The organism is Globicatella sp. PHS-GS-PNBC-21-1553 (genome assembly GCF_033564055.1).
Lineage (GTDB): Bacteria > Bacillota > Bacilli > Lactobacillales > Aerococcaceae > Globicatella > Globicatella sulfidifaciens.
In genome coordinates this window covers 288,358-346,028 of record NZ_CP085470.1, presented here as the reverse complement: position 1 = coordinate 346,028, position 57,671 = coordinate 288,358, and the positions used below count along the sequence as shown (strand labels likewise).

Annotated in this window: 49 protein-coding genes, 1 tRNA gene and 1 pseudogene (2 of these 51 only partly in view); 38 read left to right on the top strand and 13 right to left on the bottom strand. The window is 34.9% G+C overall.

Features of this window, described 5'->3' with window-relative positions:
- The 5 genes from LB888_RS01670 to LB888_RS01650 all read left to right on the top strand — a co-directional run.
- Positions 1-162, top strand: the 3' portion of a protein-coding gene (locus tag LB888_RS01670; RefSeq protein ID WP_318753354.1) for a hypothetical protein. Its footprint begins 9 nt before the window's first position; the window shows 162 of its 171 coding nt (coding positions 10-171); its start codon lies beyond the left edge, outside the window; the stop codon is at positions 160-162.
- A 106-nt stretch (positions 163-268) separates the two neighbouring features.
- Positions 269-451, top strand: a complete 183-nt coding sequence (locus LB888_RS01665) for a hypothetical protein (RefSeq protein ID WP_318753353.1) — start codon at positions 269-271, stop codon at positions 449-451.
- A gap of 495 nt (positions 452-946) precedes the next feature.
- Positions 947-1,612, top strand: a complete 666-nt coding sequence (locus LB888_RS01660) for an ATP-binding cassette domain-containing protein (protein WP_318753352.1) — start codon at positions 947-949, stop codon at positions 1,610-1,612.
- Positions 1,605-2,387, top strand: coding sequence for an ABC transporter permease (locus tag LB888_RS01655; protein ID WP_318753351.1), 783 nt, complete (start codon positions 1,605-1,607; stop codon positions 2,385-2,387). Before LB888_RS01660 ends, LB888_RS01655 begins: the two co-directional genes overlap by 8 nt.
- 599 nt (positions 2,388-2,986) lie before the next feature.
- Positions 2,987-4,831 carry a heavy metal translocating P-type ATPase gene (locus tag LB888_RS01650; RefSeq protein ID WP_318753350.1) on the top strand — a complete coding sequence of 615 codons (1,845 nt, stop codon included), beginning with the start codon at positions 2,987-2,989 and terminating at the stop codon, positions 4,829-4,831.
- A gap of 457 nt (positions 4,832-5,288) precedes the next feature.
- On the opposite strand, the gene LB888_RS01645 is transcribed toward LB888_RS01650, so the two are convergent.
- Positions 5,289-6,554, bottom strand: coding sequence for a general stress protein (locus tag LB888_RS01645; protein WP_318753349.1), 1,266 nt, complete (start codon positions 6,552-6,554; stop codon positions 5,289-5,291).
- Between the two features lie 825 nt (positions 6,555-7,379).
- The gene (trpS, locus tag LB888_RS01640; protein WP_318753348.1) at positions 7,380-8,366 is read right to left on the bottom strand and encodes a tryptophan--tRNA ligase; all 987 of its coding nucleotides are present in this window, start codon (positions 8,364-8,366) and stop codon (positions 7,380-7,382) included.
- A gap of 509 nt (positions 8,367-8,875) precedes the next feature.
- On the opposite strand from trpS, the gene spxA reads away from it, so the two are divergent.
- The 4 genes from spxA to pepF all read left to right on the top strand — a co-directional run bounded on the left by spxA (position 8,876) and on the right by pepF (position 13,366).
- Entirely contained in the window at positions 8,876-9,274 is a 399-nt protein-coding gene (gene spxA, locus LB888_RS01635; RefSeq protein WP_318753347.1) for a transcriptional regulator SpxA, read from the top strand.
- A gap of 411 nt (positions 9,275-9,685) precedes the next feature.
- A complete protein-coding gene (locus LB888_RS01630; RefSeq protein ID WP_318753346.1) occupies positions 9,686-10,414 on the top strand; it encodes an adaptor protein MecA in 729 nt (242 codons plus the stop codon).
- Positions 10,415-10,463: 49 nt separating this feature from the next.
- On the top strand, positions 10,464-11,510 hold the full coding sequence (locus LB888_RS01625) for a competence protein CoiA family protein (RefSeq protein WP_318753345.1): 1,047 nt from the start codon (positions 10,464-10,466) through the stop codon (positions 11,508-11,510).
- 77 nt (positions 11,511-11,587) lie between these two features.
- Positions 11,588-13,366, top strand: a complete 1,779-nt coding sequence (gene pepF / locus LB888_RS01620; protein ID WP_318753940.1) for an oligoendopeptidase F — start codon at positions 11,588-11,590, stop codon at positions 13,364-13,366.
- A gap of 550 nt (positions 13,367-13,916) precedes the next feature.
- Here the strand turns inward: pepF and LB888_RS01615 are convergent.
- The 3 genes from LB888_RS01615 to LB888_RS01605 are packed head-to-tail and all read right to left on the bottom strand — an operon-like array spanning position 13,917 to position 15,370.
- Complete coding sequence (locus LB888_RS01615; RefSeq protein WP_318753939.1) at positions 13,917-14,342, bottom strand: TlpA disulfide reductase family protein; 426 nt, start codon at positions 14,340-14,342, stop codon at positions 13,917-13,919.
- A complete protein-coding gene (locus LB888_RS01610) occupies positions 14,342-14,713 on the bottom strand; it encodes a hypothetical protein (RefSeq protein WP_318753344.1) in 372 nt (123 codons plus the stop codon). The genes LB888_RS01615 and LB888_RS01610 overlap by 1 nt, the downstream gene beginning before the upstream one ends.
- Before the next feature lie 15 nt (positions 14,714-14,728).
- Positions 14,729-15,370, bottom strand: coding sequence for a cytochrome c biogenesis CcdA family protein (locus tag LB888_RS01605; protein ID WP_318753343.1), 642 nt, complete (start codon positions 15,368-15,370; stop codon positions 14,729-14,731).
- 600 nt (positions 15,371-15,970) lie between these two features.
- On the opposite strand from LB888_RS01605, the gene LB888_RS01600 reads away from it, so the two are divergent.
- Together LB888_RS01600 and LB888_RS01595 are read left to right on the top strand one after the other, a co-directional pair.
- A complete protein-coding gene (locus LB888_RS01600; protein WP_318753342.1) occupies positions 15,971-17,650 on the top strand; it encodes a ribonuclease J in 1,680 nt (559 codons plus the stop codon).
- Between the two features lie 14 nt (positions 17,651-17,664).
- Positions 17,665-18,267 carry an energy-coupled thiamine transporter ThiT gene (locus LB888_RS01595; protein WP_311919637.1) on the top strand — a complete coding sequence of 201 codons (603 nt, stop codon included), beginning with the start codon at positions 17,665-17,667 and terminating at the stop codon, positions 18,265-18,267.
- Between the two features lie 173 nt (positions 18,268-18,440).
- Here the strand turns inward: LB888_RS01595 and LB888_RS12110 are convergent, their stop codons facing one another.
- The 3 genes from LB888_RS12110 to LB888_RS01585 all read right to left on the bottom strand — a co-directional run bounded on the left by LB888_RS12110 (position 18,441) and on the right by LB888_RS01585 (position 19,452).
- Positions 18,441-18,623 carry a hypothetical protein gene (locus tag LB888_RS12110; RefSeq protein WP_412928319.1) on the bottom strand — a complete coding sequence of 61 codons (183 nt, stop codon included), beginning with the start codon at positions 18,621-18,623 and terminating at the stop codon, positions 18,441-18,443.
- Positions 18,624-18,634: 11 nt separating this feature from the next.
- The gene (locus LB888_RS01590) at positions 18,635-19,210 is read right to left on the bottom strand and encodes a substrate-binding domain-containing protein (RefSeq protein ID WP_318753341.1); all 576 of its coding nucleotides are present in this window, start codon (positions 19,208-19,210) and stop codon (positions 18,635-18,637) included.
- 107 nt (positions 19,211-19,317) lie between these two features.
- A complete protein-coding gene (locus LB888_RS01585) occupies positions 19,318-19,452 on the bottom strand; it encodes a LacI family DNA-binding transcriptional regulator (protein ID WP_318753340.1) in 135 nt (44 codons plus the stop codon).
- Positions 19,453-19,652: 200 nt separating this feature from the next.
- On the opposite strand from LB888_RS01585, the gene LB888_RS01580 reads away from it, so the two are divergent.
- The 11 genes from LB888_RS01580 to LB888_RS01530 all read left to right on the top strand — a co-directional run bounded on the left by LB888_RS01580 (position 19,653) and on the right by LB888_RS01530 (position 31,312).
- Positions 19,653-21,344, top strand: coding sequence for a heparinase II/III family protein (locus LB888_RS01580; RefSeq protein ID WP_318753339.1), 1,692 nt, complete (start codon positions 19,653-19,655; stop codon positions 21,342-21,344).
- Positions 21,345-22,487, top strand: coding sequence for a glycoside hydrolase family 88 protein (locus LB888_RS01575; RefSeq protein ID WP_318753338.1), 1,143 nt, complete (start codon positions 21,345-21,347; stop codon positions 22,485-22,487). It begins immediately after the preceding gene.
- An 18-nt stretch (positions 22,488-22,505) separates the two neighbouring features.
- Positions 22,506-23,783: an ABC transporter substrate-binding protein gene (locus LB888_RS01570; RefSeq protein WP_318753337.1), complete on the top strand. Its 1,278-nt coding sequence runs from the start codon at positions 22,506-22,508 to the stop codon at positions 23,781-23,783.
- 69 nt (positions 23,784-23,852) lie between these two features.
- The gene (locus LB888_RS01565) at positions 23,853-24,761 is read left to right on the top strand and encodes a sugar ABC transporter permease (protein ID WP_318753336.1); all 909 of its coding nucleotides are present in this window, start codon (positions 23,853-23,855) and stop codon (positions 24,759-24,761) included.
- Between the two features lie 14 nt (positions 24,762-24,775).
- Positions 24,776-25,603 carry a carbohydrate ABC transporter permease gene (locus LB888_RS01560; protein WP_318753335.1) on the top strand — a complete coding sequence of 276 codons (828 nt, stop codon included), beginning with the start codon at positions 24,776-24,778 and terminating at the stop codon, positions 25,601-25,603.
- A gap of 75 nt (positions 25,604-25,678) precedes the next feature.
- Positions 25,679-26,248, top strand: a complete 570-nt coding sequence (locus LB888_RS01555; protein ID WP_318753334.1) for a hypothetical protein — start codon at positions 25,679-25,681, stop codon at positions 26,246-26,248.
- A gap of 1 nt (position 26,249) precedes the next feature.
- Positions 26,250-26,501: a DUF624 domain-containing protein gene (locus LB888_RS01550; RefSeq protein WP_318753333.1), complete on the top strand. Its 252-nt coding sequence runs from the start codon at positions 26,250-26,252 to the stop codon at positions 26,499-26,501.
- A gap of 369 nt (positions 26,502-26,870) precedes the next feature.
- Positions 26,871-27,701 carry a hypothetical protein gene (locus LB888_RS01545; RefSeq protein ID WP_318753332.1) on the top strand — a complete coding sequence of 277 codons (831 nt, stop codon included), beginning with the start codon at positions 26,871-26,873 and terminating at the stop codon, positions 27,699-27,701.
- 11 nt (positions 27,702-27,712) lie between these two features.
- Positions 27,713-29,467 (top strand): beta-galactosidase family protein, encoded by a 1,755-nt coding sequence (locus tag LB888_RS01540; protein ID WP_318753331.1) that lies wholly within the window; start codon positions 27,713-27,715, stop codon positions 29,465-29,467.
- 10 nt (positions 29,468-29,477) lie between these two features.
- A complete protein-coding gene (locus tag LB888_RS01535; RefSeq protein ID WP_318753330.1) occupies positions 29,478-31,055 on the top strand; it encodes a DUF2264 domain-containing protein in 1,578 nt (525 codons plus the stop codon).
- A gap of 71 nt (positions 31,056-31,126) precedes the next feature.
- Complete coding sequence (locus LB888_RS01530) at positions 31,127-31,312, top strand: hypothetical protein (RefSeq protein WP_318753329.1); 186 nt, start codon at positions 31,127-31,129, stop codon at positions 31,310-31,312.
- 291 nt (positions 31,313-31,603) lie between these two features.
- Here LB888_RS01530 and trmB read toward each other — a convergent pair whose 3' ends face one another.
- From trmB to LB888_RS01515, 3 genes are all read right to left on the bottom strand, one after another.
- Positions 31,604-32,263 carry a tRNA (guanosine(46)-N7)-methyltransferase TrmB gene (trmB, locus tag LB888_RS01525; RefSeq protein WP_318753328.1) on the bottom strand — a complete coding sequence of 220 codons (660 nt, stop codon included), beginning with the start codon at positions 32,261-32,263 and terminating at the stop codon, positions 31,604-31,606.
- Positions 32,253-33,068 carry a phosphotransferase family protein gene (locus LB888_RS01520; protein ID WP_276647312.1) on the bottom strand — a complete coding sequence of 272 codons (816 nt, stop codon included), beginning with the start codon at positions 33,066-33,068 and terminating at the stop codon, positions 32,253-32,255. The genes trmB and LB888_RS01520 overlap by 11 nt, the downstream gene beginning before the upstream one ends.
- A 68-nt stretch (positions 33,069-33,136) precedes the next feature.
- Positions 33,137-33,469 (bottom strand): PepSY domain-containing protein, encoded by a 333-nt coding sequence (locus tag LB888_RS01515; protein WP_318753327.1) that lies wholly within the window; start codon positions 33,467-33,469, stop codon positions 33,137-33,139.
- 224 nt (positions 33,470-33,693) lie between these two features.
- Between LB888_RS01515 and pepA the strand changes: the two genes are divergently transcribed.
- The 5 genes from pepA to LB888_RS01490 all read left to right on the top strand — a co-directional run bounded on the left by pepA (position 33,694) and on the right by LB888_RS01490 (position 40,004).
- On the top strand, positions 33,694-34,773 hold the full coding sequence (gene pepA / locus LB888_RS01510) for a glutamyl aminopeptidase (protein ID WP_078756614.1): 1,080 nt from the start codon (positions 33,694-33,696) through the stop codon (positions 34,771-34,773).
- Between the two features lie 12 nt (positions 34,774-34,785).
- Positions 34,786-35,415: a YtpR family tRNA-binding protein gene (ytpR, locus tag LB888_RS01505; protein WP_078756613.1), complete on the top strand. Its 630-nt coding sequence runs from the start codon at positions 34,786-34,788 to the stop codon at positions 35,413-35,415.
- Positions 35,416-35,447: 32 nt separating this feature from the next.
- Positions 35,448-36,059 (top strand): hypothetical protein, encoded by a 612-nt coding sequence (locus LB888_RS01500; RefSeq protein WP_318753326.1) that lies wholly within the window; start codon positions 35,448-35,450, stop codon positions 36,057-36,059.
- A 1-nt stretch (position 36,060) separates the two neighbouring features.
- Complete coding sequence (murC, locus tag LB888_RS01495) at positions 36,061-37,395, top strand: UDP-N-acetylmuramate--L-alanine ligase (protein WP_318753325.1); 1,335 nt, start codon at positions 36,061-36,063, stop codon at positions 37,393-37,395.
- A gap of 476 nt (positions 37,396-37,871) precedes the next feature.
- Positions 37,872-40,004: a serine hydrolase gene (locus LB888_RS01490; RefSeq protein WP_318753324.1), complete on the top strand. Its 2,133-nt coding sequence runs from the start codon at positions 37,872-37,874 to the stop codon at positions 40,002-40,004.
- Positions 40,005-40,378: 374 nt separating this feature from the next.
- Here the strand turns inward: LB888_RS01490 and LB888_RS01485 are convergent, their stop codons facing one another.
- Positions 40,379-40,891 carry an FUSC family protein gene (locus LB888_RS01485; RefSeq protein WP_318753323.1) on the bottom strand — a complete coding sequence of 171 codons (513 nt, stop codon included), beginning with the start codon at positions 40,889-40,891 and terminating at the stop codon, positions 40,379-40,381.
- A 122-nt stretch (positions 40,892-41,013) separates the two neighbouring features.
- Between LB888_RS01485 and LB888_RS01480 the strand changes: the two genes are divergently transcribed.
- The 3 genes from LB888_RS01480 (at position 41,014) to LB888_RS01470 (ending at position 43,940) form a co-directional block, all read left to right on the top strand.
- Positions 41,014-41,541: a hypothetical protein gene (locus LB888_RS01480; RefSeq protein WP_078756608.1), complete on the top strand. Its 528-nt coding sequence runs from the start codon at positions 41,014-41,016 to the stop codon at positions 41,539-41,541.
- A gap of 18 nt (positions 41,542-41,559) precedes the next feature.
- Positions 41,560-42,315: a glycoside hydrolase family 73 protein gene (locus LB888_RS01475; protein ID WP_318753322.1), complete on the top strand. Its 756-nt coding sequence runs from the start codon at positions 41,560-41,562 to the stop codon at positions 42,313-42,315.
- A gap of 491 nt (positions 42,316-42,806) precedes the next feature.
- Positions 42,807-43,940, top strand: coding sequence for an ATP-grasp domain-containing protein (locus LB888_RS01470; protein ID WP_078756606.1), 1,134 nt, complete (start codon positions 42,807-42,809; stop codon positions 43,938-43,940).
- A 1,040-nt stretch (positions 43,941-44,980) separates the two neighbouring features.
- On the opposite strand, the gene LB888_RS01465 is transcribed toward LB888_RS01470, so the two are convergent.
- Positions 44,981-45,063, bottom strand: a tRNA-Leu gene (locus LB888_RS01465).
- A gap of 299 nt (positions 45,064-45,362) precedes the next feature.
- Between LB888_RS01465 and LB888_RS01460 the strand changes: the two genes are divergently transcribed.
- The 8 genes and pseudogenes from LB888_RS01460 to LB888_RS01425 all read left to right on the top strand — a co-directional run.
- A complete protein-coding gene (locus LB888_RS01460; RefSeq protein ID WP_318753321.1) occupies positions 45,363-46,505 on the top strand; it encodes a hypothetical protein in 1,143 nt (380 codons plus the stop codon).
- Positions 46,498-47,715: an MFS transporter gene (locus LB888_RS01455; RefSeq protein ID WP_318753320.1), complete on the top strand. Its 1,218-nt coding sequence runs from the start codon at positions 46,498-46,500 to the stop codon at positions 47,713-47,715. The genes LB888_RS01460 and LB888_RS01455 overlap by 8 nt, the downstream gene beginning before the upstream one ends.
- A 791-nt stretch (positions 47,716-48,506) precedes the next feature.
- Positions 48,507-49,574: a phenylalanine--tRNA ligase subunit alpha gene (gene pheS / locus LB888_RS01450; RefSeq protein ID WP_412928130.1), complete on the top strand. Its 1,068-nt coding sequence runs from the start codon at positions 48,507-48,509 to the stop codon at positions 49,572-49,574.
- Positions 49,574-51,994, top strand: a complete 2,421-nt coding sequence (pheT, locus tag LB888_RS01445) for a phenylalanine--tRNA ligase subunit beta (RefSeq protein ID WP_318753319.1) — start codon at positions 49,574-49,576, stop codon at positions 51,992-51,994. The genes pheS and pheT overlap by 1 nt, the downstream gene beginning before the upstream one ends.
- A gap of 241 nt (positions 51,995-52,235) precedes the next feature.
- Positions 52,236-53,583, top strand: a pseudogene (locus tag LB888_RS01440) (6-phospho-beta-glucosidase).
- Positions 53,584-53,587: 4 nt separating this feature from the next.
- Positions 53,588-54,988: a glycoside hydrolase family 1 protein gene (locus LB888_RS01435; protein WP_318753318.1), complete on the top strand. Its 1,401-nt coding sequence runs from the start codon at positions 53,588-53,590 to the stop codon at positions 54,986-54,988.
- Positions 54,989-55,003: 15 nt separating this feature from the next.
- On the top strand, positions 55,004-56,095 hold the full coding sequence (locus LB888_RS01430) for a DUF871 domain-containing protein (protein ID WP_318753317.1): 1,092 nt from the start codon (positions 55,004-55,006) through the stop codon (positions 56,093-56,095).
- A gap of 402 nt (positions 56,096-56,497) precedes the next feature.
- Positions 56,498-57,671, top strand: partial view of a BglG family transcription antiterminator gene (locus LB888_RS01425; RefSeq protein WP_318753316.1) — the 5' portion only. Its footprint extends 830 nt past the window's final position; 1,174 of the gene's 2,004 nt are visible here — the first part of the coding sequence; its start codon is at positions 56,498-56,500; its stop codon lies off the right edge, out of view.

Here is a 57,671-nt window from a genome sequence, read left to right as displayed (position 1 = left end):
TGGTTTTTTAATCACAAAAATACGCTTATGTTGTTTCAATTATTACTCATAATTCTTGCTTTTAGTAACCATTGGCTTTTCAAAATGAGTGTGGTCACTGATTTTAGTTTTTTAGTCGCAGGGGTTTTGGGAGTTGTTCCATTATTAATTCAAGCAAATTAAAATTTAATTTTGAAGAGACAGTAGTTAATATGGAGATAATTAAAGAAAAAATTGAAGCGATAGGTTACCAGATATCAGAATCAAATAAAAATAAGGAGCAATCGTCATGTCACAATTAAGTATTTTCCTATTAGATAATGAAAAACAAATGAATTCATACATCCAAGCAATTTCCAAAGTGCATGTAAAAAATCATCCAGAAGTAATAGAAATCCAAAATTTATACCAAAATATTTTGGGGAATAATAAAAAAGGCCGATGGAAGTTTCTTATGAATTTAGACGATTAGATGAGATTACCAATCACTTTTCCACCCCAAAAGATGTATGCCAAACCTATGATGCGGTGATTGAATTTCTAAAAGAAGCATTTGATTTACATAATGAGTTAGTAGGTTATATTATCAAATAATCAATAGGTGGGATAGACAACATTGTTTAGTTGGGGTTTAGTATAAAGGATGTCATGCGAGTTGATAGTCGATAAGGTTAATTATTATATTATTGATTGCTTACCAAATTACACTTCATAAAACGTCTAATTAAATTCAAGAGTTAGTACAATTTAATAATATTGGCGCTTCAATTATATTGATACTGCAGATTCTTGCGATCGTTATCTCGCTTAGTTAAAGGAAACGGTAAAATTAACTTCTTATAATCAATTGGCTTGACTTATAGTCGGTAAAAGTATTTAATAGAGTGTATAGGGTTATTTAGAACTGTTATAATTAAAATGGTTTATAACTCACAACTTTAGAATATTAGATGTAAGGAAGGTTTTTATGACAACGATTATTAAAGTCGATAATTTGTCGATTGCTAATGAAAGGCAAGCAATTATCAATCAGTTATCATTTGAAATACAACAAGGAGAATTTGTTTCCATTACGGGTCAATCAGGTAGTGGTAAGAGTACAGTCTTAAAGTTTTTGGCTCAATTAAATGACCCAACTTTGAAAGTGAGTGGCAGTTATCAATTATTAGGAAAAGATGTCAATGACTACTCACCGATTGAATTGCGTCAAATTGTTTCTTATTTTTATCAAACACCGAGTTTATTCGGTGATACGGTCCGTGATAATTTAGCTTTTCCTTACGAAATTCGTCATGAAGAATTTGATGAACAACGTGCGATTGAAATGTTAAACAATGTGGATTTATCGCAAAGTTTTTTAGATAAAAATATTAAATCTTTATCTGGAGGCGAACGTCAACGTGTTGCCTTGATTCGTAATTTAATGTATCCTTCGAAAGTCCTGTTATTAGATGAGATTTCGAGTGCATTAGATTTTAATACGCGTCAAATTATTTGGTCATGGCTTGAAAGATATCATCAAGAGCATGGTGCTACTATCTTAATGGTCAGTCATTTAGATGAAGAGCATGAAATGACAGACCGTAAAATTGAAATTGTGAAATTAGCGGAAGGAAGTGATGTTAATGAGTAATAATTTACAAGCATCACCATTTTCATTAGTCTTAGCTTTTGTCTTTGTGTTAATGGCGATTGGTATTTCATATCGTGAGAAATTAAAATTAGAAAAAGAAATTGTCTGGGCCGTTATTCGAATGATTGTTCAATTAGTAGCCGTAGCTTATGTTTTAGGTTATGTCTTTGAAATGGACAATTTTTGGTTAACGTCAGGTATGATCTTAGTAATTGTGATTAATGCCTCCATCAATGCCGCTAATCGTGGTAAAGGATTAAATCAACCTTTATTGGTTTCCTTTATTGCATTAGCTTCGACGACTGTTTTAACATTGTCTATCTTAGTTCTGTCTGGAAACTTAAAATTTATCCCGTCACAAATGATTCCGGTTACCGGGATGATTGTCGGGAACTCGATGAAATCAGTCGGGTTAGTTTACTCAAATTTATTCCAATTATATAAAGATCAAGAACAAGCGGTTTTAGAGAAAATTTCTTTAGGCGCCAATCCTTATCAAGCGTCGCATAATGTCATTCAATTGACGATTAAAAATGGGATTCAACCAACAGTCGATGGGATTAAAACGACTGGTATCGTGAGTTTACCTGGGATGATGTCAGGGTTAATGTTAGCGGGTGTCGATCCTTTAAAAGCGATTGTCTATCAAATTATGGTGATGTTTATGATTATTGGGGGGACTTCCTTTGCGATGATCATTGCGACGTATTTGTCTTATCGCTCATTCTTTAATGATCGTTATCAATTAAACACTCGCTTAAAAGAAATACAATAATAGAAGTAAGACCTAGAGATTAGCTTGAAGCATTTTTCAGGTCATATGTGCAATAAATGCGAGAGTGGGGTTATATAAGCCAATTAAATTTTAGCCGTTTTTTATTAATGAAAGCGTTGGGATTGAGTGGCCTCAAACTGCGTCTTAAAGAGGTTAGACAGCAACTTGCAAATCTATGTACAGTTACTGCACTAATAAAAAACGCAGTGGTTGAGTGGCCTCAAACAAGTCGAAAGACGTAGTTTGAGGCCTACTCATCTGTGCGAGGGTAGGCCGACGAAGCGAAAATTATTCGATTTTCTACTTCTGGTCTACTCCCTTGGCTCTTATCTATATCGACTTAACCTTTTTTTGGTGGCAGTGGTAGTGTAATGATTATATTCGCTACTGCTAGCCACTTTTTTTGCGGAATCTTTTTGTGTATGGGTTTCTTAATCGTTATCTTTACAATGATTATAATTATTCTAAATAAAAACGTTTACACACCTTGAATTGTTGTTCGAATTTATTTATAATGAATATAAATAAGGAATTATTTTTTATTATTTAATTGTCGTAAAGATATGGTCGGTTTTGATTAAATGAAAGGTTGAGGAACGATGTTTAAATTTTTAACCAGCTCGATGCAAGGGCGTTTTCTAATATTTGGTGTAATTGCTTTAGTATTAGGTTTTATTACGATGGGGATGAACCCAGTATTAAGTAAAATCTTTTTCTATATTTCAATCTTTTTCTTAGGTTTTTTTGCTACTAAACATGCGATAACAGATACTATTAATGATAGGAAATTAAATGTTGACTTATTAATGGTGCTAGCAGCTTTAGGTGCCTGTTTAATTAATTATGAATCTGAAGGGGCATTATTATTATTAATTTTCGCTATCTCAGGTTTGATGGAAGAATATGCCGATGGGCGTTCAACTCGTGCCATCGAAGAGTTAATGTCACAAGTTCCAAAAACAGCGCAATTATTATTACCTAATGGGGAAACTAAAGAAGTATCGGTTGATGAGTTAAATTTAGGAGATACGATTGTAGTGGCAAAAGGGGCTCAAGTGCCCATTGATGGCAAAATCGATCGTGAATCTAATTTCAATGAGGCTGCTTTAACAGGTGAATCGGTGCCGGTTAGTAAAGTAGTAGGGGACGATGTGTTTGCGGGTACTATTAACTTAGGTGACTCTATTCAGATGGAAGTAACCAAATTATCACATGAAACTGTGTTCTCTAATATTATTCATATGGTTGAAGAGGCCGAACGTCGTCCGTCTAATATATCTAAATTTATTGATCGTATTGAAAATAAATATGTGATTGCGGTCTTAATCGCAGTGCCGATTTTCATATTGATTTTAATGTATGGAAGAGGTTTAACTTTCCAAGAATCGTTTTATCGAGGAATGGTGTTCTTAACGGTTGCGAGTCCATGTGCTTTGGTCGCTTCAGCAACACCGGCTACGTTAGCGGCAATTTCAAATGGTGCTAGAAATGGTATTTTATTCAAGGGTGGAGCCGCAATGGAAGCTCTATCTACAATGGATATGTTATTTTCTGATAAAACGGGTACGTTAACATATGGTAAATTTGAGGTGGTTGAAGCACAATTACCCGAAGAAGTCATTGCAGAAGTTGTTTATATGGAACAGTCTTCTTCGCATCCAATTGCCAAAGCGATTGTGAAGCATTTTAGTAATATTTCGTTAGAATCGGTCGATCAAGCGATACCAGTAAAAGAAATTTCTGGATCAGGGCTGGAAAAAGGTTCGATTCGTTTAGGTAAACCAAGTGACTTTATGGATTATGCTGACCCTAATCATTATTTAGAAGCACTACAAGCAGGTTTAACGGCGGTTATGGTAGCGCAAGGTAACGAAGTTGTGGGATACATTACTTTAGCGGATAAAATTCGTGAAGAATCGAAAAATGCAGTAGCTAATTTTAGCGATGAAGGCATTGATGTGGTCTTATTAACAGGGGACAATGAGCAAGTTGCGTCTTTAGTTGCTGATGAGATTGGAATTGAACATTATAAAGCAAGCTTATTGCCAGAAGATAAGATTCAATATGTCTTTGAAGAGCAAGAGAAAGAACATGTTGTCGGTATGATTGGTGATGGGATTAATGATGCGCCGGCATTAGCCAATGCTAATATTGGGATTGCGATGGGGTCCGGTTCGTCAGTCGCCATGGAATCTTCTGACGTCGTCATTGTTAAAAATGATTTGTCAAAATTATTTTATAGCTTTAAACTAAGTCAAAAATTAAACAAATTAATCTTACAAAATGTTATTTTTGCTATAGGGGTGATTATTACTTTAATCATCTTAAATATCATCGGTATTTTACCTTTACCTTTAGCGGTCGTTTTCCATGAGGGCTCCACGATTTTGGTTATTTTAAATGGCTTACGATTATTAATGGATAAGCCGAATGAAAATAAATGAAGTATTGAATCAAAAAGTATAATTCCAAACTAAAATTAATACAACATTGTCAATACTTCATATAAAATAAGACGAGTTATACGCGGAAGGAATTACTTCTAATGCGTTTAACTCGTCTATTGTTTTCATAATATGGGTGCGACTATTGAGTTGATTTCATCTATATGATGAGTGTAACTTTTATGTCATCTATCGTAAAATCTAAAATAGGATTGGAAATTTGATACAAACGTGAATAGGTTTTATAAAATATGATAAAATTATCGAACTTTATTTTAACTCAATAACCAGGTCATCGTCACACGATGTGATTCTTTCTACACCCATATTAGTGAATCATAAAGTTATATAGCACTATGCCTCTTCATTAGTTAGAGTTGAAGGCATAGTCGATGCTGAACCACTATCACTTGAATAACAAGTTTCAGGTTAATCATCTAGAAGATTCGCTTTTCGATCAAGAATCGAAACGACGATAATCTGTTTCATCGGGTTCAGGTGGGAAAGTATCTTTTTCTAATTGGTCGCTATAACGTTCAAGGACAGAATCAGATTGTTGGATTCCTTTCTCAACTTGATTAGCTTGATATTCGGTCATATTTTGGTTCATTCGTCCTAAATAAGGATCATTGGCTGGTCGTTCAGCTGCATCAATCATCGGATCTTCAATGGGTGGATCAACGACTTCGCGATAGGAAGTATCAGTTGGACCATCTATTGGATTAGCATGCTGTTGCTTATACATTGTTTCATTTGACTGGGGTGCATCATCAATCGGATTATTTATCGGCGACTGATGGGCATCTTTATCTTGAGAATAAGCTTTAAACTCACGTTGATCATCTTGTAAATTCGTAGGATCAATGACACTTTCATCTTCAATCATTTCACGCGTTGGTTCACCACCAGGATACTCTTCCAATTTCAATGAATCATTGTCATGATTAAATTCATTTGGTTGATGATTAACTAATTCAGCGGATTGCCTTTCTGCACGCTCCGCTTTAACTTTTTCGTGCATGAGGGCTTCTTTGGAAAAATCAGTTTTACCGGTTGAGGGTTGTTTAAAGGCATCAGCCTCTTTTTGAGAATGATTGAATGCATTATCAGTACCAGCATGTGCTTTAAAGTTAGTTAAATCATTGGCCGAATCAGATAACTTATCTTTGGTTGAGTCGCTTATAGGGTCATCTGTTGTATCGCTTAAGATGTCTTTTTTACGATAGACGCCTTTCATGCCAGCAGTGCGACTCGTATCGACTTTTCTACCGTAGGCCCGCTTAGGTAATTCACCTTCTTCGGATGGAAGCCATTCAGAGTTTGATGTTATTTCTTCTGGTGAATGACCATCTTTGTCATCAGTATCAACTTGGTCCAAGTTAATTGGACGCGCTTGATTTAATAAGGCTTCTTCTACTAAGACGACAATACTACCGTCCGCCACTAGTTCTTGGTATTCTTGTAATTGTTCTTCTTGATTGACTTCATTGTCATCGTCTTCATTAAGTGGGTTAATCATATTAATAATTTTTTGCCACCAACTATCAGACGCTTCATTAGAGTCGACTTCTAAGACATCAACACCTAAATCTAACAAATTATCATATTGACTATTTGTTGCGATAGCCATGTCACTAGAATTAATACCACGATTTTTTAACTCGTCGATTGCTTGTGCAGCTTGTTCATACGTCTCATACGTTCCGTAAATGAATTTTGTCATTTTAATCGCTCCTTCATTTGTATTGGCAATATTACTACTTTTCTTGGCTATTAAGACTAAAGTAATCCTAGACTGACACATACATATAATCATTTAGCAAAAGTTAACTTTTTGCCGGCTAGAGCTAACCATTAATCAATTATCATGTTTCTAATTGATAATTAAATCGTATCAACAAAATTTTTAAAAGTAAAACGAAACGCTTACCGTAATTTAGAAATAAGTTTATCTTGAAAACAATTTGAGAGGGTTAGTAATTGATTTTATCACGTTTTCATGCAAATAAAAGCTAAATATTAAATTAAGTATAAGGTGAGCGTTTAGTGAAATAATTTATTTTAAAATTGTTAATTTAGATAAAATGCAATTGTTTGTTTAAATAAGCAGTGTGGAGTAAATAGGAAAGGGCAATAGGGATAGGACAAGAAGTAGAGAGTCAAATGGATCCCGATTCGTCTGCCAAAAGGACACCGTAGAGAGTAAGCAAGAAGTAGAAATTTGAATAATTCTGGGTTAATCTGTCAACCAAGAGCAGTTGAGAAGCATAAAAATTAGACATTAAGACACAGTTTGAGTTCACTCAACGCTACGTTTTTAATTGCCGACCGATACTTGACTGAATTAATTATGTTTATGTCTAGTCTCATTTAGTCACCGTTTGAGACCACTGCGTAATCCATTAAATAGAAGAAAGTAAACGACATACTTAAAGTGTTTCCTAGCAATAATCAAAAATGCCTAACCTAACACCAATGAACAAAAAACCTCACAGAAACAGGCCTGTGAGGTCAATTGTTTAAAGTTGTGGCAGTTAACCACACAATATTAGTAGCCGATTCCCATTGCTTTTTCCATACGAGCTAGGGTAGCAGACGCTTTTTCGTTCGCGCGTTGAGCACCCGTATGTAAGATATCACGTAGGTCATCACTGACTAATAATTTTCGGTAGCGTTCTTGAATAGGTGCTAAAGTATCAACGACTAATTCGGCTAAATCACCTTTGAAACGACCGTATCCAGTGTCACCATAATCTTCTACTAAATCATCAATTGTGCGTCCGCTTAAACTTGAGAAGATATTTAAGAGATTTGCGACACCGGGTTGGTTTTCTTCATCATATTTAACGATTCCTAAAGAGTCTGTGACTGCGCCTTTAATTTTTTTAGTAATAGCATTTGGTTCATCTAATAATAAAATGAAACTTTTTTCGTTTTTGTCTGATTTACTCATTTTTGATAATGGATCTTGTAAACTTTTCACCCGGCTCCCCGCTTTAGGGAAGATGGCTTCAGGTTTTACTAAGATGTCATCGCCAAAACGAGCATTGAATCGATCAACGAAGTTACGGGTTAATTCAATATGTTGTTTTTGATCATCACCAACCGGCACATATTGAGCATCATATAAAATAATGTCGGCTACCATTAATGGAGGGTAGACTAATAAACCAGCGCCAACACTTTCTTGCTTGGTTGCTTTATCTTTGAATTGAGTCATGCGTTCCAATTCACCTATACCGGTCATACACATGACCATCCATGCTGCTTGTGAATGGGCAGGCACATCGGATTGGACAAAGATATTCGCGACATTTGGATCAATTCCTAAGGCTAAGTAAAGGGCTGCTAGTTGTAAGGTTTGTTCTTTTAATTTGGCTGGGTCTTGAGGCACTGTTAGTGCGTGTTGGTTGACAATACAATAAGTTGCATCATAGTTATGTTGTAAGTCAACGAAGCCTTTCATTGCGCCAATATAGTTACCTAATGTGGGAATTCCTGTCGGTTGAACACCTGAAAAAATAGTTGGTTTCATCAAAAAATCCTCTCTTACTGCTAGTTTATTACATTATTTTTTATTAAATATTTGTTAAGTTTCAAAGGTACTTATAAATAAATAATATATACAAGTGGTATTAATCACAAACTTGTTTATTAGATTATAAAGCTCTCATTATTTGAAAACACTTTAATTAATAGGCCGATATAATCGTGTTTACAAAGTTCTATAATAATATTAACTATCTTTAATTCAATAGTCAAGTTTAGTCTAATAAAAGAAAAGATGCACAAATTTTTTTATGAAAGCGCAGTTTAAAAACTTAATAATTATTTAATCCTGTTAATCATTTTCAAAAAATGCGTTGTAATCAACGCTTTCCGATGTTATAATATTATTAGTTGGTAGTATTACTCGTAAACGATAAAGATTATTTTCATGATCTTTTTTAGGTTTTGTGGTGTGTGATAATAAAAGTTTACTTGTAATTGACGAATCAACGTGTAACTCGTTTCTATCGGAATTGATCGAAAGGATGATCATATATGGTAACATTATATGTTACACCAAGTTGTACTTCATGTCGTAAGGCAAGAGCATGGTTGGAAGAGAATAGCATCCCATATCAAGAACGTAACATTTTTACTGAGCCATTAACTTTAAATGAAATCAAAGCTATTTTACGAATGACTGAAGAAGGAACAGAGGACATTGTTTCAACTCGTTCGAAAGCTTATGCTGAATTGAATATTGATATTAGTGAAATGCCCTTAAACGACTTCTTCGACTTAGTTCAAAAAGAGCCAGGTTTATTACGTCGTCCAATTATGATTGATGAAAAACGTCTTCAAATTGGATTTAATGAGGATGAAATTCGTCGTTTCTTACCAAGGGAAGTTCGTGCTTTAGAATTAGCGCGTGCGCAAGCTCTTGTTAATGAATAAGAATACTGAAATTGGTACCGGAACGTTGTTCCGGTTTTTTTGTGCTTTCATTTCACTTTTATTATTGTTAGAATGAGACGCTCATTAATCCTTAGATTGCCAAGCTAAATACGCGGGATAAAAGTGGTGTAATGAGACTTTAGAAAAAAAGCTACCGCTTTTAGTATCTAGATGATAGAGTTACGGAAAAAATCCTCTTTTTTCAATTTTTAGAACTTTAGCAATAGAAAAAATTTGTTTGGTTAATTTATATAGAATGATGGGGAATGCTTTTTAATAATTCAAACTTTAGTTTGAGGAAAAAGCTTGTAATTGGTGGGCTTTATTGCTATTATATTCCCATGCATGTCTATTGAGACTTGTGTTTATCTATTGTATAATTTAGAGTGAAACCAATTGGAGGTGAAGTAGATGGAAATGGAAAGAATTAATGAAAATCTAATTAAAGTCTATATTAATGTTGAGGACTTAGAAGAAAGAGGTATCAACTTTTTAGACTTGATTAGTGATCAAAAGAGTGTTGAAAAATTCTTTTATTCTATCTTGGAAGAGGTTGACGTTGAGCGTCAATTTTATGATTCTGAAGCTATCACGTTCCAAGTAATTCCAAGTAATGACGGAATTGAATTATATATCAGCCGTTCAGACTTTGAGGATATTGATAGTCTCTTCGATGAAGAAGTTTTAAAACGAATCCATGGAAGAAGACAACAGAGCGAAGCGGTTACTAATAAAAGGAAAGAAGAACCAGCTATCGAAGACGTTGACGATGAAGACGATGAAGCATCAAAATCACCAGAAAATCTAAGCGATTTACTTTCAGAGGCTTTAGATAAAGCGAAAAACTCGGTCTTGCCTAATCATAGTATTGTGCGTTTTGAAGATTTAGATGGCTTTATTAAATTTGCTAGAGAGCAGGTTGATGCGCCAGTTCAAGGTGATTTATATTATATGAATAAACACTATTATTTTGTTATCACCAATATTGAACCACTCATTTTAGAAGAAGAGTCACTTTATACGATTATGAAGATGAAAGAATTCGGTGAAGGTACCGCTACAACCGTTGCTGTTTTAGAAGAATATGGTGAATTAATTCGTCAAGATGACACCTTGACTTACTTTGGTAAATATTTATGATAGAAGCAAAACTGCCTTTGTTTACGTATTTGTAAGCAGGGGTGTTTTTTTGTATGCAGCCATCGATCAAGCCGGTCAACTCATTTATGCTCAAGAAGCCTTTGCTTTACAAAGTAGCTTTCATTGTCCTGTTTGTCACCAACCAGTGATTTTAAAAAGAAGTCGTAAAGGTAATTATTTTTTTGCCCATTTGATGCAATGTCAGTCCGATAATTCTCAAGGCAGGCAGTTGAAAGGTGAAGGTGCAATTCATCAACAAGGTAAAAGATTATTAGCCTTAGGCAGTTTTAATTCCCAGCTTGAATATTGGTTGCCGGGCATTAATCAGCAGGTCGATTGTTGGTATCATAGGGAGCCACCAATAATTTTAGAGTTTCAAAATTCAGTAATTTCGTCTCATTTACTTTTACAACGTCATCAAGCCTATTTATCGATTACGTCTAAAATCTATTGGGTTGCCCATTTAAAATATTGGCAAAGTCACCGAGTCTCAACGTGGCAACGACAGTTGCTTCATTATCATCCTGATGGGGGATATTATTGGCTCGGAATGGATGAAAAGAAGCGTGTATTAATACGTTATAGTCAGTTGCCGATTATTTTTTCGCCTCAATCGTGGTACTGTCAGCGTGAGGTGATATCATTGACCAGTGGTTGGCTAGATCAATTTGAACGACAGATTGGACGACCTTATTCTTTCAAATCAAAAATCTTAGCACAAGAAAAAGTGCTAATGATTAAGCGTGCCTATCAGCAAAATCCAGCTTATCAAGTTGTGATGCATCAATTACATGAGGCCGGTACAACTATCGATAGATTACCCGATTGGATTTTTCAGTATCAATGGCAGTCATTCTTGATTGAGACACCGATGTGGATGGTGCTCTCTTTAGTTTGGGCACGGATGCAACAAGCAAAGCGTCCGATAACGCTCAGTACGATTGATCAAATTTTAATCGCATTAGTGAATGAAAAGAAGATTAGATTAGCGACTTTACCTTTAATCCAACGATCACCATTGGAAGACATTTGTTCCGCTTTATATCACTGTTTGCATTTTTATATTAAAAAAAGTGACACTATCATTGGAAAGTAAAAGGTCAATGTGATAAAATTTAACCATGTGAAATATAAGGAGGAATTCAAGTGTCAACATTAAAGTCACGTGAAGAGATGAATGAATTATATACTTGGGATTTAACAAGCATGTATGCTGATGACGCGGCGCAAGAAGCAGATGCTGAAGCAGTCAAAGCCATGTTTCCCAAATTAGCTGAATTCAGTGGAAAATTAGCAGAAGGGCCAGAAGTATTAGCAGATGCCTTGGATTTAATTGGCGAAACGGCTCGTAAAATGTCTAATGTGTATGTATATGCACATTTAAAAAATGATCAAGATGCTACTAACAGCACGTATCAAGAAATGTATGCCAAAGCAACTCAATTATATGGTCAATTTGGGGAAACAATCGCTTATTTTGAACCAGAATTGAATACCATTCCCGAAGCTACCTTAACGCAATTTATCGAAGAAAATGATCGTTTAAAACATTATCAACAACATTTAGATAATATGGTTCGCGGTCGCGCACATGTTTTACCACAAGAACAAGAGTTATTATTAGCTCAAGCAAGTGAAGTATTCCAAGGCGCAAGCAATACTTTTGGAGTATTAAACAATGCAGATTTAGTATTTCCAACCATTACGGATGAAGAAGGCAAAGAAGTTCAATTAACGCATTCTTTATATAGTAAATTTTTAGAAAGTTCTGACCGTCGTGTGCGTAAAGAGACTTTTGAAAAATTCTATTCAGTTTACGATCAATTTAAAAATACAATGGCTTCTATTTTATCAACGAATATTAAAGTGAATAATTATGATGCGAAAGTGCATAAATTTGAATCAGCACGTCAAGCAGCTTTATTTACTAATAATATTCCAGAATCGGTCTATGATACTTTAGTGGACACTGTTAATAAACGTTTAGACTTATTACATCGTTATGTTGGTTTACGTAAAGAGTTATTAGGTCTAGAAGATTTAGAAATGTACGATATGTACACACCTTTATTAGGCGATGCACCGATTAAGATGACTTATGAAGAAGCAAAATCAATTACTTTAGAAGCGTTAGCACCATTAGGAGAAGAATATTTAGCGATTATGCGTGAAGCTTTTGAAGATCGTTGGATTGACTTATATGAAAATAAAGGCAAACGTTCAGGCGCTTATTCTTCAGGGACTTATGATTCGAAACCTTATATCCTAATGAACTGGCAAGATAATGTCAACTGGTTATATACTTTAGTACATGAGTTAGGACATAGTGCCCATAGTTATTTAACACATAAAAATCAACCCTATACTTATGGTAGCTATTCTATTTTCTTAGCGGAAATTGCTTCGACTACTAATGAAAACTTATTAACCGCTTATTTATTAGAAAAATATGAAGATCCACAAGTAAGATTATATATTATCAATCATTTCTTAGATGGTATGAAAGGGACTGTATATCGTCAAACTCAATTTGCTGAATTTGAACATTTTATGTATCAATCTGATGCCGCCGGTCAACCTTTAACTCAACAATTTTTATCAGATAATTATCGTGAATTAAACCGTAAATACTATGGTGAGGCTGTGAACTCTGATTCTGAGATTGCTTTAGAATGGAGTCGTATCCCTCATTTCTACTATAATTATTATGTGTTCCAATATGCAACAGGATTTTCTGCTGCAACGGCCTTTTCAAAAGCGATTTTAGAAGGACAAGAGGGCGCATTGGATAAATATTTAGGTTACTTAAAAGCTGGTCGTAGCCAATACCCAATTGACATTATTAAAACAGCTGGTTTAGATATGACACAAAGTGACTATATCGATGCTGCTTTAGATGTCTTTGAGCAACGCTTAAATGAATTTGAAGCATTGTTAAAAGAAAATAAATAATGTAGGTGCTAGAATTTTAAAGGCGCTACAATATTTAGTGTAACCCCACAAGAGAAAGGCTATTTATTGTGAGGGTTCGCTAAACATTTAGTATGAGAAAAAAGTAAAGATACAGGCTAAAATCCGTTATGTAATACGAATTTCAGCCTGTATTTCTTTGCGAATGTTTTTAATTTTTAGTGTTGGTAGAAAAAATCACCAGCACCATTTTAGTATTTTCACAGTGGCTGGTAAAAATTCTGTGTGGTTTTATCTGTATATATTATATTATAGTGATTGTGTGGTCTCAAACGGCATCTTAATGACTTATTTGAGACTATTTCACTTTGCAGGAAGGTCAGACGCAGCGTGCATTGTCCGATTATCTACTCCCAAACTACATGGGGAGGTAGGACGCAGCGTGCATTGTCCAATTGTCTATTCCCACTGTGCTAGGGTGAACAGACGAAAAAAGAATCATGCGATCTTCTACTCTGGCTGAATCCCAAGTGTATAGTGAGAAGTGACGGATTGAAAATTATTCAATAATTACGTCGTCTTTCCCTTTCGTTTATTCTGCAAGTAAACCATCAATAATTTCGATTAATTGTTCTTCACTCATTTGGCCAGGATAGCGATCAAAGCTACCATCTGCATGGACGACAATCGTGTACGGTAAGATGGCAGTTTCGAGTTTGACTTGATTATTAAATCCTAAGTCATAATAAATAGGCATAGTGTAGTTGAATTCTTTTAAATATTCTTTAGCTGCTTCTTCGGTTTCACTTGGTCGTGATAGCGTCGCATTCAACATGACAAATTGAATGTCTTCATGATGTAAGTCGTACTGTTTCTGGAAGTAGGGCATTTCCTCACGACAAGGAGGGCACCAACTGGCCCAAACATTGATAATAGTCGGGCGATCGAGTAAGCGATACAAGGAATATTTTTGGTTATTTTGATCAATAATAACTGTTTCTGGTAAATCAGTATTAATTAGATTTTTTCTTGAGCCATTTCGGCAATAGTCGTTGTTTCCAGCGTGGTCTCAATCATCGGCAACTCTTGAGTTGTTTGATTAGGGTTAGAATTATAAGTGGCTAATTCGGTGGTGGCTTCATTATTTTCATTTGAGTCAGCTACGGTAGAATTATTATCAGTTTCATTATCGGTTGAGTCAATAGTAGCCTGTTCATTATTGTCAGTTGTTGTTTGCTCGCTCACAGATTGCTCAGTTTCAGATGCTATTTGCTGGCTAGAAGTGAGTGGTGACTCTGTTTTAGGTGAAGTTGATAATTGTTGTTGCAAAGTAAAAGCTAAGATAAAAATGAAGACTAAACTAAGTCCTAAGATGGTAAGACGTTTCATAGATTGTTCCTCCTATTAGACCGGTAAAATTTGATAAATATAGCCCGTTGCGATTAATAAGCCAAAACCAATTAATAGTATCGCTGAGATGGTTTGAATGAGATGAGTATGTTTTTTGATTTGTTGTAAGACGTCTTTACTTTCATTAATAAACAGTGCACTTAAAATAAAAGGAATCCCCAATCCTAAGGCATAAGTCATCATACGCAGTACAGCTTCTATTTGGTGGTCAGCATTGAGAGCTAAGGTCATAGCCGACGCTAAATAGACACCAACGCAAGGCGTCCAACTTACTGCAAATAACATTCCAAAAATAAAGGGGTTGAGTGGTAGTCGATTGGTTTGCATCCCCTTAAATATTTTTTGTGAAAAACGATGACCTAGCAACTGGTCAATACCTAGTAAGACTAATAGCAGTCCGGTCACCACTTGAATTGTTTGGCGGTTAATAATTATAAATTTTCCAATTGTACTAACGAAAACACTCATCGCGATAAAAACGACAGAAAAGCCTAAGACAAATTTTAATGCTTCAATAAATGTTGATTTGGATTCATCTTGAGCAGTAAAATAGGCTAAATATAAAGGAATCATGGGTAACAAACAAGGGGAAATGAAGGTTAAGATACCTTCTAGAAATAGTAATAAATAGGTCATACTAATGGCCTCTTTTCGTTAATTCTTAGATTTCAATAAAATAACAAATCAGATTGTGGAAAAACGTCTGATAATGACGATTAATCGATTAATATGTCATTATTCCTATTGTCTCGTTTATTGTAACAAAGACTGATTGTACCTTAAAGGAAACTGCTCAGTAAAAATATGAAGATAATATCGTTTTCACAAATGCTTTTGCATATATTTACTGTTTTATTACATAACTTATTACTATCAGTAGGATAAATGTGTTATAATTTTAAATAACTAGGATTGGGCATAAACTTTAAAAGTTTCGTTTGGTTCCATCTTTTTATCGTACAGTACAGGGTTGAGTTGTCTTAAACTGCGTCTCAAAGAGATTGAGTATAAATTCAATCCAGTGATTGCTCGATAATTAAAAGTGAAGTAGTGGTGAGTGGTCTTAAATGATGTCCTAAGAAAGTGGGCATAAAGACGAAGCGAAATTCAACCGATTTTCTACTTCTTTCCCACTTCCGACTGTGTGAGGCTGGCCAACGAAGCGAAAATCATTCAAATTTCTACTAATTGCCCATTCTATGAGTTAGACAGTTAAAATATATTTCGAGGTGTAAAATGAGTAAAATAAAAATTATACCCTTAGGTGGGGTTCGAGAAGAGGGGAAAAACTTATACGCAGTTGAGGTGAATCATTCAATTTTCGTCTTAGATTGCGGGTTAGTTTATCCTGAAGAAGAATTATTGGGGATTGATTTTGTTATTCCTGACTTTTCATATTTAATTGATAATAAAGATCGGGTGGTAGGCATTTTCTTAACCCATGGACATGCCGATGCCGTAGGAGCATTGCCATATTTATTAGATGAAATAGATGTACCTGTTTTTGGTACGGAATTTACGATTGGGATTGCTTCTATCTCAGCGAAAGCACGTGGCTTGGCCGATCGTTTAGATAGCTTTTTCCAAATTGATGAGAAAACTGAAATTGAGTTTGAAGACGCAAAGGTTAGTTTCTTTAGAACGACCCATACGATTCCTGATTCTGTGGGAATTGTCATTCATACCGATGAGGGACAAATTGTTTATACTGGCGATTTCCGTTTCGATCCAGCCGCTAGTCCAATGTATCGCACGGAGTTTGGTCGTTTGACAGATATTGGTGAAGAGGGCGTGTTAGCTTTATTAAGTGACTCTGCCAATGCGGAATCAAGTTTTGATAGTATTAGCGATTATAAAGTAGTTGAAGAATTAACGGAAACTTTTACGAATGCACCAGGACGTGTTATTGTAGCGAGTGTAGGTAGTAATATTTCACGGATTCAACAATTATTAGAAGCTGCTTATCGTTCAAATCGTACGATTTTCTTTTCTGGTCAAGAATTATATGACATTGTCGATTTAGCGATTGAATTAGGGAAGATTTCAATTCCAAGCAAACGTGTTTTAGGTCAAATTAAGCGACTAGATAAAACACCGGACGATGAAGTGTTAATTTTAGAAACTGGTGATGTAGGGGAACCATTAAAAGCTATCGAATTAATGGCTTTAGGCCATCACCGTCAAGTTAAAATTAAACAAGGTGATTTAGTGTATATCGCTTCAACACCTTCATTAGCCTTTGAAACAGCAATGGCTCGTATTAAAGATAGTGTCTATCGTTGTGGCGCAACCGTTGAAGAAATTACCGATAAGGTTATCATTAGTGGTCATGCAAGCCGCAATGATTTAAAATTGATGATGAGTTTCTTAAAGCCTAAATATATTATCCCTGTTAATGGTGAGTATCGCATGCAACATGCCCATGCGAATGTAGCCAAACAATTGGGCTATGAAGACGATCAGTTGATTATACCAGCAGTTGGTGATGTCATTGAACTATACAAAGGGCGTTTCCAAATTACGCAACAAGTAGAATCGGGGGATGTCTTAGTTGATGGCATTGGCGTTGGCGATATTGGGAGCGTAGTATTGCGTGATCGTCGCATTTTAAGTGAAGAAGGTATTTTTGTGATTGTCGCAACTATTTCACGTCGCTTAGGTCGTGTGTTAGTTGGACCACAAATTACTTCTCGAGGGTTTATCTATGTCAAAGAAAACATTGAAATTTTACAAATGTGTTCAACAATGACTTTAGATATTTTGGATAAACATTTAGCGAGCGAAGACTTTGAATGGAATGAATTAAAACAAGATTTACGCGAGCAAATTGGTAAATATTTATATCAAGAAACGAAGCGTCGTCCGGTAGTCTTACCAATTATTATGGAAGCTTCAAGTTATCAACCTGAAGAATGAGGGAAGGTGTTGGAATGAATAAAAGAACCACTCGTTTATTAATGGATGGATTAATCTCAACAGCATTGGTAGTTTTATGGCGGGCGATTGGCTTTGAATGGCAATCAACAGAAAGCCTAGGTGTTACATTAGCCATTGGCTTAGTACCATTAATTTGGTTAGGTCTGCGCCATGGTTCAGCAACGGCAATTGTCTTTGCAGCGATCGCCGGTGCCGTTAATTTAATATTAAGCCGCCCTGAATGGGATTGGATAACCAAGATTTTAACAGAAGTTACTCCATTATTAGCAGCAGGAATTGCAGGGGTGTTTGCGAAATATACGCAAAAAACATTGAATAATCGTCGATTATCTTCGACTTATTTAAATATCGTAACGGCTAGCTTATTGGTTTCACTGGTGTATTTTGCATTACGTTATGTTGTCATCCCAATAGTATTGCCAGCTGTAGATGGATTGGCTTTAAATCAATTGCCATTATGGGGTGGTTGGTTAGCTACAACAGTGATTGCTTCGGTAGTCTTAATTTTAATGGCGCGCATCAATCAAAGCTTGATTATTCCTAAGCGTAGTAAATACTTATCTCGTAAAGAAACCTCAAGTCTTTTAAATGACTAATAAATAATGAGATGCATGATTAAGTATGCATTTTAACCCTAACAAACGTTGAAGTAGGATTATTACCTTGCGTTTGTTAGGGTTTTTTGTAGTTTAGAATCTCCGTGAAAGAAGTTATATTTTTTTCATAACCTACTTTAAGGGGAGCGTATCAAATTTTTAACTAATATTTTTTATATAGATGCAACAGTTTCCCTGTTCAATAAGTAAGGTGCTATTGTTATTCTTCGTGCAAGTGGACTGTTGTGGATTCTGTAGTCTAAAGTTTCCATTCCAATTTCGCCCATTTCTTCTGTAAATATTTTAACGGTAGAAAGGCGAGGAGAAGTGAATTTTGTGACTGCTAAATCATTAATGCCAATAATACTTATATCATTAGGAATATTGATTTGATTTTTTTCATTATATTCATACAGCCTAAAGCCATTGAGTCATTTACAATTAAGAAAGCAGTTGGACGGTTGTCAAGGGGAAGATCTATTACCTTTGACATTAACTCTTCGCCAACATTTATATTAGGTTCATCAGTATCCTTTACAAAAACCCAATCTTCATTTAATAAATTATGGTATTTCATATAATCAATAAAAGTATAAATCGATGGTGAACGATATTTTCGGTATCCAAAAAGACTAGATTGATTCTCAGCACCTATTAAACCAATTTTCTTATGTCCATTTTTCCTTAAAAATTCAAGAGCTAACTCAGTTGCTCGTGCAAAATCCCCGTTGATAGTATCAAAATCATCAAGAGGATAATTGGTACCTATGAAAACAACATTCTCATTTAAACTTTTAATTTGCTTAACCTGATTTTCATTAAATAGCCCGATAGCTAAAATTCCCATTAAATCATTAAAATTATCCGAGTCTAATGATGGATTTTTTATAATTGTATATCCTAATTCTTCAGCTTTTTTCTCGGCTCCTATTCTTATTGACATATAGTACACATCATCAATTTCCTGAAATTCGTCTAACCATTGAATAATAGCGATACGTTTTGAATTATCCTCTTTTTTTATTGATTTATTTTTATATTTTGTGTAGTTTAATTTTTCAGCAATTTCAAAAACTTTTTTCTTGTTTCATCAGTTACTGATAATGAATAATCATAACTAAGAACACGAGAAACAGTTGAGATTGATAAATTAGCTTTTTTCGCAATATCTGATAAAGTTGCCATCAGGCTCACCATCCTTTGATTACTTAATTATACCGAATCTTATCTAAAAATGCTATGTGATAGGACTTTCTTTCCATCGTTAATTTTACCTAAATTTTACTAAAAAAACAAATTTTTTTAGTAAAAAACTATTGATTTTTACTTTTTTATGTCGTATTATTAATTGTAGAAAGCGCATTCTTTGTTTAGGTGGTGAAAATTTGGAGGAATGGAGAAAAGATTTCTATCAAGAAATTAAAAATATTTCTGATGAATTCGTTGTTAATAAACCTAAATTAGAGCTAAGTAGAGCAGATTATTTTACATTTTTTAAAATAGGTAATCGCTTAGAATTCGAGTATAAGTATTTTGAAAGACGTAAGTATCTAACAGCTTTAGCGATGATGGCTTATATAGAGAACAACGATGAATACCATACTGCATTAGAAAGAATCATTAACTTAATTTGCAGTGAATATAGTTGGGCTTTGCCTGCTCATTTACCAGAATCTCCGGAATATATTGATTATTCAGATAAAAGCAATATGATTATTGATTTATTTGCAGCTGAAACTGCCCAAAGTTTATCTGAAATCATACATCTTTTTTCGGACTCTTTATCAAGTGAACTACAAGCTAAGGTACATGAAGAGATTCAGAAAAGAATTTTTACACCTTTTGGTTCAAAAGAGTGGGGATGGGAAAAATTAAAAAACAATTGGAGTTCCGTTATTGCAAGCTGTATCGGGATGATTGCTTTATATGAATTGCCTTATGAATCAAATGAACAATTAGCGATTTTATCTAGATTAAGATCAGTGTTCTCAGTTTATTTTAGTAGTTTTGGTCAGGACGGTGCTTGTGAAGAAGGGGTAGCTTACTGGGCCTATGGTTTTGGGTACTTTAATTATTTTAATGAATGTTACCGTACCGTTTATAAAAAGGACTTCTATTGTGATAAAGAATTATTAAGACAAATAGCTGCTTTCCCATCTAGAGTTGAACTTGCTGACGGTTTATATGTGCCGTTTTCCGATGCTACAGAGGCTGAATTGCCTAGTGGTTTATTATCTTATTGTCAAAGTAATTATAGTGTTAGTATTCCGAAAGTTAAGTATGTGACTTCAATTGAACATGATTCCTGTTATCGTTGGGCAGTCAATTTTAGAAATTGGATTTGGACTAAGCCAGTTGCAGAAAATTTACCAGCATTTTCTGTAAGTCATTTTTTTAATGATGTGCAATGGCTAATTTACAAGAATCAACATTTTTTCTTTGCTGCTAAAGGTGGACATAACAGTGAAAGTCATAATCATAATGATATTGGTCACTTTATTCTGGGGAATTCTAGTAATCTGGTTTTTACAGATTTAGGTGCTGGTGAATATACGAAGTTTTATTTTGATGATCGTTATCGATACGATATATTAAATAATCGCTCACTAGGTCATAGTGTTCCAGTTATAAATGGTTGCGAGCAAAAGAATGGTAATTATGGTGCAACAGAAGTTCAATATAAAAACAAAAACCAACAAATATCTTTTGAAATGACGATAGATGAAGTTTATCCAAGTAATGCTGAATTAAAATATTACAAACGAAGTTTCATTATTCTAACAGATTCAATTGAAGTTTATGATCAGATGCTGTTTCAAAAAGCGGATAATACAGTTATTCAAAATTTAGTTTGTGTAAATCAACCTATTATTAAGGATAAGTTACTAGTTTGGAAAAATAATCATTTAACATATGAGTTAATGCTAGAATCTTCAGATTATGAAATATCAGTTAATGCTACAGAATATTTTGATCATCAAGGTGAAGTGCAAGAAATATTTTTAGTTCAAATTACTAAAAATCATATTGATTATCAATATGATTTTAGAATGAAAATAAATTTTAAGGAGGATTGAGTGATATTGAATGAAAAATGGGAATGGTTGAATGAAAGTATGGCCTTTGTATTGGAAAAAATTCGGAAAAATCAATCAAAATTTTTTGACAAGATACCTTGGGCAGCATCAAAAGACTTAAAATATCCAGTAGAAGAAAATGATTACTGGACAGCTAGTTTTTGGATAGGTCAGTTATTTTTAGTAAAGGAATATTTTAATAGTAATGAATTTGACATGGTCATTAAGAAGCAATTAGAGACATTTGATAATCGATTAAAAAATAAGGTTGAATTGGAAACGCATGATATTGGCTTTTTATACATATTGTCGGCAATTGCTGATTATAAAATTAATGGCACTGAAAGTTCAAAAAAGATGGCAATTGACGCTGCTGATGCTTTAATGATTCGCTTTAATGAAAAAGCGGGAATCATTCAAGCTTGGGGGAAGTTAGATGATCTTGACGAGGGCGGACGTATGATTATCGATTGTTTAATGAATCTTCCTCTTTTATATTTTGCAACAGAAATGACGGGTGATGATAGATACCGTAAAGCAGCGAATCGTCACGCTAAACAAACCCAAAAGTATATTGTAAGGGAAAATGCTACTACTTTCCATACATACTTCTTTGATCGCCGTACAGGAGAAGGGATAAAAGGAGAAACAGCTCAAGGTTTTTCTGATGATTCTTGTTGGGCACGTGGACAGGCTTGGGGAATTTATGGATTTACATTAAGTTATTTATATACAGGTGATTATTCTTATTTAGAGACCGCACAATTATTAGCAGATTATTTTATTTCACAATTACCATCAGATAATGTTTGTTATTGGGATTTAGTTTTTAATGATGGTAGTCATGAAGAAAGAGATAGTTCTGCTGCTGCCATAGCAGCCAGTGGATTGTTAGAATTAGCAAAGCAATTACCACTGTCAAATAATAGACGTCAACAGTATGAAGAAAAAGCTGTCCAAATTGCTAAATCATTAAGTCAAAATTATATAACTAAAGATAATGAGGAAGCAGACGGATTATTACTTCATGCAGTTTATGATAAAAATTCAAATAAAGGAGTTGATGAAAGCGTAATTTGGGGGGACTATTTTTATGTTGAAACTTTAGTTCGTTTAGGCAGAGAGTGGAATAAATACTGGTAAAATTCAGGAGGAATAATGATGAAAAAATTTACAAAATTACTTTGTGTTAGTGCATTGTCGCTATTAACTGTGGGAAATACATTAGGATCTGTTGTAAATGTTTCTGCTCAAGACGAAGTTACTTTAACTTGGGCCTTATGGGATAAAGATGCTACGACTTACTATCAACCATTGATTGATGCATATGAGGCTGAAAATCCGGGGATTAAAATTGAAATGTTGGATTTAGGTTCAACCGATTATATGACGGTTTTAGGAACACAGTTATCTGGTGGGGATGATACTATCGATGTGGCATTAATTAAAGATACTCCAGGTTATGTATCATTAGTAAACAAAAGTCAATTAGAGCCATTATCTGAGTTGGCGAGTGATGTAGATGTTGATCAATACGGTGGGGTCATTGATCAAATTACAATGAATGAGGATTTTTATGCATTACCAGTACGTAATGACTTTTATGTTTTATACTATAACAAAGATATTTTTGATGCAGCTGGAGTTGACTATCCACAAAATGGTATTACTTGGGATGAATATACTGCATTAGTTCAAGAAGTTTCAGAAAAAGGTTCAGAAGCGTTAGACAAACATATCTATGGAGGACATTATCATACTTGGAGAAGTCAAGTCCAATTATATGGTGTCTTAGATGGAGAGAATACTTTAGTTTCAGATGATTATTCGTTCTTACAACCATATTATGAAGATGTTTTAGCAGAACAAGAAGCAGAGCAAGTTCAAGATTATTCAGTTCTAAAAACTGCTAGCTTACATTATTCAGCAGCATTTTATCAAAATAATGTGGCAACATTATTAATGGGAACTTGGTTTATGCCAACATTAAAAACTGCTATTGAAAATGGTGAAAGTGAAGAGTTTAAATGGGGAATTGCAACCATGCCAATTCCAGAAGGAGTAGAAGAAGGAACGACAGCAGGAACAATTACTTCTGTTGGAATCAATGCAAATTCAAAACAAAAAGAAGAGGCATATAAATTCTTACAATTCTTATCAAGTCCCGAAGGTTCTGAAATTATTGCTAAAACTGGTACAATGCCAGCTATTCAAAACGAAGCAGTTGTTGATACCATTGCGGAAGCAACAGACTTAGATGAAACAAGTAAAGATGCTTTATCAATTAAGCAAATGTATTTAGAGTTACCAATTACAGAAATTGCAGCTGAAGTCGAAACTATATTAAATGATGGACATGACAATATTATGACAGGAAACGCTGAAATTGCTGACGAATTGGCAAATATTTCAGAACAAGTGAAAGCTTTATTGCAATAGTACGAGGTTGTGAGAGGCTAGCTTGTTTAGCGTAACGGCTAGCCTTTATTTAAAGAAAGGACGAGGTTTATGGAACAAACAAAAACCTTATCAAAATCTGCAAGAAAGAGAAAGTTAGTTGATACTCTAACAGCGTATTCTTTCATTGCTCCAAACTTTATAGGTTTCGCTATTTTTACTTTAGGACCCATTATTTTTGCTGTCTTATTGTCATTTTATGATTGGGACGGAAGTAATCCAATGAAATATATCGGAATTAATAATTATACAAGAATGGTAGCCGATCCTCGGGTTAGAGCAGCATTTATGAATACCATCATTTTTGTAATAGGGACTGTACCATTGACGTTGGTTTGTTCATTGGGGTTAGCAGTTTTACTTAATCAGCAAATAAGGGGTAGAAATATTTTTAGAACAATCAGTTTTTTCCCATATGTTGCATCATTAGTTGCCGTAGCAGCAGTGTGGAATATGATTTTCAGTCCTGTCAACGGGCCAATTAATGAAATTTTGGAACGTTTAGGTGTGATGGACCCTCCAAGATGGGCTGCTGATAAAGATTGGGCAATGATTACGGTTATTTTCTTTAGTGTATGGAAACAAATGGGATATTATATGGTTATTTTCTTAGCAGGCTTACAAGGTATTACAGCAGAATTATATGAAGCGGCAGAACTAGATGGAGCAAGTAATTGGGGGAAATTTAGAAATGTAACCTTACCTCAATTACGTCCTGTGACTTTCTTTGTATTAATGATGTTAACTATAAATAGTTTTAAAGTTTATGATCAAGTTTATATGATTACACAAGGTGGACCGGGAACCTCTACATTAGTATTAGTGTATGAAATTTATAATACAGCCTTTAAAAATTGGAACTTAGGCTATTCTAGTGCAATTTCCATGTTATTATTTGTATTAGTATTAGTAGTTACTATTGTTCAATTTAGAGGCGAAAGTAATTTTGCAAAAGAATAGAAAGGAGTAGACATATGAAAAAACAAAAAATATTGGCGAAAATATTAATTTATATTGTTTTAATTGCTGTGACAATAACTATGCTATTTCCTTTTATTTGGATGTTATCTTCATCATTGAAATTAAATAAAGATATTTTTGCATTTCCAATTGAGTGGATTCCTAAAAACCCCCAATGGGATAATTACAAGAAAATCTGGGAGCAAATTCCTTTAGCAACCTTTATTAAAAATACCGCAAAAATTACATTGATCGTTACATTCTTACAATTATTAACGAGTAGTTTTGCTGCTTATGCATTTTCAAAGCTACGTTTTAAAGGCAGAGATTTTCTCTTCTTAGCTTATGTAGCAACGATAGCAGTTCCCTGGCAAGCTTATATGGTTCCTCAATTTATTATGATGCGTGAATTTGGATTGAATAATACCCATCTAGCGATAATTTTACTTCAGGCATTTTCAGCTTTTGGTGTGTTTATGATGCGCCAATTTTATCAAGGTATTCCAGATTCTTTAATTGAAGCAGCTAGAATTGATGGTATGAATGATTACCAAATATATGCTAAAATTATGTTGCCACTATCAAAACCAGCAATATCTACACTTACAATTTTTACTTTTGTCAATACTTGGAATGATTTTTTAGGACCATTACTTTATTTAACGAGAGAGAGTTTAAAAACGATTCAAATTGGATTGAGAATGTTTATTACTCAGTACTCTGCAGAGTATGGGCTTATTATGGCCGCATCAGTTGTTGTTTTAATTCCAGTATTAATTGTCTTTTTATCATTACAAAAATACTTCGTGCAGGGTGTTGCTGCAACAGGGGTTAAAGGATAATTTATAAGGAATTTATCTATAGGCTTATTTTAGTTTGTGGAGGATTCCTTTTTTTACATAAAAAGGGTGTTCTAAATGAAAAAAACAAAAGAAAAGTGGGAACAATATTGGTATTATTATAAAGGGATATGGGGAACTCTAATTTCACTATTAGTGATACTCATATTATTGCTTTCAGAGTATTTTTCAATAGATCATCGTGAAAAATATTCCGTTTTTATAGTAAATAGCAGTTTTAATACCGAACAAATTAAAAGAATAGAGAATTTTTTTGTTGAGAATGAACTTATTGAGAATGAAATAAATTTCTATATAGACACAGGATTAAATTTTGAAGTTTCACAAGATAATCCAATAGACTTTGATCAAATGGGTCGATTTACAACGATGGTTGCTTCTGGAGAAATGAATGTTCTGATAGCCCCGAAAGATATCATACAACATTATGTAAAATTAAATGGTTTTCAAGATTTATCTAATTTTTCTTTTGTAAGAACTGAAAAATTAGATGAAACACATACAATGCTTAATTTGTCAGGAACTATATTCGATGGTTTTTTTCTGGGAATACCAAAGAAATCTAATAATCATAAATTAAATCAGCAATTCGTTCAATTTATTATGGAATTTGATGGGGGATATTAAAATGTTTCAAAAGTTTTTTAATCCAGAAAATGCTTTATGGAAATGGATGGGATTATTATCCGACACTATGTTAATGACATTAGTTTGGATTGTATTTTCTATTCCAATCATAACTATAGGTCCTGCAACCGTATCTCTATTTAAAGTTTCCAACGATGTACTTAGTAATAGTGGTACAGGGGTTATTTCTGACTTTATAAAATATTTTTTCTTAGATTTAAGCAAACAGTTATTGTGGGTTTGTTTTCCCTAATATTAATCGGTATAGTACTGATTGATTTTTGGTTTTATAGACAAATTTCAAGTTCAATTAGTACCTTTGTTTTTTTCTTAGTTATTTTTGTATCAGTAATTTTATTTGGATTTTTAGTATATTTTTATCCAATGTTAGCAGTGACACAATTAAATATTATGAATGCATTAAAACTTTCATTCTTTATAGAAATAAAACATTTCTCATGGACAATTTTCTTAATAGTAATGTATTTATTTGGAATATTTATAACGACCATTTTTGCACCTTATTTAGTGTTTTTTATGATTGGGATGTTATCAATATTAAATATGAAGGTTTTTAAAATGTTGATTAAAGAGTATGATTTAACTAAATTTGGAGGTATAAATGAAAATTAAATTGTCAATTAAAGATAAAGACCATAACATAAAAACTGGAAAAAATGATTATGACGATTTTAATCGATTGTTAGAAGTCGAAGGGGAAGGTCATGTTTATTTAGCAGATCAAAATTTTTATTTTGAAGAGGGAGATTATATTCATATAATACTTGATAAAGCTAATCAATATTTAAAAATAAAATTTGATGAAAGTTTTGATGATACATTAGTTTATGTAAAAAAGTCAGAAATTATATATAAAGTTCCCATTAGTAAAAACTGGGAGGAAGCATTACCAGAGTATGCTTTTAAAGGAAAAAGACATTATATAAGTGTAAGGTATGCTGAAGAAGCAGAAATAAATGTATATCAAAATTTGGCATTAAATACTCATGATTTAAATGAAAATATTGATGTTTATCCCCATGCGTCTGCTAATGTTGAAACAAGAAATGACGCGACATTTTTCGCAAGAAATGTAATTGACGGAATATTTGCGAATTTAAGTCACGGGTCATATCCTTATCAGTCTTGGGGGATTAATAGACAGGATGATGCTGAATTAAAAATTGACTTTGGTCGTAAAGTATCGATTAATCAATTGCGCTTTACGCTAAGAAATGATTTTCCACATGATAATTATTGGACAACAGGAGAAGTTCTATTTTCTGATGGTTCAATAGAAGTGTTCGAATTTGAAAAAGTACCGTATCCACAAGTTTTTATAATTGAAGAAAGGAAAATAGAATGGTTAGTTTTTAGAAATCTTATTAAGTCCCCTGAAGAATCACCATTCCCGGCTTTAACTGAATTAGAAGTGTATGGTAAAAATGTATAAGGAGTGTATCTATGCAAACTTTTGAAATTAAAGATGAGTTTTATTTAAATGGCGAACCGTTTAAAATTTTATCTGGTGCGATTCATTATTTTAGAACAGTCCCGGAGTATTGGCGCGATCGTTTAATTAAATTGAATAATTTGGGTTGTAATACGGTTGAAACGTATGTCCCTTGGAATTTACATGAACCGGTTGAAGGACAATATGATTTTGATGGCATCCTCAATTTAAGACATTTTATTGAATTGGCCCATAAAATGGGTCTTTATGTTATTTTAAGACCGTCACCTTATATCTGTGCTGAGTGGGAATTTGGTGGTTTACCAGCTTGGTTATTAAAATATGAGCACCTTAAAGTTAGAACTTCTAATCCTTTGTATATGTCAAAAGTAGCAAAATATTATGAGCGCTTATTTAAAGAAGTCGTTGATTTACAAATTGATCAAGGCGGACCTATTATATTAATGCAAGTAGAGAATGAGTATGGTTCTTATGGCAATGACCATTTATATCTCAAACAATTAGCAGAGTTAATGCGTGAAAATGGTGCGACCGTTCCGTTTATTACAAGTGATGGGCCATGGCATGATATGTTTCAAAATGGATCAGTTCAAGATATTGCGTTACCAACAATGAATTGTGGTTCACGGATTGAGGAGTATTGGGAAGTACTTAAATCATTTCATGGGACAAAGAAACCGTTAATGGTGACAGAGTTTTGGATTGGTTGGTTTGATGCATGGGGCGATACACATCATCATACTACTGATATTGAGTCATCTGTTCGTGAATTAGAAGCGATTTTAAAGCAAGGGTCGGTCAATATTTATATGTTCCATGGGGGGACTAATTTTGGTTTCACCAATGGTGCTAACTATTATGAAAAACTAGCCCCAGACGTTACCAGTTATGATTATGATGCGTTATTAACAGAATCAGGTGAGATTACGGAAAAGTATAAAGCCTTCCAAAAGGTAATGATTCCATATAATCCTCATTATAAAGAGATTCCTTTAGAAACCAATAATCTCATTGAAGTAAAGGATATTGCTTGTCAAAATAAGGTGTCCTTGTTTAATACTTTAGAGGATATTGCTACTAATCATCCGTCTGTTTATACTCAAAACATGGAGCAACTTGATCAGTCAATGGGCTATATTTATTACGAATCTAATATTGGTCGTGCGCGTAAAATTGAAGATTTCCGACTCATCTCTTGTAATGACCGTACCAATATTTTTGTGAACCAAGAATTATTATTTACACAACATGATTTAGAAATCGGTCAACGAGAGACCTTTGAATTAACAGAAACCGAGAATACCTTGGGGATTTTAGTTGAGAATATGGGACGGGTTAATTATTCAGTGCGGATGAACCACCAAAAGAAAGGCATTACCGATGGTGTCGTAATTAATGGTGCTTTCCAATCGGGTTGGAAACAATACCCATTGCCAATGAATAATTTAGCACAAATTGATTTTAATAAGGCGTGGCAACCTGGACAACCAGCTTTTTATTTATTTGAATTTGAGTTGGAGCAAGTCGGCGATACCTTTATCGATATGACCGGATGGGGGAAAGGCTTTGTGGAAGTAAATGGCTTTAATATTGGCCGTTTTTGGGAAGTGGGACCTCAGGTCCGATTATATATCCCAGCGACTCTTTTAAAGAAGGACAACCGCATTATTATTTTTGAAACTGAAGGCAAAACACAAAATAATATTAATCTATTTTTAGAACCAGATTTAGGTATTACTGAATAGGGGTGTTTTAATGATTAATGAAAATTTGATAAATTTAAAGTTTAATTCCAAAGAAGAATTTGAACATGCTTTAATCGAAATCGTTGAACCCGTATTTAGTGCAATGCAAGAACAAAATAAATACGGACGTGTACAATTAGGAAGTACTGGTGCTGTATATGAATCGGAGAAAGGTGAGATAGAGGGATTTTTAAGAACACTTTGGGGACTTGGGCCCTTGTTTTCGAATGATAAAGCGATTGATAAATATGAAAAAATATTTACCTTAGTAAATAGAGGAATAGTTGAAGGAACGAATACTCAATCTAAATTTTATTGGGGCGAGTTACATGATTATGATCAATTATTTGTGGAAATGGGAGCTCTCTCAATTTACTTAATCTTTACCGAAGATGTTTTTTGGAAAAAATTATCAAAGCAAGAACAGAAAAATATTTATAATTGGTTAAATCAGATTAATCATAACGTGATTCCAAATACAAATTGGTTGTTTTTTAGAATTTTAGTAAATACTTTTTTTGAGAATGTTAATTTAGTGAAACATTCAGATCAAATCGATATTGATTTGAAAGAAATTCATACTTATTATTTGGATGATGGTTGGTATTTTGATGGTTATAAAAATCAAATTGACTATTATATTCCATTTGCAATGCAATATTATGGTGTAATATTCAGTGTGTTATCAAATAGGAAAAATTCTAAAGATATCAAATTATTTATTGAAAGATCCTCCCAGTTTGGGAAGACCTTTAAAGAATGGTTTACTGCTAATGGAGCTGCTTTACCTTTTGGAAGAAGCTTGACGTACCGTTTTGCACAATCGAGTTATTGGGCCGCGGTTTTATTTGCTGGCATCAAACAAAATGGCGTTGATTGGAGTGAAGTTAAAAGTTTATATTGTGCCAATATGAGGTATTGGTTAAAACAACCAATTTTTACAGAAAATGGATATTTATCGATTGGATATGGTTATCCTAATTTAATCATGGGAGAGGGTTACAATTCACCAGGATCACCTTATTGGGCGTTAAAAAGCTTTATTATATTAGCTTTGCCTGACGAACATTTTTTCTGGACCATTGATGAAACTGTTCCAACTTTTAATTCACATTCTATTAATCCTTATACTAGAATGATTATGGTTCATAGTGAAGATCAAAATGAATTACAAGCTTATACTGTTGGTCAACATTCACATGAACATGCTCATGGCCAAGCGAAATATGAAAAATTTGTATATTCTACAACGTTTGGATTTAGTGTTCCAAAGGACAATGTTTTATTAAAGCAAGGCGCCTTCGATAGTACCATTGCAGTTTCATATAAAGATGCATTTTACCAAACACCGTTTGAATATAAAAAATATGAAATACATGAGGAATATACTTATTCATTATGGCAACCATTTGATGATGTAGAGATTGAAAGTTATGTGGTTCCTTTTTACCCCTGGCATTTAAGACTTTATAGAATAAAATCTAATAAAGATTTTAATTTAATTTCTGGTGGTTTTAGTGTTTTAAAAGATGGAGACATATTAGAGAAAAAAACAAGGCTGTTTATTATCAATCAACAAAAGGAATAGTTGGAATCGAAAGTTTAGATAATTTAGATTGTGAGATTGAATTACAATCACCAGAACCCAATACAAATGTTTTGTATAACCGTACTGTATTACCACTATTGAAATACCATGTTCCAAAAGGCAAACATCAAGTCATTAATTTGTTCTTAGGGGATGCAGGTAATACCGTAATGCCTGAGAAACCAGAAGTGAAATATAATGAAAAATCTTTGGAAATAACTTACAAAGAACAACAAACCATTATTGATATAAAATAAGTAGCTATGAGAGAGGTTGGAAAGATTGGGAAACTTTTAGATTTACCAATTTTAACTGTCTCTCTTTTCTATGTTTACGCTTGAATATTATCTTGTGGGTGATTGATGATTAGATAGTACGCGCAAAAAGGTGAGGTCAGCATTCGTATTAAAGATATGATGGCTATTTTTAATGTTTCGCAATCAGCATGCTTTTTATGATGAGAATTATGAAGAATTGCCGATAAGAATTGAGATAACTAAAACAAAACGCACGACAGCAACCTTAACGGGTTTTAGTCGTGCGTTGGTTTATTTTGATTTGGTTTCTTCATTGTCAAAATAAGCTTCTAAACGATAGATGCGATTGCCTTTGCTTGAAAATTTTTCTTCATATTCGGTCATGATATTACCTTCAAAGTCTGAATGATGTAAGTCTAACCAGACTTGTTTTAATTTAACACCATATTGTGAGAAAGAGTAGAGCGTATATTCAAATAATCCTTGATTATCGGTTTTAAAATGAATTTCACCATCCGCTACTAAAATTTCTTCATATTGTTTAATGAAATCGGCAGAGGTTAGACGGCGTTTCTCATGTCGTTTCTTTGGCCAAGGATCAGAAAAGTTTAAATAAATTCGACTGACTTCACCAGGTTCAAAGTACTGATTTAAGTTACGGCCATCGGCATGTAAGATTTGTAAATTAGGTAATTGTGCTTCTAATTGTAATTCAAGCACACTCACAATGACGCTGGTTTGAATTTCGATACTAATATAATTAATTTCGGGGTGAGCTTTGGCCATCTCAACGATAAAACGTCCTTTTCCAGAACCCACTTCAATATGCAGGGGTTGTGCTTTTTCAAAGCGAGTTTGCCATTTTCCGCGAAATTGTTCTGCTTCTTGTGGGACATATTCTGGATGGGCATCTAATTTGTCTTGGGCCCATGGTTTATTTCTAAGGCGCATAAAAGCCTCCTTTTGCTTGATCTTCTGATTGATAAATATTTCGTAATAATAAAATAAATTCGTTCACTTGTTGTGGTCGATTTTCTAATGTATATTGCTTAATTAATAAGAGGCAGTTCATTAGACTATACCATTTCACGCGTTTGTAAAAAGAATCATCAAATTCAAACTGATAACGATCAAACCAATCCATCCATTCGCTTGGTTTGAAATATTGAAGTAAGAACCAAGTAAGGTCACTAATGGGATCGGCTATTTTAACGCCTTCCCAGTCGACTAAAAATAATTTTTGATTTTCATCGAGCATGAAGTTATTATGATTTAAATCGCCATGACAAACAGTATAACGACATTGATAAAAATCATCGTCTACAGAGTCTTCTAAAAAGCGGACGACTTCATTAAAAAATCGATGTTGCGTTAAAGAAGGGGGTAAGCCTTCAAAATATAGATCAATAAAGTCTAAAGGTTTGAAAGCATTACTTTGTACCCGTCTTAGTAAAATTAATAAATGCTCGGACTGATGAATTTGTTTGATCAAATCAATAACGTCCAAATTATGCATATTTTCTCTTGTTAACTGTTTTGCATTTTTCCACTCTTGAGCAGTTAATAAATCCCCTGAATAAGTTCTTTGAGTCCACATTAATTTGGGAGCTAAACCTTCTGCTGAAAGAGAAGGAATGAAAGGTGAGGAATTGCGTTTGAAAAATACTTTCTCATCATCTTTAATCCCCATAAAAGCTTCTCCAGATGAGCCTTTTAGTGGTAACATTCGCCACTCGTTGCGTCCATCAAACGCCATTTTTTACCTCCTTTCAAAAAAACATACAGTATTCATTTTACCAAAGTCTTTGGCGTGGTCAAGCAAAATTAAGCTTGATAGTCATAAATATCCAAAATTTCTCCTGTGAAAGCGTCAGCGATAAAATTGTAGGTGACAATGCCATCCGCTTCTTTACGTGAAATACCGCCAAGATAGACGAGAGGCTTGCTTTCAAACACTTCATATTCTACGGGTTCATAATCAATCCAAGAACCGGTAATCGTCCCTTGGTTTTGAAATTGTTCTTTTACATCTTCTAAGACAAGATTAGCTTTTTTAGGTTGGTTCTCACGATAGAAAAGCGCACCTGCTGCCCCTACAACTAGACCAGTTGCGAGTAATATTAATCCAGCTAAAGTATTGTTTTTATTTTGGCTCATTTTAATACCTCCTTAAAGAAAAAAATTAACACAAAAAGACTGATTTCTTGCGTAGTATTTCCATTATAACACAACAGATATATTGATTGTACTATTATTTGATTGTGAAAAACATCCGATTTTACCGTGTAGAAAACCGTGTTAACATCGTGATTAAGGTTTGATTTTAAGGGTATTTTGTGCCACAATATATTAGATAGAAATTTAGAATGGAGCGAATTTCAATGAACGAAACATCATTTAAGTTGATTAAAGAATTAACGGAATTACAAGGGATTTCTGGTAATGAGGGTCGCGTGCGAGCGTATTTAAGAGAGCATATGACGCCATTAGTTGATGAAATTCATCAATCTCCATTAGGTAATATTTTTGGTATTAAACAAAGTCAAACTGAAAATGCCCCTCGTTTAATGATTGCGGCACATATGGATGAAGTAGGCTTTATGGTTAGCCGTATTACTGAAAATGGATTATTCGCTGTGATTCCGATTGGTGGTTGGAATCCATATAGTATTTCAGCCCAACGTTTTACTCTTCAAACGAAGAAAGGTGATTATGTCTGTATTTCTTCTTCAGTCGCACCGCATTTATTACGTGGTAATAATGGAGAAAGTAAAACTGTCAAAGCAGAAGATATATTATTTGATGCTGGATTTACCTCTCGTGAAGAAGCATTAGAGTATGGCGTTCGACCAGGGGATTCGATTGTGCCTCAAGTGGAAACTGTTAAAACGGCGAATGGATTAGGCGTTATTGCGAAAGCGTGGGACAATCGCTATGGTTGTGCGGTTATGTTAGAAACATTGCAAGCCGTTAAAGACCAAAAATTGAATTCCACTTTGATTGCTGGCGCAAGCGTTCAAGAAGAGGTCGGTTTGCGTGGGATTAAAGGCGCGGTTCATCAATTTAAACCAGATTTATTCTTAGCAGTAGATTGTTCCCCAGCGGGTGATATGGAAGGTAAAAAAGACGTAGATGGTCGTTTAGGCGAAGGCTTCTTATTAAGAATGCAAGACCCAGGTCATATTACGCATAAAGGTTTAAGAGATTATATTTTAGATACAGCAGAAACACATGGTATTCCGTATCAATATTTCTTCTCTAAAGGGGGAACGGATGCAGGTGCCGCTCATGTGATGAATGATGGTGTCCCAAGTGGTGTGATTGGTGTTCCAGGACGTTATATTCATGGACATCAAACCTTATTTAGAATTTCAGATTATGAAGCAGCAAAAGAAATGTTACATCAAATTGTAACAACTTTTGATAGCACAACATTAAATTCAATTAAAGAACAAGCATAGGAGCAAAAAAATATGTGGTTAGCATTTTATAATAATGAAGGTATTGGCGATGTTTTATTATTGACAAGTGGCAATGTCGCGGATGATAAAGTAAAAACAGCGACTAAAGATAATGTCACCGTTATTTATGATGAAGATACTGACGAAGCAGTTTCTGTCAATCTATTCAATGTTGCAGAAAAATTAGGTCTTGAAGGTAATGGTGCTCTGGCTTTATCTACTGAACAAGTGAAACAAGTCAATGAAATGATTGCGGCAGCAGGATTTGATTTGACAATCGAAGTAGATAATTCACCCAAATTTGTGGTTGGTCATGTAGAAGAATGTCGTCCACATGAAGATAGTGATCATTTAAGTGTGACGCAAATTCGTGTTTCTGATGATAAAGTCTTGCAAATTGTGTGTGGTGCGCGTAATATATCTAAAGGACTAAATGTCTTGGTCGCATTACCAGGTGCAGTGATGCCAAGTGGTTTGATTATCTGGCCGGGTGAATTGCGTGGCGTCGTAAGTAATGGGATGGTCTGTTCGACCCGTGAATTAGAGTTAACTCATATTGAGGATTATCCAGGTATTTGGGAATTAGCCAAAGATTTAAAAGTTGGCACTCCATTATCTGAAGTGGTAGAATATTACGCATAGTATTATAGAATCTATTAAAAGAGGTGAGCGACGTGAGTGAATATGATGGACCGGCATTTAATAAGCGTCAACATCGATCGAATAAAAATCGTCGTTTTAATCGTTTAACTGATCGTGATGGTAGTAAAAGTATCTTTGACACCACTCGGAGCCAAACTGCTGATAAACATGATGAACCTCTGTATTATGAGTTACCTAAGAAAGTTCGAAGTATAGATCAACGTGAAGATCTAGCACCACCGGTTGACCGTCAACAATTAAATGCTAGAATAGAAAATGCTCAATTACACCAATCTGTTAATGGTAAGGAACGTTATTCGGTTCCATTTTTAAAGCAACAACATTCGGATTCGTCAGACAAAGTATTTTTAAATCAACAAGTCGCAGACAGCGAACCTGAAGTGGCAGCCGAAGAAACCACCTATCAACCTAGCGAGCGTTTTAAATCAAAACGGTATCAACCAGCTTTAACAGAACAACCCATAGCACTAAGTAAGAGTAGGGCTGACGCAACAATGCCAATCGAAACAGCAGCACAAAGTGAAGCCAAGTCAATTGAAGCTTCCAAGATTCGCGAAGTAGCGGTGCGTTTAACTAAAGAAAAATCAAGTTATTTGTTATTTGAATATAGTAAGGAGAACTAACATGTTAACACATGATACAATTTATCATTTTGTAGGAATAAAAGGTTCAGGGATGAGTGCACTGGCTTTAATTATCCATGATAGTGGCTATAAGGTACAAGGTAGCGACATTTCTAAATACTTTTTCACGCAACAAGAATTAGAGAAAAAACACATTAAAATGATGGAATTTAACCCCGATAATATTCATGAAGGTTTAACCATTATTGCGGGGAATGCTTTCGGAGATGATCACCCTGAATTAGTAAAAGCACGCGAATTAAATTTACCAATCTATCGTTATCATGACTTTTTAGGTAGTTTAATCAATCATTTTACGAGTATTGCGGTTACCGGATCGCATGGTAAAACGTCTACTACAGGCATGTTATCTCATACATTAAAACATTTAGCACCAATTAATTATTTAATCGGTGATGGTACTGGCTTTGGTAGTTTATCAGCTGAGTACTTTGCTTTAGAAGCGTGTGAATATCGTCGCCATTTCTTAGCGTATCAACCGGATTACGCCATCGTTACCAATATTGATTTTGATCATCCAGACTATTATCATTCAATAGAAGATGTCTTTGATGCGTTCCAAACATTTGCGAATCAAGCTAAAAAAGGTATTGTGGCTTGGGGTGAAGACCAATACTTACCAAGTTTAAAAGCGAATGTTCCGGTATATTATTATGGTCTATCTGACACTAATGATTTTTATGCACAAAATATTGAAAAAACAACCGAAGGTGCAAATTTTGATGTTTATCGTCAAGGCGAATTTTTAGGACATTTTTCAATTCCAACATATGGTCAACATAATATTTTAAACGCATTGGCAGTGATTGCAGTTTTAACATTAGAAGGATTTAAAGCGGAAGAGATTGCTCAAAATATCGCCACTTTCGGTGGGGTAAAACGTCGCTTCTCAGTGAAACAATTACATGATTTAACGATCATTGATGATTATGCTCACCATCCATCTGAAATTATCGCAACCATCGATGCAGCAAAACAAAAATATCCTAATCATAAAGTAGTGGCTGTTTTCCAACCACATACATTTACCCGTACGGTAGCTTTATTGGATGATTTTGCGCGGGCTTTAAATATGGCAGACGAAGTGCATTTAGTGGATATTTTCCATTCCGCACGTGAAATGGATGGGTCTGTTAGCATTCAAGATTTGGCCAATAAAATTGAGGGAAATGTGGAAATCATATCTGCTGAACACCTATCGCCATTAATGGACTATAAAGATGAAATCTTATTATTTATGGGTGCGGGTGATATTGATTTATTAGCTCGTCAGTTTGAAGCAGCTTACAGTCAAAACTTCGGTAATAACTTATAATTAAAATGGAGTCAGCCTGTTCATTGAGGCTGGCTTTTTTTATGTATCAAAATAGTGCTAATCATTTCTTGACCAAAAAGATAGAACTTCAATAGAGTGAATGGATAAAAATTTGAGAAAATGATTCAACTGTTGCCGATATTTATCAGCAGTTTGGCTGAGTGGTCTCATACGTGTCTTAAAGAGGTTAGGCATAAATTTTTTAATTCTGTTTAGTTATTGCGTGCTAATTAAAAGCGCAGTGGCTCAGTGGAATCCAACTGCGCTGATACCTAACCTATTTTAAGTCGGTGCTCAGCCGAAACACGAATTCTTAAGTTTAGCGGAAAGTCACTAGGTTATTGCTCGGTTCGGTTATCGAGTCATGGTCTAGTTTGATACTATTTTGTAATGAAATGGTTGTGGGCTTGTGAATGACATTAAAGTACTCATTATGTTATAATAATCAGTGAGAATATTTATTTAGGGGGAATAATATGAAATGTCCAAATTGTGGTAAGCAAGTACGTTCTAAGACAAGATGCGCTTATTGTGGTCATCAATTTGATGGTTCAGAATCGACGCACGTACATGCTAAACCAGAACCTCAAAGAGATGAATTAAAAGATATTAAAACTACCGACGAAGTAGCTGCTAGTGTTGCGGCTGGACAAAGTCGTGTCGATGATTTTGAAAAGACCCGTGTTCTGGGAACTGTGGATAATGTAGAAAATTTTGAAGAGACACGCGTTCATCGCACGATCGATAGTCGTCTTGATAATCGGGAAGAGCCTCAATTTGCCACTACTGATGAAGCGACGCGTACCCGTTCTAGTCGAGTGAGTGATGATGAATTAGAACGTTATATTGAAGATTCTGAAGTGATTCCCAAGACAAAACGACGTGGCAGTATCTTAGGTTTCCTCTGGAATATTATTAAATTATTGTTAGTTGTATTCTTATTATTCCTATTAATTGCCTTTGGCCCTAAATATGGGAAACAATTATGGGAAAAATATGGCTTTGGTAATCAAAACCAACCTTCTACGAGTGAACAAGTAGTGTCGACAGAAAGTGATGAAAATACTCCTAACTCAACAGAGGAAAGTGATTTATTAGCAAATAACTCTCAAAATGATGATACTAATAAAGAAGACGACAGTACTAAAGACGAAAATACCACTAAAGAGGGTGAAACAACCCAAGAAGGTGAAACGACTAAAGAGGATGAAACTTCTAGTGACCAACCGAATCAAACAGAAAATGCGGTAGTAGCGAAAAGTGCTGTGAACTTAGATCAGTATCCATTGACCGAAATTGAGTTAGAGTTAGCAGATGACCAAAAAGAAATTAAACGTGAAGATTTAAATATCTCAGTTGATATCGACGGCGAAATTCAAGAGATTCAAGATTATTCACTTGTTCAAGAAGGAAAACAATTGAAAATTGCTTTCAATAATCCAGCTATGCAAGTGATTGCATCCGAGCAACCTAAACAATTGGTGAAAGTACAATCAGAAGCATTAAATATTGATGAATCACTTGATGTTGAATTACCAAAAACAACGGTTGATGGCGAAAAGTTTGAAAACTTCAATCAAATTTTAACCGATAATTTATCAGAAACAGGCTCACTTTCAGCAGCCTTTAAGAAAAATGGGGAAGACTCACCTTATATTTATGCTGATTCTTCATTTGATGCCTCACAATTATTCTCTTGGTACATTTTAAACCGTACATTATCCGCGATAAATGAGGGTGAAATTGACCTTGAAACTAAGGTGAAAGTATTAGACGATCTAAAAGCTGAAGGGGATAATGGTGCCATTGCATCTGCAGAAGAAAATACTGAATTTACAATCGAAACTTTAATGTATGAAGTGATTCAACAACAAGATGCTTCTGCTATGAACCATTTGATTCAAGCAACAGGTGGTCCTAATGACTTTAACTTATGGTTATCTAAGAACCATTACTTTGCTACCAAAGTGACAGAGTTATTAAATGTCAATGACGAAGGTCATATAACAGGTACAGTAACCAATGCACAAGATTTATTATTATTATTAGAAAAATTAGCTAATAATCAATTAGTGTCTGAAGAATTAGATGCGAAATTTAAAGAGATGTTATTAGAAACACCAATTACTCGCAAATATCCCGATGGATTCGAAAGCGTTACGCGTCGTTACGAAATTGCTTCAAATGATATAGATTCAACGAGTCAAGGTTATGCTGCTATTTTAGAAACAGAAGATGGCCAATACTTAGTGGTGACGAATGTGGCGAATCCAAAAGATACTGACACAACTGTCTCAAGTATTGCGAACTCAATTCGTCAATTAGTTTCTTATTTCATGACTGGTGAAATTCCATCTGAAGAAGAAACAACCGAAGAAGCACCAGTTGAAGAATCATTAGTTGAAGAAGTTCTTGAAGAAGAATATGTGGAGCCAGTCACTGAAGCACCAGTAGTTGAACAAACTGAAGCGCCAGGATTCCAATATGGGGAAGACCTTAATGGTGACGGTATGCCTGATTCAGTATATGATCCAAATACTGGCGGTTACCGTAATATCAATTGGTTCCAAGATGAAGATGGATCTAATAAATTCTATTACGCTGAGTAATATCATTTAGTTGATGATTAGTGAAAAATGTTTTAAGGTACTGCAAGTTATCATAACTTGTTGAACTTGAGTTAAAAGAAAAACGAGCTAATGAAGTAGAGTGTAACAAACTCTTTCTTCTAGCTCGTTTTTGTGTGCAGAGATGTCTTTAAGTGCTTGACAAATGTTAATAGCAAAAACAATTTTATCGTCAAGTGACTTTCTGAGCACAACTAAATTTCATCGTCAAATCTACTGGTAATGCCAACTCAAACTACTACTTTGAGATTTTTTTAATTCAACTGTTTATCTCGCATCATTAAACGATAAATAGTGAAATATCAGACCTAAGTTCAATATTATTATTATTGCGATTGCGGTATATTTAGGTAGTATTAAAGGCTCTCTGATTCAGTTGGTTGAGGTTTTGAACCGGGGAGTAAGTAATTGACGATTATGGCAATAATCACACCAATAAAGCAATCTGAAATGCGTTCAATGGTATAACTGACTAATTGACTACTCGAAATCGTCAGTAGTACGACGAAGTAGGTGGCGCAAGAATTAACGATACTTTTATCACTATTCAGTACATTACATGAAACAATAACCAATAACACACCTAGCGAAACAGTTATAATATGAACATAGGGATGTTCAATGCCAAATATTAATTCAATTTGAACCACCAAGGCAGCTATCAGGGCCCCTAGTGTATTACCGACAATTCGATAACGTCCAAAAGTAATGGACTTGGAGATATCTCCTTGCATCGCAAAAACACAAGCTAAACAGGCTAATGTTGCAGGTGAACGGTCCAACCAATGGAAGAGTAATAAGATAATAAATACTCCTACAACCGTTTTGATGGTTCGCCAACCTATTTTAAATGGAGACTTATTTACCATAAACTCGAATCCCTTCTTTTATTTCTTTTATAATATACGAAATAAAATTAAAATACAACCATTTACAACATCACGTATTAAGTGTATAATAAAGATATAATACACGTAAGGAGTGATGTTTTATGAATCCGGCATTAATTGCGATTGTTGTTCATGCGATAAAAGAGAAATATGTGAGTGAAAAAGCTTTTTATTCTGAAAAATTAGGAATTTCACCTCAAAGTTGGGATCGATGGAAAAAAGGTGAACAGGGTTTGAAATATGAAAATATTATGATATTATCTACATTGTTCACAGATTATGAATGGATGCTCGTTCAAAAAGTAGTGCGTAATGCAGAGATTGTACCGGATATTATGGCTGAGCCAGTGAAAGAATATTTATTTTTAAAATATGAAATAGCTAAAAAATGGGTTCGTCATGGCATGGTACGTTTAGAATGGCATCAATCAGATGCGAATGAAGATAAGAGTTCTCGTAAATCCAATATGACGATTTTACAGTTGATTGCAGATTATAATTTTTGGGGTTACAATGATATTATTGAACTGCGTTTACCAGGTGTTATTCGTCAACAGATTGAAACCAATGAAATAAAATTACTCGACTGGTTTGAAAGTGAAAGAGAAAAATTAAAAGAAGACGAATAATCCAATGGGGGTGTTGAGATGGTAGAGAGGAAGACCAAGAAAAAAACAACGGCTAGAAAGCCAGCGAAAAAGCGAAAAACAACACGACGTAAACCAACTAAACGAAAATCGGCGAAGAAAAAGCAATTTCAGGATTTAAGACGTGTGTTTTTTGAAAAATTAGGTATCATCACCTTTTTTGTAATTATTTTATTGGTATTGCTCACGCTATTAGTCTCTCAGTGGCAGAAATCACGAGATACGAATTCTGTTGAATCCCAAATTGAAAATATTGACTATCAAACAAGATTGGCTTTTGTGGAAGAAATTTCACCAATTGCCCAAAAGTTACAGCGTCAATATGGTATTTATGCGAGTGTTTCAATGGCACAAGCGATGTTAGAATCAGAATTTGGCCAGAGTGGTTTAGCGTCAGATTATTATAATTTATTTGGTGTTAAAACGGATGCGAGTGATCCCGATGGTGTGGATTTACCCACAGCAGAGTATGTTGATAATAAATGGATTGAGAGCACCGAACGCTTTAAGGTTTATCCCAATTGGGCGGCTTCAATGGAGGCTCATGCCCGCTTATTGGTCCACGGTACTACTTGGGATGCCGACCAATATGCTGCAGTTAAAAATGGCACTACCCCTGAAGAGCAAGCACGAGGTTTGCAAAACTCAGGTTATGCTACCGACCCTGATTATGCAGATAAATTAATTGCGATGATGGATGAATGGAATCTCTACCAGTATAATCAGCCAAATGGAGAACAGATCACCGAGCAATAAATGAGAGTGCTAATGAAATTGAACAAGCTTAGTGATCGCCAGATGTTTGGATAATATAGCAAAATAGTATAGTCGATGATTTTGAAAAGCAACTGAATGATACGATCGATGACGTTGAAAAGTAGCTTATTGGTTTAGCTGATGAAACTTGAACAGCTACCAAATGAGTAGTAGTCGCATTTTAAAAGCAAAATCCTTCGGACTTGAATGCTGTTGGTTCTGGAGGATCAAAGATAACTCATGATTGGTGACCATTTTGGTGAATCAATCGGTGCAACTTTAGTTTCTAACATTACCATTAAATCAAGGCACCTAGTAAATAAACAGTGATGAAGAGCATAGTTAGGGAGCAACTGTCATTTGATGTATCCCTTCTGTGCTCTTTTTTTCATTGTTAATAAAATGTAAAGAAAAGAAGACTAAAACATATCGGAATTATTGCCAATATATGATAAGATAGTAAGAGTGAAATGGATGAAAGGAGGGACAATATGCCAAGAAAACATTATCCAGGTGAAACAGTGGGAATTATTGGTTCTAGTTTATCTGCAGCTATATTAGCACAAGAAGCGGGTCGATTAGGATACCGAGTAGGTAGTTTGGTTTTGACTCCAGACAATCCGGTTAAACAGTTTGCGTCCTGGCAAACTATTGCCGAAACGTATGATGAACTGGCTTTAAGACATTTTGCCGGTCGGGTGGACACGATTATTACCGATACTGGCATTTTATCCAGTCAAGATTATCAAATTTTAAAAGAAATTACGGATGTTGCGATGTCAGAAGACTTAATTTCCATTACGACAGATCGATTATTAGAAAAAGCGTATTTAGATTCATTGCAATTATTAGTAGCGCCGTTTTCATTGGTAACATCAATAGCTGATATAAAAGAAGCGGTAGAATATATTGGCTTTCCTTGTATTTTAAAATCAACGAACCGACATTTACCTAATTCAGAAAAATCGGTTATTATTTATAGTGAACAAGATTATCCTCAAGCGGAAACTAAAATTGAGGAAAGTACTTGTATTTTAGAAGCTTGGATTCCATCTGAGAAGAAAGCCTCCTTAACGATTGTGCGTAACGAGCGTGGCGAAATGTTAGTATACCCGATTTTTGAGATTATTGAAGCGGGTATTGATGGTGGAACGCAAGTGCGTTATCCGGTGAGCTTGCATTCGGCGATTGAAGCAGAAATAAATCGAATTGGACACGTGATTGCTGATGCATTAGGCTTAATTGGTTCCATTACAATGGAATTGTTAATTACGACTGCGGGAGTCGTCTATGTCAATGATGCTAGAATCGGTCTTTCTGATGCAGCATTATTTACCATTGGTTCAATGTCAGTGAATCATTATGAGGCAACGGTCCGTGCGGTATTAGGATTACCACTACCGGAAATACGTCTAAGAAGTAAGGCAGCAATTTCATTACAAGTACCTTATTTAAATCTTGATAGTGTGTTAACGCAATATATGATGCGTACAGATTGGGGATTTGCTTTATTTAATCCCTTAGGCCATGAAGCTCATGACATTGTGGGACAAGTCATTATTACCGGGGACTCGATTAGTAATTGCGAACGTCAAATTGAGATAACGGATTTATTAAAAAAATAGGGATTTTAAGTGTGATATTCTTTGTCGAGAAGAGTCAATTGATAGTTGTGATTATGAAAGAGCAATTAGAAACAGTTAATAGAATATAATCTAATGATGAAAGTGATTGGACCATAACAGATTGTTTGGCCATGGTGTGGACAAGAAGTAGAATATTGATTGCTTTTCGCTTCGTATGCATGTATCCCTTAAAGTCGAGGCCACTCAACCACTGTGCTAAAAGCGATCAGATAAAATCAAAGCCTATTTAAAGTTATTGCCCAGGATTGTGGTTGTATGTTCATTAATAAATGAGTATTTAAAAGACGAGTTGAAAAACTAGGGAGTGGGCAAGAAGTAGAAAATTGAATAATTTTCGCTTCGTCTGCCCACCCCCGCACAGTTGGGAGTAGACCAGAAGTAGAAAATTGAATAATTTTCGCTTCGTATGCCTGTATCCCTTAAAGTTGAGACCATTCAAGCACTGCGCTTCTAAATATTGAGCAATAACTTGATTGAATTTATCAAAGTGATACCTCACCTCGTTAACACGCCATTTGAGACCACTCGACCACTGCGCTATTAATTTACGAACAATAATTTTAAATAAATTTATCAAGTTTATGCCCAGCCTCAATAGGTATTTCGATTGGTTAGTAGAATCTGATTCAAAATGACCACGAGGTACTCCATTAGCGAGAACTGCACGGCTTGTCATGCTTAATGCTTAACACGGGTAACTTTTTTATAAAATTGTATGACTAATAGTGTTGAGGTATTGTCTTAGGAAAAAAAGTCTGCTATAATACAGTCATTAGATTTTATCTCCCTATGAATCTAATAAAGACTAGTCGGAGCCCACTTAGTGGGCTTTTTTTTATGCCTATAATTTTGATAGGAAAATCGGCTCTATGTCAAATGGTGTGGGTCAACAGAAAGGACTCTGTTCACCTGCACCAAAAAGTATAGATTCGCTAATTTTTGATAAAAAAAGAGGTCGTACACATCTAAGTGATTTACGGCCTCTTAGTTATAAGATAATTGATTTATTGTATTTAAAATGCGGTAGATGGGAGTTGAACCCACACGAGTATACACTCACCACCCCCTCAAGATGGCGCGTCTGCCATTCCGCCACTACCGCAGGAAACAATATTAAAAATAGCATGTTATTCAACATTTGTCAAATGTCTTAAGCATTATTTTTGATGCCGGAGAAAGGTTTAGCAATTAATAACAGTGTTAGATACACCTTTCTAGACGATTTCAGTAGTAGTGTTATGGTCTTTTCAATTAATTATTAATATTTCTTAGAATAGGTTTGCACTCACAATGACCAAATTTTGTGCTATACTTAATAATTGTAAAAGTCGTAAATAATAATTTTTTTGGGAAATTAAGAAGAGTTGGAGTGATTTTTTGAAAAGGGAAGGATGGTGTAAAATGAAACTCAAATATTTAACATTAATGGGCGTTATGAGTTCACTCATTTTATCACCCATTAGTTCAGCTCAATCCACTCTTGAACCAACCGAAGAGAGTCTTTTGCGAAGTGAAGTGACAGAGGTTGAACCTTCGAAATTAGAAGGCTTAACTCAGCAACTTGAAGCATTAAAAGAGGTTCCGAGCTTTAAAATGCAATTAAAATTAGTGAATCAAAGAAGTAATGAAAAAACGGTTGAGGTGACCGTTTTAGGTAATACCACAACCGGCAATGCGATTATTGACTATGATTTCTATGATCGACTGTCAAATCCTAACCATTATCATGTTCGTCTGTATGCTTATGATAATTTTAAGTATGCATATGTCACGACTTTAGATTGGCTTAACTCGCTTGATTATTTCAGTCAACCTTACTTTAAGCGAGATGATGCTTTGGTGATGGCTTCAATTGATTCCCCCGTCGTTGAATTCGATCAAAGTCAACTAATAGGCTTTGATCAATTGACGAGTTTGAATGATGCGTTTCTATTATTACCGAATATGAACAAATTAGCTCAAGTTCGTGAAGAGAGTATTTACTATATCGATCCGATATATACGTTGAGTTTGGAAAGAATGGCCATTCCGGAAGTGATTTTTAGTGATACTAAAAATGTAAATTTAAAATTGACAACGGATGTCACGATTAATGAAACAGAAGCTAGTGCGATGCAAAAGTTAGAGTTAAGTGCGCAACCTAGTGGACTCGCTTTTGGAGCTTTAGTCAACCAACAAATTGATCGCACACGCTTAGCAACGATTGAGGGACTTGATATTAATCGCGATTTACCTAAAATGGACAAAGACCTAGGTGTCGCGACTACGATGGTGACCAAGAAATTAACCGATTTTGATATTGCCTTTAATGAACGTACTCAACTCTATACTTTAACTTTAGCTGGTGTCACTGAAAACTTTGACTTAAATATTTTTGAAGATAAAACAGCTAGCTTTAAATCATATGAATTTAAGACAGTTTATAGTTTTCAACCGTACGAGTGGACCATGCCTGATTTATTAGCTTTGAAATCCATCTCCCAAAAAGAATTAACTTATTTAATGACAAATGAATTAATAGATGAGGTATCAGAAAGTGAGTAAATTAACCTATCGTCATACCATTATTGCTTGTTTTATGGCTTATGTCGTGCAATCGATGGTGATTAATTATGTGCCTTTATTATTTGTACAGTTTCAAAATGAATTTTCAGTTGATTTAGTCCAAATAACGGCATTAGTTTCCTTAAATTTTTTAGTGCAATTAATGGCAGATGCATTATCCATCCCCATTATTAAAAGGATTGGTTATCGTTGGGTGGCTATATTGGCCCATTTATTAGCGGTATTAGGATTTGCTGCGATGGCACTTTTGCCGAATATGATAAGCAGTAATCCGTATATTGGCTTGGTGACTGCTACCGCTTTATATAGTGCAGGAGGCGGCTTGATTGAGGTGGTTAGTAATCCTATCTTAGAGGAAATCCCAACTGATAATAATGAACGAATGATGAGCTTGATGCATTCGTTTTATAGTTGGGGGTTTGTCGCCGTTACGATTATTGCGATGAGTTATTTTTACTTTGTCGGCATTGAACAGTGGCGTGTTCTGACATTTTTCTGGTGTATCATTCCGTTACTTAATATGATTTTATTCATTTTTGTACCATTACCAACAATCATCGAAGGAACTGCTGAAGGTGGCAGTATGATGGGATTATTAACCAATCAAGCTTTCTGGATTTTCTCGGTGATGATGTTTTGTGCAGGTGCTAGTGAGATGGCGCTGAGCCAATGGTTATCCCTTTATATGGAGAAAACTGTCGGTTTTTCTAAGGCGGTAGGAGACTTAGCCGGACCGCTTTCTTTTGCGGTGATGATGGGCTTGTTTCGGATTTACTTTGGCTTAGGAAAACATAATCTTTCCATTTTAAAATTCATTATGATTAGTTTGATAACTCTAACCATGAGTATTTTAGTAATGTCAATATTTAATTGGCCTTGGATTAGCTTATTAGGTAGTGCTTTGTATGGTGGTGCGGTTGGAATATTATGGCCGGGCACTTATAGTCTGGCAGGTAAAGGCTTAACCGGGGGGCCGATTATGTTTGGGATGTTAGCTTTAATTGGCGATTTAGGTTGTACAGTTGGTCCTGGATTAATTGGTCAAGTGGCTGCTTGGTCAGGTGGTAATTTACGTGTTGGCATTTTTTCAAGTATTATCTTTCCCTTGATATTCTTGTGGATGATTTATTTAGCAAAGAAAAAATCATTATTTGAAGGCAAGAACGAGGCAGCGGTTTTAAAAGAGTAAACCATCATTGATAAAAAAAGAGAGGTTTATAAGGAGTTAAAGCTTAGCACCCTTAAGCACGAGCTTCTTATAAGTCTCTTTTTATTTAGTCGACTCAAGGGGCGGTTCTTCAAGTCAATCCTAACGAGGTTCTTTTGATTGGAGAAACATCATCTCTAGCATACACTTTAGCATGGGGGTATCGGTACGAGTGATTGAATCAACGTGCACTCGGCTACAAGATATGTGCGCAATCTGTTATTGGAACGATGAGCATTTGGTTAAAAATAAGTGCGCAATCTGTTATTGGAACAATTCGCAGTCCGTCATTAAAGAAATGCGCACTAGGTTATTGAAGGATATCCCGTATATATTGATGCGCCTTAAAATATATAGATGAAATTAAAGCGAATGTTTCAATTATTCACCAAGCCCCTAACTAATTCACTCTAAAAAACTGTTACTTACGAATCTTTCCTGAGTTTCTATTGAGATTCATTTGAAAGTCCTTAGAATTCTTGCTATAATACCTTTTAGAAGACTATGATGAAAAATGTCAATTGTGCCGTCATCAGGGAGATTTAGCGTGACTGAAACTAAATCATGTAAGCCGCAAGAGACTTTCGCTTTCGGAGTCGTTCTGTTAAGAAAGAATCACTTTTGAAAAAGAACCCGCTACATCTCGGTTATAGATGCCAAGTGTCAAAGATTGGATTGCTTATAATCTTTGAAACAAGGGTGGTACCACGGTCATGCGTCCCTTTTTTGGGGGAGGCTATTTTTTTGTCATAAATTTTAAAAAGGAGTAAGCTATGAGTTCAAAATTACAAGAAACATTAGATAAGATTCAAGTCCTCATGCAAGAAGCATCTGGTGAATTAGAACAAGTTGATTCAATGAAAGTGTTAAATGCCTTAAGAGTGAAATACACTGGAAAAAAAGGAGTTATTGCGGATCTTGCTAAAGTAATGCGAGACCTAGATAATGACGGTCGTCGTGAACTAGGGCAACATATGAATGAGTTCAAGCAAAAAATTGAAACAACGATTGAAGTCTCAAAAGCACGTATTGAAGCGCGAGAGTTAGAAATTAAATTAGCAGAAGAGACACTTGATATTACGTTACCAGGTAAAAAACAAGCGTTAGGTAGTCGCCATATCATTACTCAAACCATGGAAGAAATTGAAGATTTATTCATTGGTATGGGGTATCAAGTGATTGAAGGGCCTGAAGTTGAATTAGATCACTATAACTTTGAAATGATGAACTTACCAAAAGGACATCCTGCTCGTGATATGCAAGATACGTTTTATATTTCAGAGGAAGTATTATTGCGAACGCATACTTCTCCTGTGCAAGCTCGTACGATGGAAAAACATGATTTTGAAAAAGACGGTCCATTAAAAATGATTAGTCCCGGTAAAGTATTCCGTCGTGATAGTGATGATGCGACGCACTCTCACCAATTCCACCAAATCGAAGGTTTAGTGGTAGATAAAGAGATTACATTAGCTGATTTAAAAGGGACGCTATTACAATTTGCTCAAAAATTATTTGGTGAAGAACGTGAAATTCGTTTACGTCCAAGTTATTTCCCATTTACTGAACCTTCAGTCGAAGTGGATGTCTCATGTTTTAAATGTGGTGGCAAAGGATGTTCAGTCTGTAAACAAACAGGTTGGATTGAAATATTAGGTGCTGGGATTGTCCATCCAAATGTATTAGAAATGGCCGGTATTGATTCAAGTAAATACTCAGGATTCGCTTTTGGGTTAGGACCAGATCGTGTGGCAATGTTGAAATATAATGTGGATGATATTCGTCACTTCTATCAAAATGATTTACGTTTCTCAGATCAATTCAAAGGAGGTCAAAATTAATGTTTTTATCATATGAATGGTTAAACGATTTTGTAGATTTATCAAAAATTAATGCAGATGAATTGGCTGATAAAATGTCTCGTACTGGTATTGAGATTGAAGGCGTAGAAAATTTTGGTGCTAATTTATCGAACTTAGTAGTGGGAGAAGTTGTAGAATGTGTCGATCATCCCAATAGTGACCACCTACATTTAACGAAAGTAGATGTCGGTCAAGATGCGTTATTACAAATTGTTTGTGGAGCACCGAATGTGCATGCGGGAGCAAAAGTAATTGTTGCGATGATTGGGGCTGTTTTACCAGGTGGATTCAAAATTAAGAAAAGTAAATTACGTGGTGAAGTATCAGAAGGAATGTTATGTTCACTGCAAGAATTAGGCTTTTCTGATAGTGTGATTCCTAAGAAATACGCAGATGGCATTTATTTATTCCCACAAGATGCGCCAGTGGGGCAAAGTGTGATTGACTATTTAAAATTAGATGATCCGATTTTAGAATTATCGATTACCCCTAACCGTGCAGATGCTTTATCAATGCTAGGCTCTGCGTATGAAGTAGGAGCAGTCATTAATCAACAACCAACAATTACGCAACCAGAAGCGTATCATTTTGCTGATAGTGCTGAATTATTAGAGACTGTATCAGTAACGGTTGCAGATGCTGCTTTATCACCACGCTATCAATTGCGAGTCATTAAAAACGTGACGGTAAAAGAAAGTCCATTATGGTTACAAATGCGCTTGATGAAAGCCGGTATTCGTCCATTAAATAATATCGTTGATATTACGAATTATTTCTTATTATTATATGGGCAACCCATGCATGCCTTTGACTATGATACGCTAGCTTCTAAAGCCATTTCAGTAGCAGCAGCCAATGAAGGGGAAACTTTCATGACTTTAGATGGGGCAGAACGTACATTATCGATACATGATGTGATAATTAAAGCCGGTGAAATTCCTGTTGCTTTAGCAGGTGTAATGGGGGGCATGGATTCCGAAGTCACAGAGAAGACCACGACAGTCTTATTGGAAACAGCTGTCTTTGACCGCTTAAATGTCCGTAAAACGGCGTCTAAATTTAATTTACGTTCTGAATCAAGTGCACGCTTTGAAAAAGGAATTAATTTAGCAACGATTGATGAAGCAGGAACCGCTGCAGCCCAAATGATGGCTGAATTAGGTGATGGCGTCGTTGAACCGGGTGTTAAGGAAGTGAATACCTTAACGGTTGAAAATAAACAAGTGACAGTTCCTTTATCAGCGATTGAAAAACGCATTGGAATTGAAATCACTCATGATGAATTACAAACCATTTTTGACCGTTTAGGTTTTGAAGTAACGATTCAAGAAACAGACTTTACCGTGTCGGTACCACCACGTCGTTGGGATATCGCGATTGAAGCAGATGTCTTAGAAGAAATTGCCCGTATTTATGGTTATGATAATATTCCCGTTACGTTACCAACTGTACCAAGTTCGCCAGGTCGCTTAAATTCAAAACAAAAATTAGTCCGTCAAACACGTGCGATCGCGGAAGGGTTAGGCTTAAATCAAGTGATTAGTTATGTCTTAACCTCACTAAAAGAAGCTGAATTATTACATGGTGAACAACCATTCGTCAAATTAGCCTTACCAATGAGTGAAGATCGTTCAGTATTACGTCAAAGTTTATTCCCAGCGCTAATGGAAATTGCGAAATATAACCAAGCGCGTCAAAATAAACCATTGGCCTTTTATGAAATTGGTAAAGTCTTTTATGGACAAGGCGATAATGTTCAACCAAAAGAAGAAGAGCGCTTTGGTATCTTAGTATCAGGACAAAATGCCGTAAATGCTTGGTATCAAGAGGCAATGAATTATGATTTTTATGACTTAAAGGGAATCATTGAAAGTTATTTCGAAGCGATTCGCTTAACTAACAAGATAACTTATCAAGCAACCCAAGATTATGCCGTCATGCATCCGGGTCGAACTGCAAATATCTTATTAGATGGTGAAGTAATTGGATTCTTTGGTCAAGTCCATCCTAAAGTAGCCAAAGATCATGATTTACCAGATGAGACATTCTTTGCGGAAATAAACTTTGATCAAGTATTAGCTTATGACCGTCCTGCTTTAGTGCAAACGATGATTCCAAAGTACCCTTCAACGTCACGTGACTTAGCTTTATTAGTACCTAAATCGATTATCCAACAAGAATTAGTCGATCTAATTAATGAAAAAGGTGGCCAATATTTACGATCAGTTGAATTATTTGACCGCTTTGTCGATGCTAAAATTGGAGAAGACAACCAATCATTAGCTTATCACTTAACCTTCCAAAACCCAGAGAAAACTTTAACGGATGAGGAAATTAATGCCGCAATGGCTAATATTACTGAAGCCCTTAATCAAATTGATGGCTTAGAAATTCGTTAATAGCGATAAAATAAATAACATTTTGAGACTGTGTAGAAATGAATGTTTCTGCATGGTCTTTTTTTACAGAAATTTTAGTTCGTCAATAATTCGCAGAGTTCTTTTTAATGCTTCACATTTTATTGAGGAAAATTGAAGGGGATTATAGACGTCTTCCGTATCGCTAAGGAAAAAGGGAGTCAATGAAATCATTTACATTGTAGTAAGCGTTCACTATAATGAAATTGAAAGGAGTGGTAATTTGAAGAGCATTAAATTAGTGACAATTGGTGGTGGCTCTAGTTATACACCGGAGTTGGTTGAAGGTATGATTTTAAGACAATCGAAACTCCAAATCAGTGAATGGTGGTTTGTCGATGTTGAATTAGGACAGGATAAATTAACTACGATTGTGGAGCTAGCTAAACGGATGGTTAAGAAAGCCGGACTAAATTGGCAAATTTATGGTACTTTAAATCGGCGTGAAGCATTGCAAGATGCAGATTTCGTTACTTCGCAATTTAGAGTAGGTCAATTAGATGCTCGTATTTTAGATGAATCGATTCCACTCAAATATGGGATGTTAGGTCAAGAAACGAATGGTGCCGGTGGTATTTTTAAAGCTTTTCGCACGATTGAAGCATATAAACCAATTATTGAAGACATGAAAGAGTTATGTCCTGATGCTTGGCTAATTAATTTCACTAATCCTGCTGGGATAGTAACTGAGGCTTTGATTAATCGCCTTGGATGGGCTAAAACGATTGGTGTTTGCAATATTCCGATTGGTCAGCAAAAAGCAGCGGCAGAAGTTTTAGACTTAGATGATAAACAATTAATGTTAAGACATGTGGGTCTCAATCATTTTCATTTTCATGAAGTATGGGATCAAGATGGGCATAATCGCACGGATGAAGTGATTGAAAAACTATATGGGACAGAACGAGAGGATAAAGTAAAGGGTGTAAAAAATATTACCAGTCTTGATTTTCCGATTGAGCTTTTAAGAAGTCTTCATTTATTGCCATGTGATTATCATCGCTACTTCTTTATTGAAACTGAAATGTTGGAAGATAGCATTCAACAATTTAAAGAAGGCACCGCACGTGGGAACAAGTAAAAAAATTGAAGAGGAGTTATTTGCTGTTTACCGCAATCCTCACACTGATGAAAAACCTAAACAATTAGAGTTACGAGGTGGTGCGTATTATAGTGACATTGCTTGTCAATTAATTGTCGCGATTGTTAACGACACTCATGAACAATTTACAGTTTCAACAGTTAACCAAGGGGTAATAGATTATTTACCAAAGGATTGTGTGGTGGAAATCTCAACTATAATTACAGCAAACGGTCCGATTCCATTAGCAGTACCAACCGTTTCACCCTTTGTTAAAGGGTATCTACAAATGATGAAGCAAATGGAATTGTTAACGGTTGAAGCGGCGATGACTGGCTCTTATGATTTAGCCTTACAAGCATTTATGATTCATCCTTTAATTGTCAATGATGCTAGAACACAAGTTGTTTTAAATGAACTATTATTGGCTCATGAATCATATTTACCACAATTTCATGACAGTATTGAAAAAATAAAAATAAAGGAGTAAAAACATGACTAAAGAGAAGAAATTTTATCAATTTCCTGAAGGGTTTTTATGGGGAAGTTCTACTTCTGGACCGCAAAGCGAAGGAACCGTTCCAGGTGATGGTAAGGGGATGAGTAATTGGGATTATTGGTTTAGTATTGAACCTGAACGATTCCATAATCAAGTGGGTCCAAGTCAAACCTCTACTTTTTATACTAACTACAAAAGTGATATTGAATTGCTTAAAGCAACAGGACACACCATTTTCCGACCATCGATTCAATGGTCTCGTTTAATCCCTGATGGTGTCGGTGAAGTTAATCGTAAGGCGGTTGATTTTTACCGTGATGTCTTTAAACGGATTAATGAAACGGGCGTTAAACTCATTGTCAACCTTTATCATTTTGACATCCCTTATGCTTTACAAGAAAAAGGAGGTTGGGAGACGAAAGAGACGGTTGAGGCTTATGAAAATTATGCTAGAACGTGTTTTGAATTATTTGGTGACTTGGTAGATACTTGGATTACCTTCAATGAACCGATTGTACCAGTGGAATGTGGTTATTTAGGCAATTATCACTATCCAGGAAAAGTAGATGCGAAAGCAGCGGTACAAGTAGCCTATAATACGCAATTAGCTAGCGCATTAGCGGTCAAAGCTTGTCATGAAACGAACCCTGAACATAAAATTTGTGTTGTGTTAAATTTAACTCCTGCGTATCCACGTAGTCAATCTGAAGAGGATGTAAAAGCTGCCCGTATAGCGGAATTATTCCAAACAAAGAGTTTCTTAGATCCATCCGTTTTAGGTGAGTATCCACGAGAACTTGTTGAAATTATAAACAAACATGGCTTAACACCAGATTATACTGATGAAGAATTGGCGATTATAAAAGAACATACAGTTGATTTCTTAGGCGTGAATTATTATCAACCACTAAGAGTTCAAGCTCGTACGACACCATGGGATGAAAGCCAACCGTTTATGCCGAACTATTATTTCCAAGGATATGATATGCCAGGTAAAAAAATTAACCCACATCGTGGTTGGGAAATATATGAACCAGGGATTTATGATATTGCGATGAATTTAAAAGAAAACTATGGGAATATCGACTGGATTTTAACGGAAAATGGAATGGGTGTTGAAGGTGAAGAAAAATTCAAAGTAGATGGGATGATTCAAGATGATTATCGTATTGAATTTATTGAAAATCATTTAATTGAATTACATCGTGCTATCGAAGAAGGTGCCAATTGCCATGGCTATATGTTATGGACTTTTATTGATTGTTGGAGTTGGCTCAATGCATATAAGAATCGATATGGGTTAGTAGAATTAGATTTAGTAACACAAGATCGAACTATCAAAAAATCTGGTTACTGGTTCAAACAATTAAGTGAACAAAATGGCTTTGAACGTTAGAAAGGAGTCATTGGCGTGGTAAATTTTGGTTTTTCTATTTATCCGGAAAATCATTCGGTCAAAAAAACCGAACAATACATGGATTTATTAAAGAAATATGGTGCAACACGAATTTTTATGAGTCTACTTCAATTAGAAACGGACGACACATCAATTTTTGATAAATATCAAGAAATAATTGCTTATGCCAATCAATTAGATTTAAAAGTAATTGCAGATATTAGCCCAAATTTTGTAAAACAAGCAGGGTGGGATCAAGATTTAATTGAAAAAGCCCATCAATTTGGTTTAAAAGGTCTACGCTTAGATGAAGCATTAGATATCGACGCTATTGTGGACTTAACTAAGAATCCATATGAAATTAAGATAGAGTTAAATATGAGTACGGACGCTACTTTATTAAACAAATTAATTGAAGCTGAGGCAAATTTAGAAAATATCATTGCTTGCCATAACTTTTATCCCCATGAATTTACCGGTTTATCCGTTGCGCATTTTGAAAAGATGAACCAATTATTTAAGGAGGCGGGCATTGAGACGGCCGCCTTTGTCAATGCGCAAACCGCAACTGAAGGGCCTTGGCCTTTATCAGAAGGGCTTTGTACCGTCGAAGATCATCGCCACTTACCGATTGAATTACAAGCAGCGTTATTAATCGCGACCGAACATATTGATAATATTTTAATTGCCAATCAATTTATTACCGAAGAAGAACTTCAAAAACTGACCCAACGAATAAATGAAGAGGTAATGGTGCTCCCAGTGAAACCGCTCCTAAAATTAACTGAGTCGGAGCGTCAAATTATTGAAGAACCGCATGTTTATCGTGGGGATATCTCGGATTATGTTATTCGGTCGACGATGACACGGATAAAATTTGCCGACCAATCAGTTGCACCACGAGATCAAGTGAAAATTGTTCAACGTGGTTCAATCATTATTGACAATGATTTGTATACACGATATAAAGGTGAATTACAAATTGCTTTGAAAGTCTTTGAGGTAAGCGATAAAGCAAATGTCGTAGCTAAAATATTACCGGAAGCAGTGACTTTATTGGAATATTTAAAACCATGGCAAGCTTTCAAATTAAAAATAATGGATTAGGTTGCCAATAGAAGAAATAAGGTTTAAGCGAGTAGGCTTGAATTAAATCAGATCAAGAGTTGCAAAAGCATTTTACTTTGCATGCCAGTAAAAATAGTCATGATGGACTTGTATTAGATATGCTGAAGTGTTGATTAGGACATGACGTTTTACATAACAAAAGAGCGCACAAAATAGCGTAAAACAATTTGTTTAAATAGTTAAATTTTATACTATATGAGGAAAAAGGTATAAGCAATTAGTCATGATGTATCTAAGCTATGTAGCAATGGAAGAGTATTAATTGTACTTACTTAATTAATCAAGCTGAGTTTCCTTAGCGATACGGAAATAACCAGTTTTATATTTCCTCAACGATTTGATATGATATAGTTGTAAAGGGTTTCGTATTCGAGAGGAGGTATGTATGCTTTCAAAAAAGAAGTAAGTTTATTGGAATGCTTATTAAAGAATAAAACACATTATTTATCTAGTGCTGAACTTGCTAAAGAAATTGATACTAGCGATCGAACGGCTCGTAAATATTTACAGCAATTGGCACAAACGATTGCAGGTCATGGTGCTCGTTTAATCTCTAAACCCGGGAATGGTTATCTTTTAGAAATCACTCATGCCTTAGAATTTGAAATTTTTTGGCAAGAAACATTAACTTCCAAGAAGTCAATGACGGATATTACCCAAGTTGAAGAGTCAACCGATCGCCAGCATTATGTGTTAAATAAATTATTTTTTAATGATGCGCCATTGTTGTTTGATGATTTAGCCGATGAACTTTATATTAGTAAAACAACTTTAACCAATGTCTTAAACGATATTCGTCAACAGGTACAAGGCTATGGTTTACAATTGTTAAATAATAAAGATGGCATTCGAATTGAAGGGGTCGAGTCGGATATTCGTCATTTTATGATGGACTATTTCTTTATTGATACTTTTGATGATTCTATGTTTGCTTTTGTTGGTGGCACGTTGTTATCAGAGATTAATTTTGCTGAAATTACTATTGTAGTAATTGACGAGTGTCGAGATGCTTTATTAAAATTATCGGACTATGTTGTGCATAATCTGGTGTTACATATTGCCTTAATGATTAAGCGTATCCGCACGGGGTATTCAATCAAAGAATTTAAAGTTGCCCCAGATATTCAAAAATCCAAAGAATACGAAGTAGCTTTAAGAATTTTATATCGCTTAGAGACTGCTTTTAATGTCAAGTTTCCAATTGAGGAAGCGAATTATATAGCCTTACATTTAAAAGTTAAGCAAACTCAGTTAACAAAAGAAGTTGATAAAACTAAAGATGAACCAAATAGTCTAAAGAATCAAATACTGAATGTTTTGGAAGCTATCTCTCAGGAAATCGAAATGAATTTAGCATCGGATACGGTTTTAATCAATGGCTTAACAGCGCATTTCCATCCACTGATCATTCGATTAAAGAATAAAATTCAATTATCAAACCCTTTAGTTGAAGAGATTAAAACAAAGTTTCCAGAAATATTAGCGATAACTAAAAAATATTTTGCTAAGATGCCATTATTAGAAGGACAAGAATTGTTAGATGACGAGTGGGCGT

Bases quoted from the DNA above. Each gene is read 5' to 3' on its own strand.
- trpS (WP_318753348.1), bottom strand. From the start codon at position 8,366: ATGAAACCAACTATTTTTTCAGGTGTTCAACCGACAGGAATTCCCACA.
- LB888_RS01570 (WP_318753337.1), top strand. From the start codon at position 22,506: ATGAAAAAATTTACAAAATTACTTTGTGTTAGTGCATTGTCGCTATTA.
- pepA (WP_078756614.1), top strand. From the start codon at position 33,694: ATGAACGAAACATCATTTAAGTTGATTAAAGAATTAACGGAATTACAA.
- LB888_RS01480 (WP_078756608.1), top strand. From the start codon at position 41,014: ATGAATCCGGCATTAATTGCGATTGTTGTTCATGCGATAAAAGAGAAA.
- LB888_RS01490 (WP_318753324.1), top strand. From the start codon at position 37,872: ATGAAATGTCCAAATTGTGGTAAGCAAGTACGTTCTAAGACAAGATGC.
- LB888_RS01630 (WP_318753346.1), top strand. From the start codon at position 9,686: ATGGAAATGGAAAGAATTAATGAAAATCTAATTAAAGTCTATATTAAT.
- LB888_RS01665 (WP_318753353.1), top strand. From the start codon at position 269: ATGTCACAATTAAGTATTTTCCTATTAGATAATGAAAAACAAATGAAT.
- LB888_RS01485 (WP_318753323.1), bottom strand. From the start codon at position 40,891: ATGGTAAATAAGTCTCCATTTAAAATAGGTTGGCGAACCATCAAAACG.
- LB888_RS01475 (WP_318753322.1), top strand. From the start codon at position 41,560: ATGGTAGAGAGGAAGACCAAGAAAAAAACAACGGCTAGAAAGCCAGCG.
- LB888_RS01515 (WP_318753327.1), bottom strand. From the start codon at position 33,469: ATGAGCCAAAATAAAAACAATACTTTAGCTGGATTAATATTACTCGCA.
- trmB (WP_318753328.1), bottom strand. From the start codon at position 32,263: ATGCGCCTTAGAAATAAACCATGGGCCCAAGACAAATTAGATGCCCAT.
- LB888_RS01605 (WP_318753343.1), bottom strand. From the start codon at position 15,370: ATGACCTATTTATTACTATTTCTAGAAGGTATCTTAACCTTCATTTCC.
- LB888_RS01460 (WP_318753321.1), top strand. From the start codon at position 45,363: ATGAAACTCAAATATTTAACATTAATGGGCGTTATGAGTTCACTCATT.
- LB888_RS01560 (WP_318753335.1), top strand. From the start codon at position 24,776: ATGAAAAAACAAAAAATATTGGCGAAAATATTAATTTATATTGTTTTA.
- LB888_RS01435 (WP_318753318.1), top strand. From the start codon at position 53,588: ATGACTAAAGAGAAGAAATTTTATCAATTTCCTGAAGGGTTTTTATGG.
- LB888_RS01565 (WP_318753336.1), top strand. From the start codon at position 23,853: ATGGAACAAACAAAAACCTTATCAAAATCTGCAAGAAAGAGAAAGTTA.
- LB888_RS01550 (WP_318753333.1), top strand. From the start codon at position 26,250: ATGTTTCAAAAGTTTTTTAATCCAGAAAATGCTTTATGGAAATGGATG.
- LB888_RS01585 (WP_318753340.1), bottom strand. From the start codon at position 19,452: ATGGCAACTTTATCAGATATTGCGAAAAAAGCTAATTTATCAATCTCA.
- ytpR (WP_078756613.1), top strand. From the start codon at position 34,786: ATGTGGTTAGCATTTTATAATAATGAAGGTATTGGCGATGTTTTATTA.
- LB888_RS01610 (WP_318753344.1), bottom strand. From the start codon at position 14,713: ATGAAACGTCTTACCATCTTAGGACTTAGTTTAGTCTTCATTTTTATC.
- LB888_RS01600 (WP_318753342.1), top strand. From the start codon at position 15,971: ATGAGTAAAATAAAAATTATACCCTTAGGTGGGGTTCGAGAAGAGGGG.
- murC (WP_318753325.1), top strand. From the start codon at position 36,061: ATGTTAACACATGATACAATTTATCATTTTGTAGGAATAAAAGGTTCA.
- LB888_RS01590 (WP_318753341.1), bottom strand. From the start codon at position 19,210: ATGTCAATAAGAATAGGAGCCGAGAAAAAAGCTGAAGAATTAGGATAT.
- LB888_RS01650 (WP_318753350.1), top strand. From the start codon at position 2,987: ATGTTTAAATTTTTAACCAGCTCGATGCAAGGGCGTTTTCTAATATTT.
- LB888_RS01520 (WP_276647312.1), bottom strand. From the start codon at position 33,068: ATGGCGTTTGATGGACGCAACGAGTGGCGAATGTTACCACTAAAAGGC.
- LB888_RS01540 (WP_318753331.1), top strand. From the start codon at position 27,713: ATGCAAACTTTTGAAATTAAAGATGAGTTTTATTTAAATGGCGAACCG.
- pheT (WP_318753319.1), top strand. From the start codon at position 49,574: ATGTTTTTATCATATGAATGGTTAAACGATTTTGTAGATTTATCAAAA.
- LB888_RS01555 (WP_318753334.1), top strand. From the start codon at position 25,679: ATGAAAAAAACAAAAGAAAAGTGGGAACAATATTGGTATTATTATAAA.
- spxA (WP_318753347.1), top strand. From the start codon at position 8,876: ATGGTAACATTATATGTTACACCAAGTTGTACTTCATGTCGTAAGGCA.
- pheS (WP_412928130.1), top strand. From the start codon at position 48,507: ATGAGTTCAAAATTACAAGAAACATTAGATAAGATTCAAGTCCTCATG.
- LB888_RS01655 (WP_318753351.1), top strand. From the start codon at position 1,605: ATGAGTAATAATTTACAAGCATCACCATTTTCATTAGTCTTAGCTTTT.
- pepF (WP_318753940.1), top strand. From the start codon at position 11,588: ATGAATGAATTATATACTTGGGATTTAACAAGCATGTATGCTGATGAC.
- LB888_RS01535 (WP_318753330.1), top strand. From the start codon at position 29,478: ATGATTAATGAAAATTTGATAAATTTAAAGTTTAATTCCAAAGAAGAA.
- LB888_RS01595 (WP_311919637.1), top strand. From the start codon at position 17,665: ATGAATAAAAGAACCACTCGTTTATTAATGGATGGATTAATCTCAACA.
- LB888_RS01660 (WP_318753352.1), top strand. From the start codon at position 947: ATGACAACGATTATTAAAGTCGATAATTTGTCGATTGCTAATGAAAGG.
- LB888_RS01470 (WP_078756606.1), top strand. From the start codon at position 42,807: ATGCCAAGAAAACATTATCCAGGTGAAACAGTGGGAATTATTGGTTCT.
- LB888_RS01645 (WP_318753349.1), bottom strand. From the start codon at position 6,554: ATGACAAAATTCATTTACGGAACGTATGAGACGTATGAACAAGCTGCA.
- LB888_RS01545 (WP_318753332.1), top strand. From the start codon at position 26,871: ATGAAAATTAAATTGTCAATTAAAGATAAAGACCATAACATAAAAACT.